Source organism: Paenibacillus glycanilyticus (genome assembly GCF_030161375.1).
GTDB lineage: Bacteria > Bacillota > Bacilli > Paenibacillales > Paenibacillaceae > Pristimantibacillus > Pristimantibacillus glycanilyticus_B.
Window position 1 is genome coordinate 115,344 of sequence record NZ_BSSQ01000003.1, and the last position, 57,671, is coordinate 173,014.

The 57,671-nt window shown below is 49.0% G+C and carries 53 protein-coding genes (2 of these 53 cut by a window edge); 7 read left to right on the top strand and 46 right to left on the bottom strand.

Features of this window, described 5'->3' with window-relative positions; translation table 11 throughout:
- The 3 genes from QQK89_RS04295 to QQK89_RS04305 form a co-directional block, all read right to left on the bottom strand.
- Nucleotides 1-613, bottom strand: partial view of a PPK2 family polyphosphate kinase gene (locus QQK89_RS04295; protein WP_284237208.1) — the 5' portion only. Its footprint begins 215 nt before the window's first position; only the first 613 of its 828 coding nucleotides appear in the window; the start codon lies at nucleotides 611-613; its stop codon lies beyond the left edge, outside the window.
- Nucleotides 614-783: 170 nt separating this feature from the next.
- On the bottom strand, nucleotides 784-1,332 hold the full coding sequence (locus QQK89_RS04300) for an HAD-IIIA family hydrolase (protein ID WP_284237209.1): 549 nt from the start codon (nucleotides 1,330-1,332) through the stop codon (nucleotides 784-786).
- A gap of 153 nt (nucleotides 1,333-1,485) precedes the next feature.
- Nucleotides 1,486-1,893 carry a MarR family winged helix-turn-helix transcriptional regulator gene (locus QQK89_RS04305; protein ID WP_284237210.1) on the bottom strand — a complete coding sequence of 136 codons (408 nt, stop codon included), beginning with the start codon at nucleotides 1,891-1,893 and terminating at the stop codon, nucleotides 1,486-1,488.
- Between the two features lie 141 nt (nucleotides 1,894-2,034).
- Between QQK89_RS04305 and QQK89_RS04310 the strand changes: the two genes are divergently transcribed.
- The 3 genes from QQK89_RS04310 to QQK89_RS04320 all read left to right on the top strand — a co-directional run bounded on the left by QQK89_RS04310 (nucleotide 2,035) and on the right by QQK89_RS04320 (nucleotide 3,361).
- Entirely contained in the window at nucleotides 2,035-2,250 is a 216-nt protein-coding gene (locus QQK89_RS04310) for a hypothetical protein (protein WP_284237211.1), read from the top strand.
- A gap of 88 nt (nucleotides 2,251-2,338) precedes the next feature.
- The gene (locus QQK89_RS04315; protein ID WP_284237212.1) at nucleotides 2,339-2,938 is read left to right on the top strand and encodes a hypothetical protein; all 600 of its coding nucleotides are present in this window, start codon (nucleotides 2,339-2,341) and stop codon (nucleotides 2,936-2,938) included.
- Between the two features lie 36 nt (nucleotides 2,939-2,974).
- Nucleotides 2,975-3,361 (top strand): hypothetical protein, encoded by a 387-nt coding sequence (locus QQK89_RS04320; protein WP_284237213.1) that lies wholly within the window; start codon nucleotides 2,975-2,977, stop codon nucleotides 3,359-3,361.
- 7 nt (nucleotides 3,362-3,368) lie between these two features.
- Here QQK89_RS04320 and QQK89_RS04325 read toward each other — a convergent pair whose 3' ends face one another.
- The 10 genes from QQK89_RS04325 to QQK89_RS04370 all read right to left on the bottom strand — a co-directional run bounded on the left by QQK89_RS04325 (nucleotide 3,369) and on the right by QQK89_RS04370 (nucleotide 14,867).
- Nucleotides 3,369-3,704 (bottom strand): winged helix-turn-helix transcriptional regulator, encoded by a 336-nt coding sequence (locus QQK89_RS04325; RefSeq protein WP_284237214.1) that lies wholly within the window; start codon nucleotides 3,702-3,704, stop codon nucleotides 3,369-3,371.
- A gap of 23 nt (nucleotides 3,705-3,727) precedes the next feature.
- Nucleotides 3,728-4,144 carry a hypothetical protein gene (locus QQK89_RS04330; RefSeq protein WP_284237215.1) on the bottom strand — a complete coding sequence of 139 codons (417 nt, stop codon included), beginning with the start codon at nucleotides 4,142-4,144 and terminating at the stop codon, nucleotides 3,728-3,730.
- A 128-nt stretch (nucleotides 4,145-4,272) separates the two neighbouring features.
- Nucleotides 4,273-5,439 (bottom strand): FAD-dependent oxidoreductase, encoded by a 1,167-nt coding sequence (locus tag QQK89_RS04335; protein WP_284237216.1) that lies wholly within the window; start codon nucleotides 5,437-5,439, stop codon nucleotides 4,273-4,275.
- Nucleotides 5,440-5,596: 157 nt separating this feature from the next.
- Entirely contained in the window at nucleotides 5,597-6,400 is an 804-nt protein-coding gene (locus QQK89_RS04340) for an ABC transporter permease (protein ID WP_284237217.1), read from the bottom strand.
- Nucleotides 6,397-7,425, bottom strand: coding sequence for an ATP-binding cassette domain-containing protein (locus tag QQK89_RS04345; protein ID WP_284237218.1), 1,029 nt, complete (start codon nucleotides 7,423-7,425; stop codon nucleotides 6,397-6,399). The genes QQK89_RS04340 and QQK89_RS04345 overlap by 4 nt, the downstream gene beginning before the upstream one ends.
- A 205-nt stretch (nucleotides 7,426-7,630) precedes the next feature.
- Nucleotides 7,631-8,275, bottom strand: coding sequence for a HupE/UreJ family protein (locus QQK89_RS04350; protein WP_284237219.1), 645 nt, complete (start codon nucleotides 8,273-8,275; stop codon nucleotides 7,631-7,633).
- An 89-nt stretch (nucleotides 8,276-8,364) separates the two neighbouring features.
- Entirely contained in the window at nucleotides 8,365-9,834 is a 1,470-nt protein-coding gene (locus QQK89_RS04355) for a gluconokinase (RefSeq protein ID WP_284237220.1), read from the bottom strand.
- A 139-nt stretch (nucleotides 9,835-9,973) separates the two neighbouring features.
- Nucleotides 9,974-11,698, bottom strand: coding sequence for an assimilatory sulfite reductase (NADPH) hemoprotein subunit (gene cysI, locus QQK89_RS04360; protein WP_284237221.1), 1,725 nt, complete (start codon nucleotides 11,696-11,698; stop codon nucleotides 9,974-9,976).
- A gap of 71 nt (nucleotides 11,699-11,769) precedes the next feature.
- Nucleotides 11,770-13,620, bottom strand: coding sequence for an assimilatory sulfite reductase (NADPH) flavoprotein subunit (locus tag QQK89_RS04365; RefSeq protein ID WP_284237222.1), 1,851 nt, complete (start codon nucleotides 13,618-13,620; stop codon nucleotides 11,770-11,772).
- Between the two features lie 257 nt (nucleotides 13,621-13,877).
- Nucleotides 13,878-14,867 carry a cell wall hydrolase gene (locus QQK89_RS04370; RefSeq protein WP_284237223.1) on the bottom strand — a complete coding sequence of 330 codons (990 nt, stop codon included), beginning with the start codon at nucleotides 14,865-14,867 and terminating at the stop codon, nucleotides 13,878-13,880.
- 301 nt (nucleotides 14,868-15,168) lie between these two features.
- Between QQK89_RS04370 and QQK89_RS04375 the strand changes: the two genes are divergently transcribed.
- Complete coding sequence (locus QQK89_RS04375) at nucleotides 15,169-15,825, top strand: transcriptional regulator (RefSeq protein ID WP_434481623.1); 657 nt, start codon at nucleotides 15,169-15,171, stop codon at nucleotides 15,823-15,825.
- A 270-nt stretch (nucleotides 15,826-16,095) separates the two neighbouring features.
- Here QQK89_RS04375 and QQK89_RS04380 read toward each other — a convergent pair whose 3' ends face one another.
- The 9 genes from QQK89_RS04380 to QQK89_RS04420 form a co-directional block, all read right to left on the bottom strand.
- Complete coding sequence (locus QQK89_RS04380) at nucleotides 16,096-18,141, bottom strand: GxGYxYP domain-containing protein (protein WP_284237224.1); 2,046 nt, start codon at nucleotides 18,139-18,141, stop codon at nucleotides 16,096-16,098.
- Nucleotides 18,142-18,424: 283 nt separating this feature from the next.
- Nucleotides 18,425-20,179 carry a glycoside hydrolase family 2 protein gene (locus QQK89_RS04385; RefSeq protein WP_284237225.1) on the bottom strand — a complete coding sequence of 585 codons (1,755 nt, stop codon included), beginning with the start codon at nucleotides 20,177-20,179 and terminating at the stop codon, nucleotides 18,425-18,427.
- Between the two features lie 35 nt (nucleotides 20,180-20,214).
- The gene (locus tag QQK89_RS04390) at nucleotides 20,215-21,114 is read right to left on the bottom strand and encodes a carbohydrate ABC transporter permease (protein WP_284237226.1); all 900 of its coding nucleotides are present in this window, start codon (nucleotides 21,112-21,114) and stop codon (nucleotides 20,215-20,217) included.
- 19 nt (nucleotides 21,115-21,133) lie between these two features.
- Entirely contained in the window at nucleotides 21,134-22,048 is a 915-nt protein-coding gene (locus QQK89_RS04395) for an ABC transporter permease (RefSeq protein ID WP_284237227.1), read from the bottom strand.
- A 106-nt stretch (nucleotides 22,049-22,154) separates the two neighbouring features.
- Entirely contained in the window at nucleotides 22,155-23,900 is a 1,746-nt protein-coding gene (locus QQK89_RS04400) for an extracellular solute-binding protein (RefSeq protein ID WP_284237228.1), read from the bottom strand.
- Between the two features lie 166 nt (nucleotides 23,901-24,066).
- A complete protein-coding gene (locus QQK89_RS04405; RefSeq protein ID WP_284237230.1) occupies nucleotides 24,067-25,020 on the bottom strand; it encodes a glycoside hydrolase family 43 protein in 954 nt (317 codons plus the stop codon).
- Between the two features lie 209 nt (nucleotides 25,021-25,229).
- Nucleotides 25,230-26,090, bottom strand: a complete 861-nt coding sequence (locus tag QQK89_RS04410) for an AraC family transcriptional regulator (RefSeq protein WP_284237232.1) — start codon at nucleotides 26,088-26,090, stop codon at nucleotides 25,230-25,232.
- A gap of 178 nt (nucleotides 26,091-26,268) precedes the next feature.
- Nucleotides 26,269-27,165, bottom strand: a complete 897-nt coding sequence (locus tag QQK89_RS04415) for a haloalkane dehalogenase (protein ID WP_284237233.1) — start codon at nucleotides 27,163-27,165, stop codon at nucleotides 26,269-26,271.
- 22 nt (nucleotides 27,166-27,187) lie between these two features.
- A complete protein-coding gene (locus QQK89_RS04420) occupies nucleotides 27,188-27,823 on the bottom strand; it encodes a MarR family transcriptional regulator (RefSeq protein WP_284237234.1) in 636 nt (211 codons plus the stop codon).
- Between the two features lie 174 nt (nucleotides 27,824-27,997).
- On the opposite strand from QQK89_RS04420, the gene QQK89_RS04425 reads away from it, so the two are divergent.
- On the top strand, nucleotides 27,998-28,615 hold the full coding sequence (locus QQK89_RS04425) for an NAD(P)H-dependent oxidoreductase (RefSeq protein ID WP_284237235.1): 618 nt from the start codon (nucleotides 27,998-28,000) through the stop codon (nucleotides 28,613-28,615).
- A gap of 36 nt (nucleotides 28,616-28,651) precedes the next feature.
- Here QQK89_RS04425 and QQK89_RS04430 read toward each other — a convergent pair whose 3' ends face one another.
- The 15 genes from QQK89_RS04430 to isdG all read right to left on the bottom strand — a co-directional run bounded on the left by QQK89_RS04430 (nucleotide 28,652) and on the right by isdG (nucleotide 43,776).
- Nucleotides 28,652-29,098: a GNAT family N-acetyltransferase gene (locus tag QQK89_RS04430; protein WP_284237236.1), complete on the bottom strand. Its 447-nt coding sequence runs from the start codon at nucleotides 29,096-29,098 to the stop codon at nucleotides 28,652-28,654.
- A 52-nt stretch (nucleotides 29,099-29,150) separates the two neighbouring features.
- Entirely contained in the window at nucleotides 29,151-29,954 is an 804-nt protein-coding gene (locus QQK89_RS04435) for a protein phosphatase 2C domain-containing protein (RefSeq protein WP_284237237.1), read from the bottom strand.
- Nucleotides 29,955-30,007: 53 nt separating this feature from the next.
- Nucleotides 30,008-30,505, bottom strand: a complete 498-nt coding sequence (locus QQK89_RS04440) for a 2,4'-dihydroxyacetophenone dioxygenase family protein (RefSeq protein WP_284237239.1) — start codon at nucleotides 30,503-30,505, stop codon at nucleotides 30,008-30,010.
- 86 nt (nucleotides 30,506-30,591) lie between these two features.
- Nucleotides 30,592-31,167, bottom strand: coding sequence for a hypothetical protein (locus QQK89_RS04445; protein WP_284237240.1), 576 nt, complete (start codon nucleotides 31,165-31,167; stop codon nucleotides 30,592-30,594).
- A 315-nt stretch (nucleotides 31,168-31,482) separates the two neighbouring features.
- Nucleotides 31,483-32,007 carry an AAA family ATPase gene (locus QQK89_RS04450; protein WP_284237241.1) on the bottom strand — a complete coding sequence of 175 codons (525 nt, stop codon included), beginning with the start codon at nucleotides 32,005-32,007 and terminating at the stop codon, nucleotides 31,483-31,485.
- A 216-nt stretch (nucleotides 32,008-32,223) separates the two neighbouring features.
- On the bottom strand, nucleotides 32,224-32,658 hold the full coding sequence (locus tag QQK89_RS04455) for a hypothetical protein (protein ID WP_284237242.1): 435 nt from the start codon (nucleotides 32,656-32,658) through the stop codon (nucleotides 32,224-32,226).
- Nucleotides 32,659-32,779: 121 nt separating this feature from the next.
- The gene (locus tag QQK89_RS04460) at nucleotides 32,780-33,814 is read right to left on the bottom strand and encodes a glycoside hydrolase family 88/105 protein (protein WP_284237243.1); all 1,035 of its coding nucleotides are present in this window, start codon (nucleotides 33,812-33,814) and stop codon (nucleotides 32,780-32,782) included.
- Between the two features lie 76 nt (nucleotides 33,815-33,890).
- The gene (locus QQK89_RS04465; RefSeq protein ID WP_284237244.1) at nucleotides 33,891-35,558 is read right to left on the bottom strand and encodes an ABC transporter substrate-binding protein; all 1,668 of its coding nucleotides are present in this window, start codon (nucleotides 35,556-35,558) and stop codon (nucleotides 33,891-33,893) included.
- A 36-nt stretch (nucleotides 35,559-35,594) separates the two neighbouring features.
- A complete protein-coding gene (locus QQK89_RS04470; RefSeq protein WP_284237245.1) occupies nucleotides 35,595-36,494 on the bottom strand; it encodes a carbohydrate ABC transporter permease in 900 nt (299 codons plus the stop codon).
- 20 nt (nucleotides 36,495-36,514) lie between these two features.
- On the bottom strand, nucleotides 36,515-37,480 hold the full coding sequence (locus QQK89_RS04475) for an ABC transporter permease (RefSeq protein WP_284237246.1): 966 nt from the start codon (nucleotides 37,478-37,480) through the stop codon (nucleotides 36,515-36,517).
- A 255-nt stretch (nucleotides 37,481-37,735) separates the two neighbouring features.
- The gene (locus QQK89_RS04480) at nucleotides 37,736-39,997 is read right to left on the bottom strand and encodes a helix-turn-helix domain-containing protein (protein ID WP_284237247.1); all 2,262 of its coding nucleotides are present in this window, start codon (nucleotides 39,995-39,997) and stop codon (nucleotides 37,736-37,738) included.
- Between the two features lie 212 nt (nucleotides 39,998-40,209).
- Nucleotides 40,210-41,589, bottom strand: a complete 1,380-nt coding sequence (locus QQK89_RS04485; RefSeq protein ID WP_284237248.1) for a sensor histidine kinase — start codon at nucleotides 41,587-41,589, stop codon at nucleotides 40,210-40,212.
- On the bottom strand, nucleotides 41,586-42,263 hold the full coding sequence (locus QQK89_RS04490) for a response regulator transcription factor (RefSeq protein WP_284237249.1): 678 nt from the start codon (nucleotides 42,261-42,263) through the stop codon (nucleotides 41,586-41,588). Before QQK89_RS04490 ends, QQK89_RS04485 begins: the two co-directional genes overlap by 4 nt.
- Before the next feature lie 54 nt (nucleotides 42,264-42,317).
- Complete coding sequence (isdC, locus tag QQK89_RS04495; RefSeq protein WP_284237250.1) at nucleotides 42,318-43,265, bottom strand: heme uptake protein IsdC; 948 nt, start codon at nucleotides 43,263-43,265, stop codon at nucleotides 42,318-42,320.
- A gap of 178 nt (nucleotides 43,266-43,443) precedes the next feature.
- Complete coding sequence (gene isdG, locus QQK89_RS04500) at nucleotides 43,444-43,776, bottom strand: heme oxygenase (RefSeq protein WP_284237252.1); 333 nt, start codon at nucleotides 43,774-43,776, stop codon at nucleotides 43,444-43,446.
- A gap of 368 nt (nucleotides 43,777-44,144) precedes the next feature.
- Between isdG and QQK89_RS04505 the strand changes: the two genes are divergently transcribed.
- Both QQK89_RS04505 and QQK89_RS04510 read left to right on the top strand, forming a co-directional pair.
- Nucleotides 44,145-44,519: a hypothetical protein gene (locus QQK89_RS04505; RefSeq protein ID WP_284237253.1), complete on the top strand. Its 375-nt coding sequence runs from the start codon at nucleotides 44,145-44,147 to the stop codon at nucleotides 44,517-44,519.
- A gap of 106 nt (nucleotides 44,520-44,625) precedes the next feature.
- Entirely contained in the window at nucleotides 44,626-47,505 is a 2,880-nt protein-coding gene (locus tag QQK89_RS04510; protein WP_284237254.1) for an S-layer homology domain-containing protein, read from the top strand.
- Between the two features lie 20 nt (nucleotides 47,506-47,525).
- On the opposite strand, the gene QQK89_RS04515 is transcribed toward QQK89_RS04510, so the two are convergent.
- The 9 genes from QQK89_RS04515 to QQK89_RS04555 all read right to left on the bottom strand — a co-directional run.
- Nucleotides 47,526-48,017, bottom strand: a complete 492-nt coding sequence (locus tag QQK89_RS04515) for a VanZ family protein (RefSeq protein ID WP_284237255.1) — start codon at nucleotides 48,015-48,017, stop codon at nucleotides 47,526-47,528.
- Between the two features lie 117 nt (nucleotides 48,018-48,134).
- Entirely contained in the window at nucleotides 48,135-49,142 is a 1,008-nt protein-coding gene (locus QQK89_RS04520) for a LacI family DNA-binding transcriptional regulator (protein ID WP_434481624.1), read from the bottom strand.
- Between the two features lie 65 nt (nucleotides 49,143-49,207).
- Entirely contained in the window at nucleotides 49,208-50,029 is an 822-nt protein-coding gene (gene iolB, locus QQK89_RS04525; protein ID WP_284237256.1) for a 5-deoxy-glucuronate isomerase, read from the bottom strand.
- Nucleotides 50,030-50,095: 66 nt separating this feature from the next.
- Complete coding sequence (iolG, locus tag QQK89_RS04530; RefSeq protein WP_284237257.1) at nucleotides 50,096-51,109, bottom strand: inositol 2-dehydrogenase; 1,014 nt, start codon at nucleotides 51,107-51,109, stop codon at nucleotides 50,096-50,098.
- 34 nt (nucleotides 51,110-51,143) lie between these two features.
- A complete protein-coding gene (locus QQK89_RS04535; RefSeq protein ID WP_284237258.1) occupies nucleotides 51,144-52,613 on the bottom strand; it encodes a CoA-acylating methylmalonate-semialdehyde dehydrogenase in 1,470 nt (489 codons plus the stop codon).
- Between the two features lie 34 nt (nucleotides 52,614-52,647).
- Nucleotides 52,648-53,667, bottom strand: a complete 1,020-nt coding sequence (gene iolC / locus QQK89_RS04540; RefSeq protein WP_284237259.1) for a 5-dehydro-2-deoxygluconokinase — start codon at nucleotides 53,665-53,667, stop codon at nucleotides 52,648-52,650.
- Entirely contained in the window at nucleotides 53,660-54,592 is a 933-nt protein-coding gene (iolE, locus tag QQK89_RS04545) for a myo-inosose-2 dehydratase (protein ID WP_284237260.1), read from the bottom strand. Before iolE ends, iolC begins: the two co-directional genes overlap by 8 nt.
- 111 nt (nucleotides 54,593-54,703) lie before the next feature.
- Nucleotides 54,704-56,569, bottom strand: a complete 1,866-nt coding sequence (iolD, locus tag QQK89_RS04550) for a 3D-(3,5/4)-trihydroxycyclohexane-1,2-dione acylhydrolase (decyclizing) (RefSeq protein ID WP_284237301.1) — start codon at nucleotides 56,567-56,569, stop codon at nucleotides 54,704-54,706.
- A gap of 235 nt (nucleotides 56,570-56,804) precedes the next feature.
- Nucleotides 56,805-57,671: the 3' portion of a glycoside hydrolase family 43 protein gene (locus QQK89_RS04555; RefSeq protein WP_284237261.1), read on the bottom strand. The gene runs 621 nt beyond the window's last position; 867 of the gene's 1,488 nt are visible here — the last part of the coding sequence; the start codon falls outside the window, past its right edge; its stop codon occupies nucleotides 56,805-56,807.

A 57,671-nucleotide genomic window follows, 5' to 3' on the forward strand; every position in this document is an offset into this window, starting at 1 on the left:
AATCCCAATATTCCCGCTCGGCCAGATCACTTGGATCGAATTTCCATAGCTTGTCCGGGTTACTTAGCCGTTCGCGAATTTTCTCGAGTTGAAATTCAGGTGAAATATGGAGAAAAATTTTGATCAGCAACACGCCATTGTTCGTTAGAAGCTTTTCGAAATGCCGTATATGCTTCATCCGGGTTGCTGCTTCCTCATCTTGTATCGACCCGTGAACCCGCGTAATAAGTACGTCCTCATAATAAGAACGATTAAATGCGGTTATATAACCTTTGGCAGGGACAACTTTATGTGTTCTCCATAAGAAATCATGAGCCGACTCATCTGGAGTCGGTTTCTTGAAACTCTCCGCTCGAAAACCCTGCGGATTCAAATTAGACAGCACCTTTTTGACAACGCCGTCCTTCCCGCTGCAATCCATCCCTTGGAACAAGACAAGAACGCCATTTGACTTTGAGGCAAACAACTTGTCCTGCAGATGGCGAAGTTTCTCTTCCATCTGTTCAAACTCTTCTTGAATCTCTTCTTTGCTTGCAAAGCCGCCCGTATCATCCGGATCGTACTGGCTCAGACCGCGCTTAATTGCTTTGGTCAGCCGATAGTTTTTCAACATGCGACACCTCCTGAGACTGACTTACATCCTAAGTATATTGAATTTCTATATTAATTTCATATTTTGAGCGATATGTACTGCCAATCCGATTCTCAAATCTTCCAGCAGAAATTATTTCTCCTCCTACTTCAACATTCCCACCAGGAAGTTCTATAGTGAATCGATTAAGTTTAATTTTTTAATAGCCAATTAACGGCATCCAATAAATCCTCGGCTATATAGTCGGGAACAGCCTCAAGCCATTCGCCAAAAAATTGATTAGCTTGATATTTGGCCAAATCCTTTTCACCGGAACCTGTTTTCACCAACACTTTAGTACATCCCGCCCTTATGGCAGCTATCATATCGCTCCACCGATCGCCAATAACCGCGCAATTATTCAATACGAGGTCATTGTCTTCTGCTGCCTGAATAAGTAAAGTTGCCGAGGGCTTCCGACAAAAACAACGCTCTTCATGTTGGTGTGGGCATATATAAGCTTTATCGAATCCGAATGATGCAAGTTCGTCTTGGAAGTCTTTAATCGATGATTCCCCTCGAGATATTCCAGGTTGGTTAGTAAACGCGTAGATCTGAACTCCGGCATTCCTAAGGATATGGATTGACTGTTCCGAGAAAGAGAATAATTCAAACACACCTGGATAAATTACTTCATCGGAACCACCAATAGTCCCATCTCGATCAATAAAAACAGCCTGTAATTTTTTCGATGTTGACATATAAGCACCGCCATTTCGTTAAGAGTGAAAGGCTGGGAGATGCCATAAGTACAATCGACATAACGGAACTATTGTCCCACCCTCGACAGCATATTGGAAGAAGCACCCGAACTTTATCTCGGCTGCTTTCTTTATTGAGCTATACTCTCCAACTCAAAGAATATCCTTAAACGAATTTAAATCAAAGTGTAGATTTTTTAGTTGCATGAGATGCACGGCTGATAATAGCCCCAACAGCTCGATGCCTTTGTCCGTGAGAGCAATATGAACACTTCGTGCATCGTCTGGGTTTGGACGTCGTTTCACAAGATCGGACTTCTCGCTGCGGGTTACCAACCCCACGCAAGCATGATGCGTGATTCGCAGCTTTTCGGCGACTTCTGAGATGGTTGCGTAATCACGTCCGGGATATCCTTGAATAGCAAGGATTAATTGATGTTGTTGCGGGGTAAGACCTACTTCCCTGGCAGCGTTTTCACTAAAGTGATTAAAAATGCGCAGCTTATACCTAAACTCTGCTAACTGCTCATATAAGGATTTTGATAAATTTTGATTTAGCATTTATACATGCTCCTTTTACATAGTATATCTCAATACGATATATATACTTGGACAGCATGACTTCATTAAATCACGAAAGATTATGCGGATGGCGCTGGCATTATGTCTTCACAATCCTATTTAGATCTGGAGATGAGGGTAATGAAAGCTAGTACAATTGTTAAAGCCGTTTTATTCGGATTACTGTTCGCCATTTTTGCGATTGGTCTCTTGCCATTTTTAGTTGCAAACAGCTTGGCTGAAATAAGCGGTTCTTCAGAATTTTTTGATTTGGGCGGGATAGCCCCTCTCTTCAAAGTTCCTCCTTCGAAAAAACAAGACACAGAAAACGAAGATCAATCAAATGAAGACATTTGATTGATCTTCTTTAACTATTTAGTGCAACAATCAGAAGCCTATTTCGTCTAATAGTTTACTAAATGCGAAATATGGATGAGGTGGTTGCATGTGGAAAACAGTTACGAAGATATTGCTGATCTATATGTTTGTATTTGGCTTATGGTTTGTGAGCGAGCCTAAAGCCGCATATGCCTGTTCTTGTGCTACTGAGCCAAGTATAGAGAATCAATTAGAACATAAAACGGCCATCTTCACAGGGAAAGTATTGAGCGTGACCGAACCGGAGAAGAAAGAAATAATGTCTTCCGCTGATCTTGTAACCGTGCAATTCGAAGTAGAAACCGTATGGAAAGGCGAAGTTGAGTCGCAGACAAAGGTATACACCGCTCAGAGTTCGGTGAGTTGCGGGTACGAGGGTTTTAAAGTAGACCAGCAATTTATCGTCTTTGCATACGGGGAGCCCGATCATCTTGAAACAGGGGTTTGTGAAGGCAATAAGACGGTTGCTAGCGCAGAGAAAGAGCTAAATATCTTGGGTGCAGGTTATGAGCCGATGAAAAAAGCTGCTCCGCCAGACGATCCGTTAGTTTCAGCTTCTGTTAGTAAGGACTCCGCCAGCACATTCGAGAAGATTTCGATTGTTACTGCCGTTTCTCTTCTCTTATTCTTCGTATTAGCTGTTATTTATAAAAGAAGTCGCCGTTAATGACAGGGCAACAAAAATGGACAGGAGTGAGCAGGCTTGCCGCTGAAACCGAATAAAACCATTTATTTCTTAATCATAATCTGTCTACTGCAGCTATCGACGTCAGTGGCGCGGCTATTCACGACGGAATTTCAATTGATGCCGGATTTTATCGGCTTTACTTATTTCCTCACGAGCCTAGTTTTTCTAGGACTTCTGGTTGTCCTGATAACCGACCTGATTACGAAGGCAAGACGAACGATTAAAGGCCGTATCATCAACAAGGAAGGCAACATCATTCATGTGCTGCGGGATGACGGCAAGGTTAAGCGTTACAAAATTAACGTGCCTGAGGTGCTCGAGGTGTTACAAGCTGATTATAGAGTCGAGATCGAAAGCACGAATTTGTCTAATATTCTAAGCCGGATCACGGTGATCGAGTGACAAAGGGCTATGCGTTGCCCCATTTGTGCACCCATTTCTCCATCTCTCTAAGGGCAGCCTGAAAATCTCGGCCTTTCTCCGTCAGCGAATATTCCACGGTTACGGGTACCGTTGGAAAAACCTTGCGAGTAACGAGTCCGTTGTTCTCCAAATGACGGACCGTATTCGTTAAGGATTGGGTCTTCACGACCGCTACATTCCGCTGAAGCTGGTTAAATCGAAGCGGTCCATTCATCAGTTCCTCCAGGACAAGGAACGCCCATTTTGCTCCAAGAATCTGCAGTACCTCGCATATGCTCGATCCCTTATCTTCCTGATTTACAGCCTCGCTGTTGCCTCCCAAATGGTTCTCCTCCTTGCTTATGCTCAATTGCCACTCGTCTCAAATGAAGTCTCTTCCCCGTTCACAACCACTTTGATGGTATCGGCCTTCATATTGTTATTAAGCTTATACACGGACACTGGCTTAATCCGTTCATCTTGAAGATCGGACGTTTCTGTAACGTCGAAATGAATGGTTAATACGCCATCCTGCAACTCTGCTAGGGCGTCAGTAACAAGCTTCGCCGGCTCGCCTTGCTGAACGGTCGAGTCGTTCACAATCACATACTCCCCTTTGCCAGGGGCTGTATACAGATATATTCCGTTCTTGCTGCCATTTCGGTCTACAAATGATTTAACGTCTTTATTTGGGCGGTCTACTTCCTTCATCAGGGATGTTGACTCACTGCAGCCGGCCAGAACAAGGATCAGCAATAAAACAAAACCCGCAAACTTATACACATAATCCTCTCCATTTGCAAAAGGTATCGCTTCTATAAGCTGACTTTACCACAATCATCCAAATCTGCACATATAAAAAAAGAGCTTCCCTAACGGGAAGCCCTTCAAGTTACTATTATTATTGAGCATTATTGAGCAAACTGAGCGTGAAGCTCATCAAACAAAGCTTTAAGCTTCGGAGCGGCGTTAACTCCAAACATGAGATCCAAGTTGTCGCTTGAGTCCTTGGCAGAAGCGGAAGAATACTCATACATTTTTTCCTCGTAGGCTTGAATCGCCTGATCCGCATCATCGTGACGGACTATCGCAAGCGCCAGCTCCGCGGCATCCCGCATGGCAAGATTAACGCCTTCGCCCGCAAACGGAGACATCAGATGCGCGGCATCGCCGATCAAGGTAATACCCGGCTTATGCTCCCACTGCAGCCCGACAGGCAGCATATAGATCCGTCTTGGCAACACGAGATCTTCCGACTTGCGAATATAATCCCGAAGCGGTTCTGCCCAATCCTCGAAATACGAGAGCAGCTGCTGCTTCGCTTCCTTCGGTTGATCAAACGGAATACCGCAAGTATCCAGCCAATTCTGCTCGGCGGTAAAGGTCAAATAAACTTTGATTTTACCGTCCCCATTCAGCTGGGCAAGTATACCTTTGTTATCGTCTAGCGCAAATACTTTGCCTCTCGCGTTAAAAGCAGCCTGCTCCGGATTGGCCTTCGCATCCACATGGAGCTCTACCATCGTTAACCCCGAATAACCGGCTGTTGCATCCGTCAGCAGCGGCCGCAGCTTGGAGAACGCGCCATCCGCGCCTATCACAAGATCAGCCAACACCATCTCGCCATTGTCAAAATAAAGCTCATGTTTGCCGCCATCAAGCGCTACCGCTTCCGTCAGCTTATAACCGTAACGGATCGTACCAGGCGCCAGATCTTTCATCAGCAGGTCGCATAACACGCCGCGGTCAATCTCCGGACGGCCGCCTTCTTGCGCGCCTTCTTCCGCTATTTCGTCCATGTAGATCTTGCCGGTCTTATCAAATAAACGGAAATCTTCGCCTTCATAACGGGCAATCGCTTGGAATTGCTGGAGCAATCCCGCTTCGTTTAATGCCATTTGGCCGGAATCTTCGTGAATATCTAGCGATCCGCCACGCTGCGCGTTGGCATCTTGAGCTTCGCGTTCATAAATCGTTGCTGTAATGCCATGTCTTTGCAAGATCAATGCGAGCGTTAGTCCGCCCGGGCCTCCCCCGATAATTGCGATATGTTGTTGCGATTTATTTGTAGTTGTCATAATAACCATCTCCTATATCCATGTCGTTTGTTTGTTCCTTACACAGATATCTTAACGCTGCTACTTAAACTGAATTTAAACCGGGAGACGAATAAGCGAACTTCCTTAGAATAACAAAAAGAGATGGCTTATATGCCATCTCTCCAATTGAAACGATTTACGTACGGCGCATGTAAGCACGAACCGTAATTGGCGCGAATACCGCCACAATGGCCGCTGCGCCTACCAAGGACCATACCATATCCGTTCCAACCGATCCGGAATTCGTCAATTCGCGAACCGCGGAAACCACATGGGAAATCGGGTTGATGTCAACGAACCATTGCAGCCATTTCGGCATGGTGTCCGACGGTACGAATGCATTGGACATAAACGTTAAAGGGAATAATACGAGCATCGAAATCCCTTGCACGCTGGACGCTGTACGGGAGATTACGCCAAAGAAAGCAAATATCCAGCTCATCGACCAAGACACGAGAATAACAAGCAACGCCGCAAGAACAACAAAACCCAAGCCGCCTTCCGGACGGTAACCCATAATATAACCCATTGTGAACGTAAGAACGGTTGCGATGGTATACCGGATCGTATCGGCGAGCAATGCTCCCGCTAGCGGCGCGATCCTTGCAATTGGCAGCGACTTGAACCGGTCGAAGACGCCTTTATCCATATCTTCTCGGAGCTGAACGCCGGTTACGATCGAGGTTGTGATTACGGTCTGTACCAGAATGCCCGGAATAATTACCGGCAAATAGCTTTGTACGTCGCCGGAAATGGCGCCGCCGAAAATATACGTAAACATCAAGGTGAAGATAATTGGCTGCAAGGTTACGTCAAACAGTTGCTCCGGGGTACGGCGGATTTTTAGAATCCCCCGGTATGCCATCGTAAGCGAGTGGCGCAAGGTTTGGATGAAACTCGTGTGATTTTTAAGATGACCTGTTTTTACTGATGTATTCATGCGTTTACAGCCTCCGCTCTTTTTGTTTCCTTGACGGTATCGTTTGTTTTCTCGTCTTCGACGCCATGGCCCGTTATCGTCAGGAATACTTCATCAAGCGTTGGCTTCTGAACGCTCACCTCTGACAAGGTAATTCCTTTTTCCCGCAGGGAGATAAGCAGATCCGTAATCAGATCGGCATTGGCCATAGGCGCGGTAATTTTGGCCGCTTCGCTTGTCAGCGTCGATTGCACTTGAAGCACATGTTCGACAGTCTGACGGGCAATTTCGATATCCGATTGATTCTCTACTCTAAGATGCAAGGAAGAAGTGCCTACCGACTGCTTCAATTCATCTACCGTACCTTCAGCCACAACATGGCCGCGGTCAATAACGGCAATCCGGTCAGCCAATTGGTCTGCTTCATCGAGGTATTGCGTCGTCAATAGCACCGTGGATCCCGTTTTCACCAGACGGCGGATTGTATCCCACATTTGCGCACGGGTACGCGGATCAAGGCCGGTTGTAGGTTCATCCAAGAAAATAAGCGGTGGCTGCGCGATCAAACTTGCCGCAAGGTCGAGACGCCGTCTCATCCCGCCGGAGAAATTTTTAAGCGGACGTTTGGCCGCTTCCGTGAGTCCAAACTCCTCAAGAAGATCCGCTGCTTTTTTCTTCGCTTCCGCACGTCCGAGTCCCAAGAGACGCGAGAAAATAATCAAGTTCTCGGTTGCGCTAAGCGATTCGTCAACCGAAGCATATTGACCCGTAACACCGATTAATTGACGTACAATCTGCGACTCCTTCGAAACGTCATGGCCGAAGATCCGCGCCGATCCGGCATCCGGACGCAGCAGCGTCGCCAACATGCGAATCGTTGTTGTTTTACCCGCTCCGTTTGGACCTAACACACCATAGATCGAGCCGGCCTTTACATTAAGATCAACGCCGTCTACGGCGCGATTATCGCCAAACACCTTAACTAGACCGTTTGCTTCCACTGCCCAGTCGCCGTTGTTTGGCCGCTTTACGCTTTTATATTCCATTTCCTGTTTCCTCCCAAGAATTGTTGATGTCATGATCCTAACGTACTTATTTAAACTGAATTTAAACAAACAAGATGTTTCCATCTTACGTCAACTGTTTTACCGCTAAATCAGTCTCCAGATGTATTCCCTTATAGTCCGCAGCACGAAAATGAAAAAACCGCCCGATCTCTCGGGCGGTTGAGCTGTTAGTTCGACAAATCTATTATTTCACCCAAAGTTCAAACAGACCTTCGGTGATTCCCAGGTTGTACATATAATACAGACCGAATAAAAAGCTTACCGTGCCCGCAGTCTGCATTAATCCGCGGTTCAGCTTGATGCTGCCCTGGCTGTATACAAATGGAATGCCCAAGATCGTGGTGAAGATGAGCATGCCCGTAATGGTTCCTACGCCAAATACCAGAATGTAGATTGCGCATTCCCATACGGACTCTACCGTAGACAAGGTTAATATAACCATGGCGGCACTGCCGGCCAAGCCGTGAATAAATCCGATCACCGTTACTTTTAACAAGGAGGATTTGGCATGCTGATGAGAATGACGGTAAGCGGATTTGACCGAGACGAAGTTTTTGAAGCCTAGGTATACCAGCATAATGCCAACCAGGAATTCCAGAGACATCGCCCAGACTTCGGGCAACTCTCCCTTGAGCAGAACGAGAACCATGCCCACAATAAACAAAGTGCTTGTATGGCCAATCCCCCAGAAAATGCCCGTCAATGTGGAACGCCACAGCTTCTTCTGGTTGCTGACCATCGTTGAAACCGCGATAATATGATCCGGTTCAATGGAATGCTTAATGCCAAGAACAAGGCCAAGAAGCAATACCGTTATCAAACTTCCCATCCGATCTCCTCCTGCCCAAACGCAATCTATCTATTTATACAACAGCTGTTGCTGCAGCCTTTATTCGATACCGGCCAATAATGAATAGCTTAGAACAAATCAGCGATTTTGCTAGCCAGCCGTTCATACCGTTCAAATATTTTTTTGTAGGCGCGACTGGTATCTGGATTAGGCACAACGGCTTCTCCCATTGGAATATTCTGCTTAATCGACACAAAATCCTCTTTTTCCCCAATCGCGACAAGCGCCGTCCAAGCCGCTCCCCACGCCGCGCTATGATGATTCTCGGAAACGTATATCTCCGCATCAAAAATATCCGCCATCATCTGAAGCCAGATCGGGGAACGCGACAAACCGCCGTTAACATAAATAATCCGGGGAGCACCCGCCAGCTGCTCGAGCGTCCGCCCAATTTGATACAGATTAAACGTAATACCTTCCAACACGGCGCGCACATAATGCGCTTTCGTATGGGCGACCGTCATCCCGTAGAAATTGCCTCTCGCCCTTTGATTCCACAGCGGCGCTCTCTCCCCGTTAATGTATGGTAGGAACAATAAACCTTCAGCCCCCGGCTCGGCTTGCTCCGCTTCGGCCAAAAAGTCCTCATAACTGCCTTGATCATTAAGCAGCTGCTTCAGCCATTGCAGAGCTATTCCGCCATTATTCGTAGGTCCGCCAATGATATAGGAATCTTCGGTAAACGAATAACAAAACGTCTCGCCGCGGCTGCTCACTTTCGCTTCATTTGTCACCTGACGGATCGCACCGCTTGTCCCAACCGATACCGCTACCTCGCCGGGCAGCAGCGCGCCAATACCGAGATTGGCCAATTGGCCGTCAGCGGCCCCAATAGCCACGGGCAAAGTAGACGGAATACCCATCTCTTCCGCAATGTTTGCTTTGATCGGACCAAGCAGGGTTGTTGGCGCTACGATTTCCGACAGCTGGTTGATGTTTACGCCTGCAAGCTCCAGCATGTCTTGATCCCACTGGCGGGTATAAGGATTCAATAAACCGGTCGCGGAGGCCATGGAATAATCGATCACCCGTCTGCCGAACCAGCAATATATAATGTATTCCTTAATGGACATCCAATAAGAAGCTTGAAGATACGGTTCAAAGCCGTTTTCTTTCATCCAGAGCAGCTTCAAGAATGGCGACATCGGATGTACAGGCGTACCGGTCTTCGCGTACAACTTCAGTCGCACCTCTTCGGATAAACGTTCAGCCTGCTCCGTTCCTCTTCCGTCTGACCAGATAAATGCGGGCGCAAGAGGTTCTCCCTCTCTGCTGACGGGCACAAGTGAATGCATAGCGGCCGAGAACCCAAATGCCAATAATTCGTCCATGGCAATGCCGGCTTTCTGGATGGCCTTCTTGATCGCCCAAACGGCCGCGCGTTCAACCGCAGCGGCATCCTGCTGTACCCAGCCTACCTGCGGGTATTCGGAATGAACCGGTTCCTCCGCATCCGCAATAAGATGGCCCATAGGGTTGAAAATGCAAGCCTTCGCGCTGGTGGTACCGAGATCTAATCCAATTATGTACTTTGACATCCAATAAACCTTCCTTTTCTGCGGACAATGATAGGTAGCGAAAACAATAATAGTTCCATTCTAGCAATCTCGTCCTTTGAACGCTATACGCAAGGCAACAAAAAAAAGCGGTACATGGCTGTACCGCTTCGTTGCTTCTCTATTCGTGGAAATTCGTACCGTCGGTTACCGGCTTCACGTAACCTGCGCGGATCACAAAGTCGCCGAAATGCTCGCCTTTATTGCGTTCTGCCGCGTACCGGTTAATGATTGGAGTAAGGGTATCCATAATTTCATCTTCGCCGATGTTTTCTTTGTACATCTTGCTGAGACGGTCGCCGGCGAAACCTGCGCCCATGTACATGTTGTATTTGCCCGGCGATTTGCCGATGAACGAAATTTCGCCCAGTGCGGGACGTGCACAGCCGTTCGGGCAGCCCGTCATCCGGATGTTGATTTCTTGATCCTGAAGACCCGCATTCGCAAGAACCGGCTCCAGTCTATCGATCAGCGAAGGCAAGTAACGTTCTGCTTCTGCCATGGCAAGACCACAAGTCGGAAGCGCAACGCAAGACAATGCGCTGCGGCGGAGCGCCGAATAATTCGAACCTTCCTCGATACCGAACTCCTTCAGAATCGCTACGATTTTTGTTTTCTTCTGAGCGGTAACGTTTGCGATCATCAGATTCTGATTCGCCGTCAGACGGAAGTCGCCGGTATGAATCTTCGCTACTTCGCGAAGCGCCGTTCTCAGCTTATTGCCTTCTGTATCCACGACGCGTCCAGCTTGAACGTAAAGGGTCAGATTCCATTTGCCGTCTTTGCCTTTCGTCCAGCCGTAACGGTCGCCGGTATTCTCGAAATGGAATTCGCGAGCTGGCGCAAGTTCCCATCCGAGACGGTCTTGCAGTTCATCAATGAACCAAGGCATGCCGTGACGGTCGATCGTATATTTGAACCGGGCATATTTCCGTACGGAACGGTTGCCGTAATCGCGCTGAATCATGACAACCTTCTCAGCTACGTCCAGCACTTGATCCGGCGTAATAAAGCCGATTACTTTAGCTAATTGCGGGTAAGTCGCCGTGTCGCCATGGGTCATCCCCATGCCGCCGCCTACGCTAACGTTAAAGCCGGCCAGCTTGCCGTCTTCGCCAACGATGGCAATAAATCCAAGATCCTGCGAGTACACGTCCACGTCATTGGAAGGCGGAACGGCGATCCCGATCTTGAACTTACGCGGCAGATAGACAGGACCGTAGATAGGTTCTACTTCGCCTTGGTCCGCACCGTCCACTACTTTCTCGCCATCCAGCCAGATTTCGTGGTAAGCAGGTGTTTTAGGTGCCAAATGGGAAGTCAGTTGCTGCGACCAGTGGAACACTTCGCTATGAAGCTCCGATTGATACGGATTCGGATTACACATGACGTTACGGCTAACGTCGCCGCAAGCTGCAAGCGTCGTCAGCATGGCCGCGTTAATCTCTTGAATGGTATTCTTCAGGTTCCATTTCAATACGCCATGAAGCTGGAACGCTTGACGCGTCGTGAGCTTCAGACTGCCTGTGCCGTATTTGTCGGCGAGGCTGTCCATCAGAAGCCATTGCTCCGGAGTCGCTACGCCGCCCGGCGTAACGACACGAAGCATAAATTGATAATACGGCTCTAGCTTTTGCTTCTGGCGCTCGTTGCGATAATCGCGGTCATCCTGCATGTAGCTGCCGTGGAATTTCAGAAGCCGGTTATCCAATTCGGGAAGGCCGCCTGTAATCCGGTTATTCAACGAGTCCGTCATCGAACCGCGCAAATAGTTGCTTTCCAGTTTCAGATGCTCCACGTCGCTCGGCGGTCCGCCGATGGGCTCGACTTTATGGTTCTTTGCCATTGCTGTTAGCTCCTTTGCCCATGATTATGGGTTCATACTTATCTATTTGCTAAACGCTGCCAAACAAGCGCTTAGTATACGTCGCGTTGGTAACGTCCTTGCTCTTGCAGCGCGGACAGGTAAGCCGCGGCTTCTTCCTGGGATTTGCCGCCGTATTGGCCGATAATCGTCAGAAGCGCCGATTGCACGTCATGCGCCATATGTTTCTCATCGCCGCACACGTACACGTGAGCGCCGTTATCGAGCCATTTATACAGCTCTTCGCCTTGTTCCAGCATGCGGTGCTGTACGTAGACCTTCTCATCCGAATCGCGGGAGAACGCAACATCAAGCTTCGACAACACGCCGTCCTTCAGCATGCGCTGCCAGTCGGTTTGGTACAGGAAGTCGGTAACAAAATGTCTGTCGCCATAGAACAGCCATGACTTTCCTTCAGCACCTGTTTCTTCGCGCTCTTCCAGGAAAGCGCGGAACGGAGCAACGCCCGTGCCAGGACCAACCATAATAACCGGTGTTTCCGGATTTACAGGAGCCTTGAAGTTCGGGTTCTCCTGGATAAAGATCGGCAGCTTGTCGCCAGGTTGCAAACGCTCGGATACATAAACCGAACATACTCCTTTGCGGTCGCGGCCATGTGCTTCGTATTCCACTTTGCGAATCGTCAAATGCACTTCTTCCGGATGCGCGTTCACGCTGCTTGCGATTGAATAGAGACGTGGAGGAAGCTTGCGGAGCAAGCTAGCCACATCGGCTGCTTTCAGCGTCCAAGGCGCATAATCGCGGAGCAGATCGAGCAGATCACGTCCGTTCAGATAGGCTTTCAGGTCTTCTTTATTGTCCGGCTTAACAAGTTCGGCCAGCTTGCTATTGCCCGAGAAGGCAACGGCTTTCTCCAGCAGCGGCTTTGTTAATACCGTAATTTCGTAATGGTGGGCAAGCGCTTCGCGAACCGTAGAAGTCTCTCCGGCTTTGCCTGTTACAACCTTCTCATCGGCATTCCAGTTCAAGGCAGCGATGATCTCTTCTACCAAGGCAGGATCATTGTAGGCATAGACGCCAACCGCATCGCCAGGCGCATAGGTTAGACCGGAGCCTTCAAGCGACAACTCCAAATGGCGAGTTTCGCGGTCCGAACCTCTACCGTTCAGGTTCAAGCTGTCCAACACTTCCGCCATAAACGGATTCGAGCGCGAATATTCCGACTCTCCGGCTGCTACCGGGAAAGCCGATACCACTGCTGCTTGCGGTGCCGCAGCTGCCGAAGTTGCGCTTACCGCGCCTGCAACAGCCGTAAGCCAGCCGGATGCTAACTCTTCGAAGTCCACGTCGCAGTCTACGCGGTCAACGATCCGTTCTGCTCCAAGCTCAGCCAGTCTAGCGTCAAAGTCTGCGCCTGTCTTGCAGAAGAATTCATACGAAGTATCTCCAAGCGCCAGAACGGAGAACTTCGCGCCGTCGAGCTTAGGCGCGCGTTTGCTGTTCAGGAACTCGTAGAACGTTAATGCGTTATCCGGCGGATCGCCTTCGCCATGCGTGCTTGCCAGAATAAACAAATAGCCGACTTCCTTCAGCTTGTTTGTTTTGTACTGGTTCATTGCCGATAGCGTAACTTCAAAACCTTGTGCTTTCAGCTTGTCGGCAAGCCGTCCTGCCAGTCTTTGCGCGTTGCCGGTTTGCGATCCGAACAAAATCGTTGCTTCTTTTGGTGCGTCCGGCACCGCGGATATCGTAGCTACCGGGGCTTCTGCCACTGCCGCAGCTCCTGCTGCTACCGAAGCCAGAGCGACATTATTACCTGCGCCATAAAAAGCCAAGTAACCGCTGAGCCATTGCATTTGGGATCCTGTCAAAGTTGGGAGCAGCTTATTAAGCAGTTCTGCCTGCTCGCCTGTAAACGGACTATTCGTCACTTGAAGTTGCAAACAACATCCACCTCACACATCGATCTATAAAATCCGACTTCTATACTCTGTTTTCTTATACCTAATACTAACGCAGCCATAGGTTAGGTTCAATGCGTTAGTCGAAAATTGTCTATAAGATATTCTGTAACATTAATCACTTTTCTTTATAAAGCTGAAGAAATGATCTTATTGCCATTAGTTTTACCGGTTTATGGATAAAAAAATAGAAGCGCACTCCTGCGTTAGGAGCGCGCTTCTATTGTATAAAAACGATATTATCTTGCGAAGTTATGTCCGCCAATCTTGGCAACCACCTCAAGGTTATTCCAGAAAGAACCTTGGGTCACATTCGGATTAAAGAAATATACCGCATCATAAACGTTATTTTTCCCGTTCAAGGCATCCTTGGCTGCGCGCATGGCGCTTGCGTTTGGTTTGCTCTTGTCTAGCAGTCCGTTATGGGCTGGCGGGAACTGTCTGCCGGAGTAGATCACGTCGTGGATGGAATCCGGGAAACGCGAATCCTTCACCCGGTTCAAAATCACGTTCGCAATGGCAAGCTGTCCTTCATAAGACTCTCTGCCTGCTTCAACTTGCGAGATCTTAGCTAGCAGCGTTAGATCGTTTTGCGTGAAAGAGGCAGCCGGATTATCCAGGAATGAAGGGATAACGACTTTTAATTTGGCTCCGGGCTTTACCTGATCCTTGCTGCTTAATCCGTTGCGCTTCAGCAAGGTTGCAGCGCTGATTCCGTATTCCTTGCTAATGTCCGCGAGGTCAAACTCATCCGTTACAACCGCGCGATCAACTTCAGTGAGCTTAGCCGTATTGGAATCATTGTCCCAAGACAGATCTGCGTGAAGCACGTCGGCGAGCTGGCGGAGCGGTACGTACATTCTTCCGTCTTCCATAAACGGTGCCGATTCCATCCGGTAACGCGTATCGTTGAAATAAACGACCGGCACGTCATTGCCGAATACAACTTCATCATTATAGGCTGTATCTATTGTAAGTTCTTCGTTATTGCTATCCCAGCTGATCTCAGCGCCAAGCATCGTTGCAATACGCGCCGCCGGTACATACATTCTGTTTTTTTGCGTAATGATGGAGTCGGAGACTTTCGCGTTCTCGCCATTCACCCGAACCGTTGCGCCTGCTTCTGCCGCAGAAACGCTTGTAAGCGGTCCAGCACTAAGCCAGAGAAGCGCTAAAGCCATTACGCAAGACATGATCTTCACAGATTTTTGCATGTTATGTACGATCATATATACCTCCCCAAGATTATGTAGGTATAAAGCCCTTAACCATTCATGCTCTGGGTAATTGTACCACATGCAAATATGAAGTTTGGATTAACATTTTCACAGAAACGATGAAATAAGCTGTAAATTCACTCATTTTTCTCATAAAAGTGTCGATTGTTTCTCATTTATTATTAATTTATACTATTAATAAATATTGCCGGTCGTGAAGAACACGCCGTTTTGGATACCGTCTACCCCCTGGTTATGACGGATTCAAAGCGGCGTTTTTTGTTTTTCATGGCCAATTCAATAGTAGGATGTGATGATAATTTTGAAATTTGATCAAGCTTATCAACAATGGATGCAGAGCATGATTGAGCATGAAAGCAATCACCGAAGACGCGAACTACTCGAAAAAGGACTCGGTCACGGCACAGTAGAATTTCTTCGCTCAGTTTGGTTCCCGACCATTGGAAACTTCGACCATCTGCACCCAGAATGGGAAGTTCAAGATTTTCATAACGGCTTTCGCTATATCGACTTAGCCTATATGCCCGGCGGGGACTCAAAAGGAGGGATAGAAATTCAAGGTTATGGGCCACACGCCAGAGATTTGGATGTGCGAAGATTTAAGGATTTGTGTTGGCGGCATAGCTTGTTGGCATTAGATAACTGGGTGTTCCTGCCGATTGCCTATCTATCGATTGTAGATGAGCCTAAGCGGTGCCAACAGCTTGTGCTTTCTTTTGTAGGAAAATTCATTGCTACAGATGTCCCGGAGTCGCTCAGCTGGCTTGAAGCGGAGACCATCCGTTATGCACGCAGAGTGTTGCGCCCCTTCATACCTGCTGAATTGGTAGCACATCTGCGAATATCGGATCAATACGCGCGCCGCCTGCTTATAAAGTTGGTTGATAGTCAGCTCCTTGTTGTAGCCAGCGGCAAGCAGCGTTACCGTACTTACATGTTGAGACTTTGACGCAGATCTCAATGGAAGCTAACGAAACGACGTAACGCTATTTGCTCGATATCAACGCATTTTCAAATCTAACGAAACCTCATATTGCTATTTGAAGCATTTACTCGTCATATGACTTCTTATCGGCTAATTAACGTTACCACGTTTCGTTAGATGCTATAGACGACTGATTTTCGGCAAATAAGATTACTGCGTTTCGTTAGCGGACCAGCATTGGCAAAACAAACAAAAACCTCCGAAAAATCCGGAGGTTTTTGTTATCAACTACTATTATTTCTTCACGGCGTTAGCTTCGCGAACGAGCGAGAAGTATTGATCCGCCAGAACGACTTGGTACTCAGGACCAAGCTCGGCTGTTACGTTTGCCAGATCTGTAGGCGTCATGCCCCAAGCCAAGATGCCAAGGGATACGAAGAGCGGCGATTTGCCGTCCCATTTCGCTTTAGCGTCGGCAAGCGCTTTTTTCGTGTCGTTTACGCTGCCAACACCTTGGATGTTGGAGGTAGGAACACCGTCTACCATTTCCGCTTTCGTGAAGTTATCCCAGCCGATGAAGAGGCCCGGAACTTTGTACAGATCACGGTATGCCGCATTGTTTGCTTTGCTAAGCGGCAGATTCTCACCATTCAGGCGGTTAAGAACATAAGGAATGTTCATGCCTGTTTTGGTCAGATAATCTTTGGTCTTCTTCAAGTAATCGGCAAATTCTTTTTCCGGCCAAGCCGCTGGGTAGAGGTAACCCGCGCCGGATGGACCCGCAATGACTTGGTCATTAGCCGTTGCTGTTCCATAGAAGTAGTTCAGCATAGCTGGCGCTGCGTCATAGAGCAACGGGCTGGAAGTCCAGTTGATTGGCACCTGGCCGCGTTTTGGATCATCCCACAAAATGCGGAGTCTGTGCTGATTGTATTGCAGGTTATCGCCTTCGCTAAACGTGTAAGTCACGTAGATCTTGTTATCCAGCTTCACTGGTTTTGGAGCTTTTGGTTTGGAGAATTCCGGCTTAGTTCCGGAGAATACGCTCATGTTGCTGAACCAGTCGGCTGCAAGAACGTACACGCCATGGTTAGAAGCGACCTCAACGCCGCTGAACTCCCCTTGGAAGTCGTTGCTGAACCATCCCAAATACGGAGTGCCCGCTTTTACGTCGGACAAAATTTTCTCGAACAGCTCTTTCTCAGCCGGATCATTGGAATCCAGCCAGAATACCATCGCCTTGTTGGCTACGGCATAATCGCGCAGGTAACCATATGGCTCCTTGGTCTGGGAAGAGAACGGTTGGTCATTTGTTGCGCTTACTTTGTACTCGTTCCACATCTCAACGGACATCGTCAGCTCTTTGGTGCCAGCTGGCGGAGTGAACTTGTACGTGAAATAGTTGCCGCCGTCAGCGAAACGGTGTCCGCCGCTGCCTTGGGATACCTGCGATCCTTGCGGATCATACAGATAAGGCTTCTCGGCGTCGGTGCCCGGCAGGAAGTGTGCAACTTCTTTGCCGTCAGCCTTCAGCGTAATTTCGTGAACGGCCGCTCCCCAGCCGTCTTGGGTGAAAGCGTCACCAAATTTAACGTACACATCAGGTTTCGCTACGAAGCTGGACAAGTCCAGATCATACACCTTGCGGTTTTTGGCATCGCGCTCTTCCGTTGGCTCCTGTGCGACAACCTTGTATGTATCAACCTGGTTCGCCGGAGGACGTGCCGATACTTCTGGGCTCAGGCCAACGAGCATACGGTGAGTCGTTTCTTTCCACAGGTTCTCATACTGCCAAGTATAAGCATCCACGCGGTCCTTGAACTTGCCTTGGAAATCCTCGATTACTTTGAAGTTGTAAGGTGCGGCTTCCAGCTTCTTAGCCAGCTCAGGGCTTACCGCCACGCCATCGCGAAGTCCGGCGAGCGTTGTAGCCACGTTTACGGAATCCGGCACGTTAGGATCATAGATAATAATGCCTTTGATTTCTTTTTGGTATTTCTTCAAAATGTCATAATAATCGTCGCGCACTTTATAATCGACGTCCAGATCATTCAGCCATTTGAACTTGCCTTCTTCCTTGTTCTCGAGCAAGTAAATGCGTGGTTCCTTGCGGTTCACAATCCCTTGCAGCGTGGAAAATAACAGCTTTACATCGCCCGGAGCATCGTAAATGTCCGCTACATCCAGCTGTTTAGCCTGCTTGAAGGTCGGAAGTTGCTGGCTCTCCGGCCATGAGATCGTGGATCCTTGCGCCGCCGGTTGCGGCCCGGCATATGTTCCAGCCGAGAAAGACAGCGTACTGACAATTGCCAAACTGATTGCCGTTAACTTTCGAATCATGTTCCCAACACCTCTTATAGTTTGATTAGTGATGCTTCAAGTTCGAAAACGAAACGCTGACTCCCCACCTCCCAGAGGTTCATCTTAGCTGTGGTCCACACACAAGACATATTATATATATTGTATATGTCATTTCAATACATTCGACAAAAATTTCCAAATAAATAGTTCCTTTTATTCCCTTTGGAGGTCTTTAGTTTCAATTTTCCAGCTGCCCGGCAACGTAAAAAGGACTGTTCCCATAGCTTTCGGCTTTGGGAACAGTCCTTTGATATACTCCGCTTTAGTCCTCGATTGCCGCCTTGCGGCTGTTAATGCGCCGGATAAGCTCCGGATCAAACTTCGCCCGTCTGTCATACGTGTACAGGCCGTTAACTTCCTGCTCTACGTCATACAGCTGCGTGTAGCAGAAACCAAACATCATCGGATGATCAAGCAACGCATCCGTCAGCCCCGCATAACGGGCAAGAAACGCCTCTTCCGAGGTCGGTCTGTCGCCATAGCCCCAGGATTTCTCATCCTTCTGCTCCGGGTTCCACCAGATTCCGCCGTATTCGCTGACGAAATAAGGCTGGCCTTCATAGCTCTGCCTCTTCGGGAATGTGTTAAATACCTCGCCGCCATTCTTCATTGGCTCGTATCTGGCCTTGAACGTCTCCGGATTCTGGTCATAATCATGGACGTCGAATATATCCGTCACGACATGGAAATTGCCGCTCGTATCGATGACAGGACGCGTGGGGTCCACCCGCTTCGTCACGTCATAGACAATGCGGAGCACTTCGTTATTTTGCTTGGCGCCGTCCTTATCCCAAGTCTCGTTGAACGGGCACCAGCCAATAAGCGCAGGATGGTTGAAGTCGCGTTCGATCCCTTCCAGCCATTCCGGCAAAAAGCCGGCCAGTCCCTCCGTTGTCGTAATATCGAGGCCCCAGTTGGCATGCTCCCCCCATACGAGGTAGCCAAGCTTATCCGCCCAATACAGGAAGCGAGGCTCGAACATTTTCTCGTGCAGCCTAGCTCCGTTGAAGCCAAGTCCCATCGATATTTCGATATCGTTCCGCAGATCCTCGTCGCTTGGAGCCGTATATACGCCATCCGGGTAAAAACCTTGATCCAGCACAAGCCGCTGAAACACGGATTTGCCGTTGATCCGGAACGCCATCCCGTCCAGCTTCACGCTGCGAAGCCCAAAATACGACTGCACGGCATCGAAGATCTGGCCATCCCGCGCCAGACTTAGCTCCAGATCATACAATTCCGGCTTGCCCGGTTCCCAAAGATGAACTTCGGATAACGGCAGCATTAGCTTAGCCGACGAACCGGTAACCTTCATCACCGCAGAACCAGCGTCTATACCTTCGTATAAGGCTTTTACAGTGAGCGTTGTACCACTCTCTATCCCGCTTCCGCCAAGCTGCAGCTCTATATGCGCGCAAGCATTGTCCGGATCGGGAACAAGCTTCATGCTTGCCATATAAACATCCGGCACATGTTCCAGCCACACCGTCTGCCAGATGCCCGTTGTACGGGTATAATCGCAGCCCGAGGAATAATATCCCCCGCATTGCTTGCCCCGCGGCTGACGGCCGGAACGCAAATCATCCTTCGCGTAGACGGTAACCGCGTTGCTCTCCGCCGTAACCGCTGTCGTAATATCAAAGCTGAAGGAAGAATAACCGCCGCGGTGTTTGCCAACGGACACGCCGTTTACCCATACTTCGGCTTCATAATCCACGGCGCCGAAGTGAAGCAGAATACGCCCGCCGCCATTAAGCCAATGGCCCGGTACGACTAATTCTCTTTTGTACCAGACCGCGGCCATAAAATCCTTATGCTCTACGCCCGAAAGCTTGCTTTCCGGACAGAACGGTACCGTAATCGTTCCGGCCAACTCGTGACTGGCCTCTTGGAACCCTCGTTCTTTGCCGCTGTTGCCATGGTCGATTTCGAACTGCCAATCGCCGTTCAGATTAATCCAATCCGGTCGTACCCACTGGGGACGCGGATATTCGGGACGTGGAATCGTAGTTATCATAAATCAGTGATCTCCTTTGCTATTAACTTTTGCGATTAGCCTTTGATTGAACCGACGTAAACGCCCTTCACAAAATACTTCTGAAGGAACGGATATACCATCAGAATCGGCAGGGTCGAGAATACAATCGTGCAATATTTCACCAATTCCCGGAACGCCGTCGCGCTGGACGCGCTGTCGATAATAACGCCGCCGGCGCTTCCCTGCGTCGTTGCCGTTGAATCATTCGCAACCAGAATTTCCTTCAGCAAGAGCTGCAGCGGGAAATGGTCGCGGTCCTTAAGCAGTACCATCGCGTTAAACCAGGAGTTCCAATTGCCCACGAGATAATAGAGGAAAATAACGGCGAGCGTAGCTTTGGAGAGCGGTATAATCACGTTGACAAGCAGCTTCAGCTGGCTTGCGCCATCCATAGTGGCCGCTTCCTCGAGCTCCGACGGAATCGACTGGAAGCCGGTCCGCAGCACGATCATATTCCATGTATTTAGAGCCGTCGGCAAAATCATCGCCCACAGATTGTTATACAAGCCAATATCCTTCATTAATAAGAACCACGGGATTAATCCGCCGCCGAAAAACATCGTAATCGTAATAATGATCATGATGTATTTTTTGAAATATAAATCCCGTCTGGATAATACAAATGCACCCATAATGGTCATGAGCATATTAACCAATGTTCCAAGCCCTACATACATAATGGTATTCTTGTAACCTACTAATAGACTATCGTCTTTAAATATGAGCTTGTAACCGTCAATCGTAAATCCAAGCGGGTTCAATAATATGCCTTTATGCGCTACCAGTCTAGCCGGATCACTGACGGAAGCAAACACGATATGGACGATCGGATACAGACAACACAAAGTCAAAGCTGCTAGCAGAATATAGATTGTAATATCAAATGCTCTGTTGCTGATCGAATGGTATTTCATTGTATAGCCCTCTCCTTTCCTACCATAAGCTCACGTCGGATTTACGGCTTGCTATTCTATTCGTTACCCACAGCAGGGCAAAGTTCACTAACGAACTGACAAGTCCAACGGCCGTCGAGTAGCTCAAGCTGGCTTCGCGCAAGCCCCGGCGGTAAACATAGGAAGCAATAACATCAGCTCTATCGTAAGTAAGCGGGTTATAGAGAAGGATGATTTTCTCATAGCTGGACGCCATGATGCCGCCTACGGCGAAGATAAACAAAATGATGATAACCGGGCTGATTTGCGGCAGCGTAATATGCCACATTTTCTTCAGTCTGCCAATCCCGTCTATATCCGCAGCTTCGTATAGCGTCGAATCAATGGAGCTCATGGCCGCGAGATAGATAATGCTGGACCATCCGATCGTCTGCCAGATGTCAGAGAACGTATAGATCGGCCGGAAGAACGAAGAGTAACCTAGCAAAGAAGTATACTCTTTGCCCGTGATCAGCTGCACCAGCTGGGTAATAACCCCTTCATCCGCCGTAAAAATATGAATCATCCCGCACACGACGACAAGTGAAATAAAATGCGGCATGTACGTTACCGTCTGTACGACTTTCTTGAATTTGCCGTCACGGATTTCATTCAGCATAAGAGCGAGAATGATTGGAGCCGTGAAGCCAAATGCCAGCCCCCACACGTTCAGGAGCAGCGTGTTTTTGACCACCCGCCAGAAGTACGGCCCTTGAAAGAAATCAACAAAATGCTTCAATCCCACCCAATCGCTGTTCGCAAAACCCAGCAGTGGCTTGAAATCCTTAAAAGCGATCAATAGCCCCCACATCGGTCCATAACAGAAAACAACAAACCATACGATGACCGGTACGGCCAATACATACGCAAACCAGTTTTTCCTGAAATCCTTTTTAATGATTTGACCCGTTCTCATCCATACACCGCCTTATATCCCAGGTAGGGGAATAGCCGCCCGCGCGATGTTCGCACGAACAGCTATGCCCTTTCTTCTCCTGTATGAAGCTTCCTAATCGTAAGCGTTATCGAGCGTTATACCGGTCAAGCGCAGCCTGATGGATGCTCAGGAACTCGTCGAGGCCCATCTTTTTCGCTTCGCTCAGGAATTTGTCGTACGCATCTACCGGCAACTGCCCTTTCACAATCTTGGCAAAATATTCGTTGCGGAGAGTCGACAGCTGGTTGCCAAGCTCCGCTTCACGGGAAGCTTCTTCCGTTGTGAACGTAATAGGAGGCATCGCTACGCTCGTATCCATATTCTCGGTCCAAGTTTTCCGAATGTCGCCCGAGTAGCTGCCTTCCGCCACGATAAGCGGGTTGGAGTTATGCTCGTCGCGGATGTCCGGCCAAGAGTGCATGCGGTATTTCACTAGGGTAGTAGCAACCGGCTGGCCGTCCGGATCTTTGTAAATGTAGCTGTCCGGTTGGAAGTAAGGTTTGCCTGTCTCGTCAACCAGATGCACCTTGCCGTATTCGCCGTAGTTCAGAATCTCCCAGCCCTTCTTGCTGTAAGCAAAGTCGAGCCATCTCATTGCCGCTTCCACGTCGTCGGCCTGAGTCGTAATGGCAGCGGATCTGCCTGTACGCTTGAAGTTCTTGTACGTTGTAGCCGACTTATCTCCCGCATTCAGAACCGGGTTCAGAGCGCCAACGAAGTCAATATTGTTCTGCTGCTTCCAGTAGCTCCACATGGTATCCGGGGAGTCCATCATAACCGCGGTTTTATCTGAGATCGCGCTCGCCATCCGCTGGTTGAAGTCTGCTGTCGCCCAGTCTTTGTTCAGCAGACCTTCCTTGTTCCATTGCTGCATGGTAGCGAGGTAATCCTTCGCTTTCGGCTGGGCTGGTCCCCATTGCACTTTGCCGTCCGCATCCATAAACGTCCAATCCCATACGCCGTAAGCGCCGTTAATGATGCCGGTAAAGATCTGGCCGTATGTCGAACCGTAGTTAAGCGGCTCGCTGTAGCCAACTTCCTTCGCTTTGGTTAGGAAGGTATGCCACTCATCGATCGTATTAGGGACTTCCAGTCCCGTTTTCTCAAGCGCTTCCTTCTTGATCAGCATGCCGAACCACATCCATTCGGAATAAGGAGCAATGCCGTAGAAGCCAAGCAGCTTGCCGCTATCCGTTACGGTTGTTTTTCTTCTTGTCTCATCGGAGTTGCGCCATTCGGAATAGTTCGGAGCGTATTTATCCATATAATCGGTCAAATCCAGATAAGCGCCGTCCTTAACGCCCGCTTCAAGGCCGCCCGGGTAACGTTCCGGCTCAATGACAATGTCAGGCAGCTCGCCCGAGGACATCATCAGAGTAAAAGCATCCGCTTCCTGGCCAACCGGAGGCGTAATGAAGTTTACTTTGATACCGGTCAACTTCTCCACTTGCTTTTGTACAACTTGATTATTCATCTCCGGGATCTGCGAGTCCGCCGGCAGCCAAATATCGAGCGTTGTGTCTTTCTTGTAAGGATAAGCATCATAGTGGCTTGGAATCTTCTCGTCGTACAAATCGCCAAGATACGTATCGTTTAAGGTGTTATTCACTTCATCCATCTGTTCTTGCGTTGGTGCTTTATTGCCGCGGATCGTCGTGCTAATGTCGGAAAAAGCCGCGGTTTCCGCCGGTGCATCCGAGCTTTCGGTTGTTGCGGCCGGATCGGCGGATTCCTTCGGTTCATTATTGTTGTTGCTGCAAGCCGCCAGAGTAGAGCCGGCCACCACGGATACGAGCAACAGGTTAAGCAGACGTTTTGTCGTTGTTCCCATGTTTATCCCCCTTAATTGTCAACGTTTTCAAATGCAAATATTGAAATTAATTGAACAGATTTGCGATAAAACTAGCGATATAACGATTTTCATCCTTTCAAATTCGCAAAAAAACTATTTAATTACAGAAATCATGTATCAATAAGTAAAAAAAAATGACTGATTCCTATTCTCCTGAAGGCAACTTCAAGGCCATCTCATCTCCGTAAGGCACTCCGAAGTCGGGTGTCCCGTCCGGATTCCAACCAAATCTCTGAATGCGTGTCGCGCGATGTTTGGTATCGACACCTGGTGCGGGCAGCGCATGGAAAACGATCCAGTCCTCTGAACTATCCGGAGATTTCGTAAAGCTGTTATGCCCGGTCGCGTACACGCCGTTGTCTACGCTTTTCTTAAATACTGGCTGCATCGTCTTTGTCCAGGACTGCGCCGCCATCGGATCTGCCGATTCATCCATCGCAAGCATCCCTAGCGAATAATCCTCAGACCAAGTGGTGCTGGCTGAATAAACAAGAAATACTTTTCCGTTGCGCTTCAGCATGACCGGTCCTTCATTAATGGCCATGCCGCCTTGCTTTTCCCAATCCAGCGTAGGCGCCGTGAGCAAGGTTTGTTCACCGGTTAATGTCCACGGATTTGTCATTCCCATGATGTAAATGGCGGATCCGTAATCCGGAAAATGTCCATAGCCCGCATACAAGAAATACAGCTGGTCCTTTAGTTGGAACACGGTACCGTCTAGTCCCGCTACGGGAGTTGGCAATGCGCCTTTCCATACCCACTGCCCTTCTAGCGGATCGGCGCTAGCATTCTCCAATACGCAAATTCGGCGCGACTCATCTCCTCCTCCATCGTTGGCCGTGTAATAGACGTACCAACTGTTGTTCAGGAAGTGAATTTCCGGCGCCCACAAGTGACTGCTGTACAATCCCCCGGGTTCCGGTGTCCAAATGGTTTGTTTGCGCCCTTCCGCAATTCCCGATAAACGATCCGACCGCGTAAGCTCCAGGCGATTCCCCCTCGTGCACATGAAGTAATAATATCCGTCGGTATGCTGATAAACCCAAGGATCGGCAGCGCTTTCAACTACGGGATTGCAAAACGTCTCAGCTTGTGCCATCTACTCTCTCCTTTTCTTGCTCCTCATAACTTCTTGCATCTCCTATTATCTAGGAGACCTCCTGCGCCAAACAATTGCGAAAGCGCTTCACTTTCCGCTCAAAAAAGTTTGAGCCAAATCAATTTCGTCGGTCGAAAAAAAGCCGTCCTCTAGCGAGCAATGCCATTAAGATAGACTTTACTTAATGACATTGCTCCAGGACGGCTTTATCAATTCGGTTGTTTTATCAATTGTTTGCGCCATTCATACGGAGTAACCCCAACCGCTCTGACAAAAAAATCATAAAATCGGCTGGAGGAGGTGAATCCCACTTCGGAAGAGATCGATTCGATCGCTTTATCGGTCTGCCTCAGCAACCGTTTCGCTTCTTCCATGCGAAGATTAATCATGTATTGCTTGGGCGAGACACCTACGGTTTCCGTAAACTTTTTGCGTAAATTGCTTTCCGATACATAATGCCTCGAAGCAAGCTCATGAACCGTAAGCTGACTGTAAAATTTGGCGTGAATCTCTTTCAATACTTCCTGAATAATTGTCTGGTCGTTGCCGCCCCCGGCCGTTTGCACGGCTTCAGATGCTGCTGATTTATACCGTTGGAATAAAGCAACGGCCGTCTCAAAAGCAATTCTCATCATATTGCGGGAATCCATGCTATGCTCTTCTTTCGTCCATTCCTTCTCGAGCTGGCTCAAGCTGATTTCAGCCCAATTCCGGTCATCCTTGTCGAGCTGAATACACTCAATTCGGTTACACTCAAACCCGGAATAGAACAAGTATTGGGATTGCAGCGGAATTCGTTCATGATTGAAGTGAACGGATACCCCTCTCCAGGGTACCGTGCAGACAAAGCCGTGATGCAAGCCGGGCGGGATCAGAATCAAACTACCCGCGCTCACCTTAATATTTTGTTCCGGGGAGCTATAGTAGCCTTCGCCTTCCAGCACCAAGGTCAATTCATCGTATGGATGCGAATGCGAAATAAAGAGGCCGTCTCCCTCAGCCAACTGAAAGGTATGCGGTTTAAAGCGGTCGATGCTAATAACAAAGCTTTCATTTCCTTGCTCCATCATTCATCCCCCTTTGCATAGCTGATTGCTGCAACGCTATTAGGAAATTATAGCAATTCCGCAAGCAGCCGCTCAAGCAACGGGAGTGGTCATATTTTTAGGTTATGTAGCTGTATTTTTGGAACATGAAAAAGGGAAGTACGCCTGGTCGCGTACTTCCCTTTTTCTTAACAGCCGCTAGCTATTCCTCTAACCCACTAATCCACCGCTCTAGTTCTTGCCCAATCGCATCCGGGTTCTCCTCCAGCAAATGGTGGAATCCCTTTCCGATCGGAACGAGCGTCAATTGCTTCAAATGATCCTTGCACCAAGTAATTTGCGGCTCGCGGATTGTGCAGCCAGGCTCCGCATAGAACAAGACTTTAGGAATCTGCGACTCCGTAAACCATTGATTGCGCAACTCAACGGCCCGCACAACGTCATCCGGTTTGCCTTCGATCGGAATCTGATTGGGAAATACCCATGAAGGCTTGCGGCTGTCCGGCTCCCGGAAAGGTTCCCTGTAATATTCATGCTCCTCCGGAGTAAACTCCCTATTCAAGATGATGTGCGGCATGCCTTCAACAAACACGTTATGATCGCGCATAAACGGCCAGCCCAATTCCGGATCACGAAGCTTCTGGAACAGCTCGGCCGATTCAGCTGGCGTAAAAGCCTGCCAATCCGGGCAAGGATACAACGCTTGAGGCTCCAGCATCGCAATCGCTTTTACATGGTCAGGATGATTCATGGCGTAGTGAAGTCCAATCGCCATTCCCCAGTCATGTCCGACTAGAATGATATCTTTCAGACCCATGGCTTCTATAAATTTACTTATATGATCGGCATGCTCCAGGAAAGTATATCCGATATCCGGCTTGTCCGAACGGCCCATGCCGATAAGATCAACGGCGATGCAACGTCCCAGCTTGTCCAGATAAGGAATGAGATTGCGGTACATATACGACCATGTCGGATTGCCATGAAGCATAAGGATCGGTTGGCCGCTGCCTTGCTCAATATAATGTAGATTATGTCCATTGACGTTCAGATAACGGGATTCAAAAGGATACTCGGTGCCGATTGGTCTAACAGTCATTGTATATTCACTCTCTTTCTCTTTAATCCACAAATGCGATCCGAATCAATTCCTTCGCTTTCTTGAGCTGACTGTCGTCTAACTGTTGGAGTAGTTCCAGCATATCGCCCATTGCAGTTGCCTCCTGTGGGGACTCTTCCTGTTGCACCGGCTCTTCCGCAACCCAAGAAGTTTGTACCGTATCCTTCATGCATTGCACGAGAAACTGCATCTGTTCCACATTATATTTACCAAGAAATCTTCTTATATGTTGTTCCATATGGGCGTGCAACTGCTTGTGAACTTCAAATATAGTTTGGCCCAGCGGGGTAAGAGAAAACCATACTTCCTTCTTGTTATCCGGCAAACTCTGGCTATGGATCACTTCTTGTTCAAGCAGTCTTCTTGTGAGTTTGGAAATGCTGCCTCTTGGAATACCAAAATGCTTCGAGATCGCAATCCCGTTCACCGGCTGCATCTCCCCAATCGCATCAACGACATGAAGAATTACCGTTGTCGCTTCCTTAAGAAACTCAACCGCCTTTGGATCGCTTGTTTGCGCCATCATCCAGCGTTTTTCTTCATCCTCGCCTTCGGATTGGAATCTCTTCTGTATAAGACCTACCTGAACCAGCATTTCATTCAGCAGGATTTCTTTTTGCGCAGCGGAATGTTCCATCCCTCGTTCGCTCCTTTTCATTCACTTTGTCCAGTATAACAAGAATGGATGATCAAATAAATATCCAAAGAAACATTATTGACACCTCGGAAACATAATACTAATATTGTTTCATAAGATTATATATTGATTCCAAAAATTCAAATATCAAATAATTATTTCGAGGTGACCTATATGAACGTTGTTATTATTTTTGATCATCCGTACGGGGCAGGAGCATCCGAGAACATTGTCCATAAGAGAAGCTATTCCGCTGCTTTATTATCGGCTGTTACACGCGGCCTGACAGAGAATGGCCATAAGATTGATCTAATTGACCTGCATGCTGACAGGTTTAATCCGGTTACGACTGCGGACGACCTAGCGATGTGGCGGCAACGCACAACAAACGACCCTCAGGTGCTCCAGTATCAAGAGCGGTTAAAACGCGCCGATCACATCATTTTTATTTTTCCGATCTGGTGGGAAGCCATGCCGGCTCTAACGAAGGGGTTTATCGACAAAGTGTTCGTGAAAGGTGTTTTATTTGATGAAGGGAAAGGCGGCAAGCCGTTTTACAGCATGATGCCAAAGCTGAAGGCCGTTTCCTTGCTAACCGTTATGAGTACGCCCAACGCCGTATACAGATGGATTTTCGGCAATCCGATTACGAAGATTTTGTTCCGGGGAACGTTTCGCAAGATGGGCATTCACAAGTTAAAGTGGTATAACTACGCCGGTATGGAGCACCGCACCTTGGAGAAACGCCAGCAGCACTTGTTGAAGACGGAGCGTATTTTCGCCAAGCTGTAATGGCATGCCATAAAGAAAAAGCGATGGTCTAAGAAACTAGTCCGTCGCTTTTATCGCTTTATCAAAGCAGTAGGAGTCTTTGTCATAACCGTTATGCTCGTAAAAAGCATGAGCCCCGGTACGCTTGACACCGCTACATAAAATAATGCTTGTTATTCCATTTTCTCTCGCGTAATTTTCGATATGTCTTAACAGTTTCGTCCCTACCCCGCGATGTTGAACCGCTGTTTGCACAGCAAGAGCTTGAATATGTAAATATCCATTTAGAGACCCTACGGCTAAGGCATGGACTATCGTCACAAAACCAACCACATGATGATTAAATCCGGCCACGAAAGTCTTGTAATTGCCAGCCTTATTCATTTGGTTCATCGTAACCCGGAAGTTCTCTTCATTAATATTGCGGATTCCAAGTACGTCAGTCCATAGGACTACAACCTCGTTATAATCTTTTTCTGCTATTTCTCGAATCTCGATCTCCATGGTTAAAGCTCCTTTGGGATTACATGCTGTTTTTGGAAAAGGAATGTCCCGTTTAATCCGAGGGATAACAAGCTGGCAAGTTATTTTCAATCGTCCAAGAAATAACGGTGGCGCTATCTCGCCCTTGCCCCTCATGAACGTCGGTTATTAATTTTTTTATACTAGCATCTAATGAGCTTTGGAATTGATTTTTTACACAGTTATATATATTTTCGGATTTATCATAGTGACGATCGCCATATTCTAAGAGACCGTCAGTTGTAACTAGTATCGTATTAGTTCCTGGACGAAGTTCTCTTAATCCGGTCGAGTAACAGGGAATGCCGTAATTAAATGCGCTTTGATTGCCGATCCATTCGTAGAAGTTCCTTTGGTTTAGTGCGTATTGACCTCTTTGTTGCAGTTCTTCATGAAAAAGATAAAGTACGCAATCCCCAATATTAAGCCACCATAAATACTGATCTCTTCGAATGCAAATCAGACAAGCCGTTTCGCCTATAACGTCTTTGCATTGATTAACGAAATGATCCGAACTAAATAAATGGATAATCATTTTATTTATGTTTTCAAATACATTGAGATTGCATGGTGATAGTGCTTCAATAATATTCGGCATTATTGTTTCTAAGCTGCGGATTACTAATTCAGCACTTTGCGCGGTGTTATGAGCATCTACTATCGCGACAATCTCGCCACTATGATCTTCATTTCGCCAGACGAGTGTCCCGTCTTCATTTTTATTGGCACCAGCAAAGGTATTTCCTCCATATAAGCCAATTGAGATGTCCATATAGTTTGTTACAAACGGGTCATCCAAATGTTTATCTTCATCACCTAACCAAACAAATGGTTTCAATATTCCCACCTACTATTAGAAGTATCTATTGCCACCGTTACAGGAGCGCACGACTAATAAATCAAGTCATCTCTAGCATCGATCCCCTGTATTTCACAATAAACTCTATATTTATTCAATACGGTATATATATCGTCTTGCCCAATTACTTGATTCTTCTCATCAAAGTACTGAAGTGATCCACTTAATATAAATAGGGTGATTACTTCTTCGTCTTCAGTAATAAGCGTATGTATATCTCCTGGAGGCTCAAATACGAAAGTACCCGGTACAGCAACCCATTCGCGACCTTCATATCTCCATTTCCCCTGAATATTATAGCCAATCACTGATCCGCCAGTGTGTCTATGTTTTCCCAATACCTGATTGCTCTTTATCTTAAATAAGTAAATCCACGTTCCCGTGTTTAGGTCAAAACGTAAAGGTTTGAAATAGCAAGATTGATTATCCGTGAATGGTATCCAGGGCAGGTCATCAATATTCACAATACGCTCTGCTAACTGGAACTTCTCTGCGAGTTTAATAACGGATTCTTCAATTAAAGAACTCATAGGAGCACCTTCATTCCATTTAAGTTAGTTGCAGTTCACGATAATTGTTCTTCATATACTTGTAGCCAGAATATGCAGTCACTTTCCTACTCCATAAAAATCGCCATCTTCTGATCAACTAGTCCAATAAGAGATGCCGCGCCATCCTTATTGCCATCAAACATCGCATCCACAAGGAAAATCTGCTCCCGCTTCAGCTGAACATCACCAGAAAACACTTGCGTTTTATCGACAAACTCGCCCTTCTTCATGTCGTAGGCATAATCGAGATTATTTGGGGTTGCCTCATGCGCATATTTGAACCCATAAAGCTCCATGACCTCGGCTTTGCTCATGCCAACTCGTGCTCCGCGAGCCGTTTCGTATTTCCCTTCAGATCCTTCAATTAATTGAAAACCTACAGCGATATCGTCCCGGTACGCTACGCGAACACCCGATGAATACAAGACTAAAGGACGCCCGTTATCTCCACCATCCTGCAAGATAGCCTCAACATCCGCTCTCGAATCCCCATAACATAGGGTTTTGTTATTTTGCAGGTTAACGATGCACTTGTCCTTATCAGAGAATGTATCTGGTTGAAACGCAGCCTCTTGCTTCTGGCACCCGATAAGGGCAAACAACGCGATAACGCTGATTATCCATAGGCTTTTCCTCATCACGTCGACATTCCTCCATATATTCCTTGCTAAATTTGAACGGTATAAACGGCTGATACTATGGTAATTGCAAAACCAGCCACTATAACAAATACTCCAAACGGTATTGAGATTTTTATTCTCGCTGCCCTGCTTTTTTGTACTGAGAATATAGCTAGTCCTATAAGCAAGCCAAATACAATGGACTTCATATCGGAGCTGGGAATCCATTTAACAAGGAGCTTGTCCGAGAAAACAGATATCAAACAAGCACAAAATACAAATAACGGAATCTTCAGTTCCACAAATGTTCCCCACTTTTATCGGGATAGCTCTATTCTAAATCCGTATCCGAAACCTATCATCACTCCTCATTATCTCAGCAACTTCGGTTGGCGACTTGCCATCGGTGCCTAGCAGGTATGGCTCGTTAGCAGGTGACTTCATCAATTTGTCCCGAAGGAACAGCGAGCGGTTCAAATATTGCGAATCTCCTCGCTGATGCAGCCGGGCGGCAAGGTTGTCCGATTCCGCGTGCAGCACAACATAGTGTAACGTTACATCAAGATCCGATAGCTGTTCAAGGAACCATGGGAGTTCATCTTCGACAACAAAATCGATAACCGTATCTAACCCGTTCTGGATAAAATTCCGCGTCACGGCAGCGATATTAAGCCACGCCAAGCGAAGTCGTTCTTCCCATGGAGGTTCAGTTTCCCCTTTGTAAACATGTAGAAGGAGATCACCCTCAATTAAGACACTTTGTTTCATCTGGCTGGCTATAGTCTTGGAGACGGTTGATTTCCCGACGCCAAGCGGACCGGATATTAGATAGACGGTTACTGTCTTACTGCTGGCATGCATATTATCTCCTCCTCGAATTTCGCTTCAATGAATGGCTAGCTATCAGCTTGAGTGATCCATCAATATAAATAGACTATTTCCTACAGTGAAAGAAACGGTCCGCTTAGGCAATTGCAAGGTTTCATTCTTCTGAAACGGTTCAATCGATTGATCATCCACCTTAAACAACTTTGTGCCATATTTACTACTGTACGTAATGCCCCCATTCACGACGTCCTACATCATGAATCCTTTATCTACATCACTGTATGTTTTGAACGAGCTAATGTTGTTCGCATCAAAAATATCAACGATATCTTTGAGCAATACGACATCGTTACTGTTGAAATTCTCAATCTTGCCTTTGTTTACGATATCGGTGTACTTATCGGATGCACCTTGATAAGTAACCGTGTAATTGGTATGACTCGATTTATCGATTAGACTCATCGTAAGATTCACAAGCGTAGAATGATCCCAGCTGATTAGGAATTCAAACAAGCCCAGATTATCCGCATTAGTCCCAGCTTTCTGAGCGATCTTGTCCATCACGTCATTCCAGGCTATCTGATCGACATCATTAACAAAAATCTTCTCGCCATGATCCGCGCTGCATGAGCTTTGAACCAACAGTACAAGGCTAATAAGTAAGCAAATGATGCACTTTCTCATGACGTCCCCCTCACAGCTCTTACAAATTCCCCCATATTGAGACGCAGCTTCGTACAAAATGTTGCGTCTTACAAATAAAACCGCAAAGGCTAATCAGCCTTTGCGGTCTCCATAAGTTACGCTATTCCCGATTATGCTCGTTCTCAATCACGGCTGTTAAGAAAGCAAGCGCCAGTCCTTGCCCCCAGCCTTGCGCCCACTTCTTGTTAATGCCAAGATAACCTTCGATATCGTTCATGACGGCCGTTCCGCCGGATACGTTCAACACTCGTCCATTCTCCGTGATATTGGCAAGTACGCCGTCCAGCGCCTTCTGCACGTATTTGCCATGGAGCGGATTATTTTGCGTCACCATCGCTGCGGCGATGCCTGCCGTGGCGGATACTTCACCATAAGCTTCCGGATAATCTAGCACCGTCCCCCAAAGGCCATCCTCCTTCTGCAGCTTCTTGATGGCGGCAAGCTGATCTCGCAAGGAGCCCCAAATATGCATCATTGGCGGATACAAGTACGCTTCGGGCGTACCCTTGGCCGCACGCGACATCGTATAGGCTGCCCAAGCATTGGCGCGGGCCCAATACATGCCGGACATATGATCTTTATTAATATGGTTATAGCCGTGATACCACAGCCCGGTATTCTCATCCTGCAAATAATTAATATGCCAGTAGAATTGATGCAAAGCGTCGTCAATCAGATCTTTCCGGTCAAACCGGACGCCAACCCGCAGCAGGAAATACGCCGCCATAAATAACGTATCTGCCCAGCATTGTTCGGGAAAATCGTTTTTCGACGATACCGTATGCTGGAGTACCCGGTCACCGAAGCGAAGCGCTTTATTTCCCAGGTAATCCACTTTGCTCAAAATTAGCTTAAGATATTTCTCGTCTTGCGTCTGTTCATATAACGTGAGTAGCATATGTCCCATCGCGCATGTATTTACAGTCCATCCAGGCAATCCCGCTTCCAGATACTCATCAACCCAAGCTGCCATTTTGTCCAAATAAACTTGCTCACCAGTTACTTCATAAGCCCGGCTGACGCCATAGAAGGCTACACCGCCCGGCCAGTCCCATGTTAAATCCATCCCAAACGTATAATCCGCCACTTGCCGGACGACTTGCTTCAAATCAATGGCTGTTGCATCAAGCTTCATGATCTCCTTACCTCCCTTAGATCCAAAGCCCCTGCTTCGCGCAGGGGCTCGAACAAATCCTAGTCCATTCCTTCGATTACTTGAATTGACCAGCGTCAATCGCTTTTTGCTTCTCGTCAAGAATCTCTTGGTAACCGGCATCCAGATACGTTTCTTTCGCATCATCATACGTTGCTTGGAATTGATCTTCCGGTGCGAGAACCACCTTCACGTACAGCTCTTGGAAGAGCGAGTTCAGATCGGCCTTGTATTCGTTCACTTTATCCAGTACAACGGTAAACAAAGCATCCGGCGTACGGAACTCAGCCAAACTGTCAAAGTTATTCAGTACCTTATCAGCCAGGCTTTCGTAGCCAGGAGGCGACCAGTTTTGCAGATACGCTTTGCGTGTTACCGCTGGATCCGTATATTGAACAACTTCGCTAACTAGGGCGAAATAGTCTTTGTTATTGTTTTGAGACAACACCGATTCGCCTTTGAAATCCGGGTTCTTAACGGCAAGGCCGTCCGCGTCCAGCGTATAGTTCTGACCTTCAACCCCATTTTGCAAGTAGAACAGGTTAGCCGGCTGGCTCATCCAATCGAGGTACATCCATACGGCAGCACGTTCCTCAGGCGTCGATTCATAGTTAACCCCCATAATCAGACCAAATGGCCAATACGCGCGAGCTTGCGGCTTATTGCCTTCCGGTACGCCAGCTGTTCCAGGAAGAACATCGAATTGTGCATCCGCATTGTTTTTGAGCGTAGCAGTCAGAACATCCGTGTTGCTAGCGAGATAGAAGCTATACGTGCCTGTTTTGCCGGCAACAAATTCAGCTTTTGTCTTGGCATCGTCATTGCGCAGATAGAACTCTTTATCGATGAGACCATGATTATACTCATAGTTCAGGTTTTTCAAGTATTTCTCGGAATCCTTCGTCGTCAGATCCGCTACGCCAAGATCGGAATAAAGCGCGCGGTATTTCGGATCAACCGGCCAGTCGCGGAACGCATAGTTATACGTATAGTTGTTCTGCAGAAGAGATGCGCCAGCCGTACCCAGTCCTGCAGCCTTCCACTTCTCGAGCAATTCATTATACTTCTCGAGGGAGGTCAAATCCTCCACTTTCATGCCAACCTTCTCCACCCAGTCTTTGCGGATTAGCGTCGTGAAGTTGTCTACGCTTGGACGCGCAGCGAAGAAAAATACGTTCTTGCCGTCTACGGCGCCATATTGTTTAATCGTTTCGCTCATGTTCTTCCAATAGGTAGGCGCATAATTGGCAATCTCATCGTAGTCCAGTTCCTGCATGACATCTTCGCCATAATAAGCAAGCGCTTGAGGCATATCGTAGTGGAAAATAATATCCGGCGCTTTATGGGAAGCGAGCAGCTGCTCGTAATCCGTCACTTCGCTGTTTCTTGTGATCGGAATAAACTTGACATCAATGTTGTACTTGTCGCCGAATTCCTTCTGAATCCAACGCGTATAGTAGTTGTCCGTTACGTTCCAGCCTTCGAAAGCACGTTCATAAACCGGAATTTGCAGCGTAACTTTCTCCGGAAAACCCTTCGAATAATCGGGATATTTGCCCTCGGCTGCGTCGCTTGGCGCATTGCTTGCCGTATTGTTTGCGCTTGCGGAAGGAGAAGGGTCATTCGAGCTGTTTGTATTCCCATTATTGTTATTCGAGCAGCCCGACAAAATGCCGAGTACTACAAACAAAGCCATAAACATGGATACGAAATTCTTTTTGCTCATTGCTTGTTCCCCCATTACATGATTTTAGTTGCGAGATTATTCCTTCACGGCCCCAAGCATAACGCCTTGGACAAAATACTTCTGGATAAACGGATACACGCAAATAATCGGCAGCGTTGCAAACACGACACACGAAGCTTTAAGCACCTCGGGGTTGCTAAGAGATACTTGCGTTGCTTCCAGCTGGAAGCTTTCGCTTGCCTGAATAACGAGGTAATACAACTTCAATTGCAAAGGTCTCAGGTCTACATTTTGCTTAATGTAGAACAAGGCATCTTGATACGTGTTCCAACGCCCAACCGCATAGAACAAGGACAATGTCGCGATAATCGGTTTGGACAACGGGATCACGATACTGACGAGAATCCGGAAATGTCCCGCGCCGTCAATTCTTGCCGACTCCTCCAGGCTATCGGGGATGCTGCTCGACAAAGCCGTCTTCATGATCAATAAGTTGAAGGCGCTGAAGGCCGGAGGCAAAATAATCGACCATAACGTATCGAGCATCCCCAAATTGTTTATCAGCATATATTCGGGGATAATGCCACCGCTGAAATACAAGGTGAACATAAAGATAAAGGTTAACACCGTACGTCCCTTCAGCTGCTTGCGGGATAACGGATAAGCCGCGCAAATCGTGATGATCATGCCAAGAACGGTAAATAACACCGTTACTAGAACCGAAACATACAAGGACCGCAAAATGCTGTCATCCGCAAAAATCTTGCCGTACGCTTCAAGCGTGAATCCTTCCGGCCATATAAACACTTTGTTCGCGATAACAAATGCGTCTTCGCTTAATGACTTGGATACGACATGCAAGAACGGCAGCAAACAAGCCAGCGAGGCGAGAATCAAAGAGAGGTGAATCAGCACATCCCATAGATCAAAGCGCCTTTTGCGATGAACAGCTAGAGTACTGTTTGATGCTTTCATGGTTGGTTGACCTCTCCCTTCTATAAAAGTCCGTCTTCGCCAAGCTTTTTCGCAATCCGGTCGGCAGCCAGCACCAGGACAAGACCAATTACTGCCTGGAATAACCCAAGCGCCGTTGCCCGGCTGAAGTTGCCGCTCTCAATCCCCCACCGGTACACCAATACGGGAATCGTAACCGTATATTCGGTCGTCGCTTTGTTCTGCAGGGCAAATACCCGCTCGAACGAGCCCTCCATCACTTTGCCGAGGTTCATAATAAGCAAGGTAACGATGGTCACGCGAATCGAAGGCAGCGTCACATTCCATACCTTTCTCCAGCGACCCGCTCCGTCGACGATTGCCGCCTCGTACATTTCCGGGTTAATGCTGCTGATCGAAGCAAGATAAATGATGGTCCCCCAGCCCATGCTCTGCCAGACGCCTATCGCCAAATAGCTTATCAACCAATTGGTATCGTCCTGCAGGAACGGAATCCGGTCGCCTCCCATCATGGCAATGAGATTATTGATCGCGCCGTTGCTTTCGCTAAGAAGCTGGTAAGCAATAGCGCCGATGATAATCCAGGATAAGAAATGCGGCAGGTACAGCAACGTTTGATTAATGCGTTTGAACCTTACGCTTCTGATCTCGTTAAGCAGCAGCGCAAGTACAATCGGCATCGTGAAGCTGAACAAGAGATCCAAGCTGTTAAGCAAAATCGTGTTCCGGACCGCGCGGCCAAAGTCATGCTTGGCGAAGATCTCCTGGAAGATCTGAAAGCCTACCCAATCGCTCCCCCAGAATCCTTTTGCTATCTTGTAATTTTTGAAGGCAAGGATTAGCCCGGACATCGGAGCGTATTTGAATACAAGCACAAACGCCAGCGGTATTAATAGAAGCGCATATAGCTGCCAATCCCGCCGGAGAAAATACGCCATGCCGCGTTTGTTTAACCGGATGTTTTTTAAAGCGGTTTCATTTTGATGTGAAGCGCTTTCAATTTTCACATTCTCACCTCCTCGCGAATCAGTTTCCCCTCGTTTGTGGATCGCATGAGACATGGCTCGTTGCTGTCCTCATCATAGCCCCGCTCCTTTTAGCCCGTAAATGCTGAGTATTGATTTCATCCGTCATTTTTGATTGTTGAAGCCTGATTATTGCGGTTTTGGCGCGATTTATGATCAATTCTGATAGGCATGAGCAAAAATAAAAGCTGCCCTGCAGCATGCAGGACAGCCCAATGCCAGGCTATTCAAGTCTCTTTAAGATGTCTTGGCTCTCGATGTCTTGTAGCTGCTTGGAGGCATCCCTTCATACTTGCGGAAGAACCGGTTAAAGCTCTGAACATTATAATAGCCAACCTCGGAGGCGATCTGTGTAATCGTCATATTGGATTCCGCAAGCAGCTGTTTCGCCTTCTCGATCCGAAGATGGTTCGTGTAATCTATCAGGCTTTTGCCGGTTAACTCATATACGATCTTCCTCATGTAGGAATAGCTGATGCCAATCTCCTTGGCCATCTCTTCAAACACAATCTCCTTGCAGAAATTCTCTTCCAAGTATCGAATGATCCGATCCCCGTGATTCGCTTCGCCGGTGTTGCGTTCCAGATGCGATATAATGTCTTTGAAGAAATCCCGGAGATAATTCTCGAGCTCGTCGAGCGTATCAAGGGCTGCAATAGCGGAATAAATATTGCCTCGGCCGGCAAATATTCGGGACGTGCTAATGTTGTTTTCCCGAAGATGCTTGATGGTTACGCCAATCATCTGATTGTATATGAACAAGATGTTGTCATGCGAGATCGATTCGTCCGAAATAATATCAAGGCGGATCGAGTTCAGCTCCCCCAGAATGCTGTCCAGATCTGCCCGTTCCAAGAAATTAACGATCCGCCGCTCGCTGTTGGTTGGATACATGTATTTCTTGCTGCGCTCCGATTCCTCTTGCCAGTAAAAAATACACCCGCTGCCTTTGATCATCCGTTGTTTGATCGCCTCCGCCGCTTCAGCCACCCGCTCGGGAATCAGTTCGCTGAACTCCGTCTGGCTGCTAACGCCGGTCGTCACCGAATGGCCCAGCAAATCAAGCGCCGCATCCCGGATGCGGACAAGCGTATCTTTCAAACCGGACATAACGCCCTCATCCTGCACATAATTCATAACAAATACGAAATTTCCTTCTCCCTGGTAAATCCCTCTTGCATGGATGTTCGCGGGGAATAAGCTCTCGCATTTCGATAGCAGAAGATAACGGTTGTAGCTGCGCGTCTCCGGATTGTTCTTGCTTACGTATCTCCTGTAACGGTCAATGGAGACAACGGCAATCGTGTAATAACGCTCCGGGAACATCTCGGCAATTTGTTTCTTCACTTCGCCGCGAAGCAATTGGTGGATGGACAAGCTCCGGGTATCCTGCTCGCGCTCCTGCAGCAAGCTGTGCAAGCCTTCCTCCTCCTCCTGCATCCGCCTGAACGCGGACTCCAGGAAGGCCAGCTCATTGTTACCCGGGGTCCCGAGGCCGGTGCGTTCGCGCATCGTCCGGACAAGCTTCCGAAGCGGCTGAGATAACCAGGTCGCGAGCAGCACGGCAAGGATTGTACCCGCAAAGATGATAATCGCCGTTATAAAAATAATGCTTCGCTGCAGATTGTACGTCTTGGTCATTAATTGATCCATCGAATAGATATTGATATTCCACCAGCCAAGCTGCTCCGAACGCGACCAGGTATATAGCAGACGCTCCCCATTCAGCGTATGGTAGGCATAACCTTCTTTCACGGGCTTGCTCAAGATTTGCCGGATAAAAGGCTGTTTATTGCCGTCGGACAGCAGCAATGACTTATCGTGGTGGGAGATTATCGTACCATCCGAACTGAGGAGCATATAGCCTTCCGAACCTGGCTCGGATGAATTTAAATAATTGGCGATCTGCTTCTCCCGCAAATTGACGACGATCGTTCCGCGCGTTGTCGTGGACAAGCGATTTAAGGGCAGGACATAAGACACCACTTGAAGGCCGGATTCCAACCTTCGGGGAAACCATACGCCAGCGATCCCTCTCCTCCCATCCAGCGCTTGCTCCATCCAAGCTACCTGTTCGTACCGATCGAGCGTGGTAATGCCTTGATCCGTAGAGACGACATAATCGGCACCGTCAAGCAGGAAGTAAGTCGAGTAGACGCCATCTACGCGGTGATTCAGACTGGCCAGTTCATTCAGAACTTTAAGCGCGCTGCTTATATCGCTATAATCCGAATTCAATTCTGAATACGTTTGGAAGCCGCGGAGCCGGTCAAAAATATTCGTTGCGGCCAGCTGCACCGCATCCTGCGCCAGGTTGCTCAGCGCATTTTCATTCAGCTCGCGATTGGCATTCAGCCCCGCAAGCGACGTTTCCGCAATTGCGCTTTCCGAATACCCTACAATTTGTGTGCCGCTATACCAGGTCAGAATGGCAGTCGGAATAGCCATGACACAGATCAATATGAGCATCAGTTGAAGCATCATGGGAAATCTTTTCATCCGTCCGTCCTCCTATCCAATTGGGAATGGGTCATAGAGTTACACAAAGATGATATTGAAAGCGCTTTATATTTGTTGAGCAACTGAACCGTCACCTTGATACATATTGGACAATTATACACTATCAAGTTCGTTTGGGTCTATTTCCCACTCTAAAATTCTACTATAAAAATAAGACAACAAAAACACGCCCTTATTAGGCGTGTTCCTTATTACCTTCCCGGTATTCCTACTTTGAATTTCGTTCCTTTGCCAATCTTGCTGTCCACTTCAATTGTACCTCCGTGCAGCTGAACAATTCTCTGAACGATCGACAAGCCTAACCCGGTACTGCCGGAGGCCCGGTCTCTTGCGCTATCTCCGCGGTAGAAGCGATCATAGATGGATGGGAGCTGCTGTTCGAGAATACCGTCCCCCGTATCGCCGACCGTTACGAAGCATATGCCGTCCGCCTGCTCCGCCGCAACATGAATGGAGCGTCCCCCAGGTATATGCTTGACCGCATTGGAGAGCAGATTCATCCATACCTGCATGAGCAGCACCTCATTTCCGCATATGCAGAGCTGCCTGGGGACGGCGACCCTGATGGCGATTTCTTTCTCCGCGAGCTGCCATTCAAAATGTTGTATGGCTTGCCGAAGCTGCGGCCGCAGCAGGAACAGCTGTTTTTCGGTCGAATAGCCGGAATGGTCCAGCGTCGAGAGAAGCAACAGTTGCCTGCTTAACGCAGCAAGCCGCCGTGTTTCCTGCCCGATGATAGAGGCATATTGGCGTGCCTGCTCGGCCTTAATCCCATCACGGGCGAGGGAGTCGGCATACCCTTGTATAGCCGCAAGCGGAGATTGAATTTCGTGGGATACATTGGCTACAAACTCTTTTTTTGACCGGTCAGACCGCTCAAGCTCGGTGCTCATCGCTTGGAATTGACGGGCTAGCTGCCCAATCTCGTCTTTCCTTGCTACCGGGATTTGAATATCATATTGGCCTTGCGCTACCTTGGTTGTCGCTTCCGTCAGCCGGATAACCGGCTGCACCAGGTAACGCGCGCTGATGAGGAAATACGGGAAGCTGAACAACACCGTCAAGATAAACATAACGATAAAAAACATCCGCAATTCATCAAAATGCACGCGGCTGTCCTGCCTTACGAATAAGGCGTACCGATCGGCATCGGCCATGACCGTTAGACCTACGGTATTGCTTAACGCATTGTCAAAGTAACCGGTTTGAAACGCTTTGTTCGGATATTCCGCGATGCCATGATAGACTTCGCCTTCTAACACCCGCTTCTTCACTTCTCCCTCCAAATTGGCCTTTGAGAAAGGTCTTCCATAAAAAATGCCGTTGCCGTCTTCATCATACACGTAGATTTGATAACCAAGCTTGGCGGAGCTGTGCAAATAGTCGCCCATTCCATCCGGATGCAGCTTGATATAATCCCGCAGCTGTTCAGCCGTATTCATGAGTTTGGCATCGGCATGCGGCTTCTGGACCCCGTGATAATAGACCGTTGCCGCATAATAACCTAAGAAGGAGCTGATCGCTATCGAATAAATGATAACGACCAGCACGCGGACATACAGCGATCTCATGCAGACGGCACCTCAAGCTTGTAGCCGATGCCTCTGACCGTATGAATGACAAAGCCGCGGTCGGCTTCCGGAAACCGTTTGCGAAGCCTTTTAATATGTACGTCGATGGTTCTCTCGTCCCCGTTGTAATCCGTTCCCCATATAATGCGGATCAGTTCGTCCCTGGAAAATACGCGCCCCGGGTATTCCGCAAGCTGTGCCAGCAGCTCGAATTCCTTGAGAGGAAGCATTTGAACCTCTTCCCCGTCCACAATCTCGTAATTTTTCCGGTCGATTATGAGCTGATTCAGCCGAATCCTATCGCTAGAGGCCAGCGAGTAACGGCGGAACAACGCCTTGACCCGGAATAAAATTTCGGGAAGCTCAAACGGCTTCGTAACATAATCATCCGTACCGCTTAAGTATCCTTGCTCTTTATCGCTTAATTGATCCCTCGCGGTTAGGAGAATAATCGGAATATCATAGTTCTTTCTCGTAAACTCGCATAAGGTTAATCCGTCTACAATAGGCAGCATAACGTCCAATATGGCAAGATCTACGGGTTGCTTCTCTAGTACGGCAATCGCTTCCAGACCGTTCTGCGCTTCCAGAACGCGATAGCCTTCCCGGGTCAAATAATGGCCAAGCAGCGTCCGGGTATTGGAATCATCGTCTGTTATGAGCAATTGTTTCATCGTCTCTTCTCTCGCCTCCCATACCGGCGTTTATTCCGTACTCCGATTAACCAATTAACGGGCTTTTCTTCTCCAGATGACTAGACCGCCAGCGCCTGCAATAACAACGGCGGTAACCAGCCACCAGATCCAATTGCCGCTTTTTTCGGATTGGCTCTTTGCTTCACCGGCTGCTAGAGCAGGAGCATCTGCCCCTTCCGTTACTGCGGCGAGTTCTGTGCCGATGGTTTCGCTATCCGGCCCGGATTGCGGGGTACTTGCCTCTGCGCTCTCCGTCACCTCCGGCTGCTGACTAGCGGCTGTTCCTGCCGATGCGGAAGCGGAAGGCGATGGCTCAGATGACGGCACGGATGACGGAGACGATGATGGGGATGGCGTAGAAGATGCTGCTCCCGGTTTACTTGTCTGTTGCGGCTTTTCCGCTGCGGCCGGCGTTGGCGTTGGCGTTAGCGTTGGCTTTGGTGTAGCCGCCGGCGCTTCCGTTGGTTTGGCAGAAGGTTTCGCTGAAGGCTCCTCGGCTTCGGCAACTTCTGCTTTTTTCACAAGTTTAATGGTGTTCATGTCAAACGCGAACCGGATCGTATAGTCATGGTCATAGTCAATGTCTGCTACCGTCACATGGATTTTGGACACAATCGGCTTGGTGATATCCGCCGTAAATTCCACAAGGCGGGTATCCGCTTTTTTGTTGGAGCTGATTACCTTCGTATCCACATATCCGCCTCCGCCGGGCACTTTAAACTGCGTGACCCAGAAGCTATGGTTAATCGTGACCCGGATGGTTGCTTTTCCACCCTTCACGACAACCGTTGCCGGCTTCTCCCAATAATCATTAGCCATGGACACCGAATCATTGTCAGCTTGCAAAATAAGATAATCACCGGTATAAGTGCCGTCCTCCATCGTTGCCGCCGCCTGCGAATGGCCTTGCCCAAACAGCATCGCTATACACACAGCGGCAACGATGCCGCTGATCCATTTCATCCCTTTCAATCGTCTCATCCTTTCCAACTCTATTCTTTATGATGATAATGATAATTATTATCACTAATAATCCTACCAATATTTTCTTTTCGCTGTCAACCCTGCAAATTCCAAATCCTTGTATTTATAATTCTCATCGCATATAAAAGGGCTTTGGAGAGTCGGAACCGACTCTTCAAAGCCCCAGAATGGATCGCTATGCGTTTTGAACTTCTGCTTCCGGCAGCGGATGACGAACGATCTTCACTTCGTAGAAATTGATTTTGTTCGAAATAATATACTCTGGCGTCTCCCGGTGCGAATGCGATTCGCGGAAAGCCTCACTTCGCGTCCACGCTTGGAAGTTCTCTTTACTCTCCCATTTGGTGCTCACGGTTACCTCATCGTACTCTTTCGTATTTTCGGTGAGCATGACCTCAAGACCAAGAAAACCGGCCATTCCTTCCACCTTGCCGACCCGGTCGAAGCGTTCTATCAGCTTTATTCCGTTCCCTTTTGTAATCTGCGATACGTTTGTAACGATCACCATATCGGTTCCCTCCCCTTCTTGTTCACGTGGATTTTACTTCCATTTTGTGAACAGAGCGTGAATTCCAGATTACATTTTTGTTCCCAAGCTTAACCCGCAAACTTGTAATCTAAAATTCATGCTCCGTTCATAATCGGCGTTTAGAATTCGGGGCGTAGTCAAATCTTGGCAATGGAGTTAGTGAAACGCTATATTTTTTTTGACTTCTCATTGAGAATGATAATCATTGTCCGAATATAGCAGTCGACAGTTTCATGAACCATGCCTGTTAGAAAAGGAGCGGAGGCCTGCGAGCGTAAGAATGACGAGCAGCATAGATCTACGAAACGAACCATCATCCATTAAAAAATAGAGGAGTGTTTATACAAATGGCACAAATGATGAAAAGATCGCTGGTAATGACGTTAATGGCAGTAGTCCTGTTAATGGGAATGGCGGCTTCCGCCTTCGCATCTTCGCAAAACTATCAGTTCAACTACAACGGCAGCTATCATGCTCATTCGAGTTCTTATATTGCAGGTCCGGCTGAAGTGGACGGCGGCAACGTGACCATCACGCTGACAGGCAACTACTTCCCGCAAGTTAATGTAGGCGGCGTTAGCTACTACGGTACTTACAGCTCCACAACAAATCTGACGACCATTACCTTCCCTGGCGACACCTCCGCAAACGTTGACCTAACGCTGTATGTCGTAGCAGGGCCGCATAGCACCTCGTATAATTTGGAGCTTGAATGGCTGTAATCGCAGCCTAAGATTCAGGCGGTAAGCAAGGCAAAGAAGGAAGCGTTGATTCTCCTAATCAACGCTTCCCGTTTGTCAAATATAAGTACAAAGGGAGTTAATCAAAGTGAAATTATTGTTTAGAAGGTCATTAGCCATCGTAATGGCATTCGCTTTATTCCTTGGCATTCTACATATTCCCCCCGCCTCCGCAGCTTCGTCATCCGTTCGCGATGGTGAGTTTGATGTTCCTTTTCGTTATTTGAAAGACGGTTCGACCGAAACTTCGGCTGCTGACACTTTTATGGTTAAGAACAGCGGCAAACTGATCATTAAAGACGGTAAAGCTGTATTCGAGCATCAAGTTACAAAAGCAAACTACTCTACATTTGAATATTTCGGCTCGCGTAACCCAGGTAAGGCCAAAGCCGTTATCACTTCATCCGGCGGCGTGGAAAGCGTCAATGGACTGGATGGTTATACACCGGCTGTTTCAGGAGACGCTGCTTCACCCAACAATGACAATGTCGTTATTCGATTAGAAATCGAGGACGTTTATTCCCTACAGGATATTGTGATGCATATTAACGACAAAGAAAATATTTTCGGCGCAAATTATTACAACCATTGGTATAACGCGCAATTGCAGCTTCAACTAGACGGAATCGACCTATCCCCTCTTCCAGGCGGTGGCGATGGCGACGGCGGGAATGGCGTTATTACCCGAGATACGTTTAATTCTCTAGTATCAGCCGCAAATCTGCTGCTTGGAAGCGCGGTAGAAGGCGAAGCAGATGGCCAATACAAAACGGGATCCATAGCAGAACTGCAAGCTAAGCTTACTCTGGCAAACGCTTTGGCCGCAGACGATGATTATCTTGAAGTTGCTTACAAAACGCTGGATACGGCGGTTAAAAATTTCAAGAACAACGTTGTTGTCGTGAACAAAGCCGCGCTATCCCGATGGATTCTGGAAGCCAAAACATGGCTGGCCAAAGATCCTAAGGATTCCGGCTTTGCGGAAAGCGGCATCGCATCTTCCTTGCGGTTCGGAGCGGCTTACTCCGAAGGAGAATACCCTTCCGAATTCCCTGCCTATGAAGAGATCTCATATGGCGTACCGCTTGGTCTTACCGCGAAGGTGCGCAGAGAACTGGCAGCTGCCGAGACGTTGTTCCAGGATGCCGCAGCCACGCAAACTCAGGTCAATACGATGGTCTATGAGAAGCTCGCGAAGTATAACTGGGAAGACATCGAGAAGCAGAGGTATTCGAAGAAATCCGAAGCTGAAATCTATGTATTGGATTCCATCGCGGAAGGAACCAATATTCTGTCTCAATATGCTGGCGATTTTGCAGACACGGCCGAGCTTCTGCAGCAGGAAGGGTACTTGGGAACCTTTGCGAACATTACGATTCACGACGATCCTAATGACTCCATCGACTACACCGGCAAATCGATTGCTCAATCTTCCCCTAGATCAACGGATGGCCTATTCGGTCCAGCCAATTCCGCTAATCCAGGAAAACCGGTAACATTAAGCAGTACGGCAACGGAAAAAGTGTTCCAGTCTTATGTAAGAAGCGCCGCTCAGCCCGACTCGTTGTGGCAAGGTTTTGTACGAATCAGATATCCGATGACTTATGCGGATAACAAAGTGACCGAAATAGCCGGCGTAACAAAAACGGTCTTCATCAGTTTTAATGCTGCTCAGCATAAAGAACTGCTTTCTTTTATCGACCAAGCGCAGCAGCTTCATGATAAAGCTGTTGAAGGTACCGGGGTTGGACAATATCCAACCGGATCCAAAGCGACCTTGCAGACCGCAATCGATTCAGCTACAACTAGCGGCGGATATTTGGCTGCTCCAAGACCTAAAATTTTGACCGCTACAACAGATCTGCAGACCGCGCTTGATACCTTCAAAGCAGCAGCCATTACTAGCCCTACGGATCCGGGAACGCCGCCTGTCGGCCAGACCCCTAAATACCCGGAAGACGGCAATTATTATATGAACTTCCGGATTCTCAAGGATGGAACCGATGAAGATTCCATCATGAGCAGGTATGTCAATACAAGAGCGCTTGTGAACGTAAGCGGCGGCGCGAAATCCGTATCCTTCACGCTTAAACAAAGCAAGGAAATTACGGGTTTGACGCTGAACGGCAGCAGCGGCTCCGTCTCCTCGGCAAACACGGCAAACAACACCCGCGTTGCGACCTTCCAGCTGCCGAGTTTATCCTCCAAAATTAACGGCTGGGTAGACGTCAATTGGCCGGAAATCAATTACGTGCATAACTATGATGTTCAGTTCCTATTTAGTGAAAGCTCCGCCGTGTATGCAGGCGAGAATCCGTCTGTTCCGGGCGGCAGCGGCAACGTTGGTCCCCCTCCTGGCTTAGAGGTACCGGGCAAAGAGGAAGAAGCCGAAGGAGAAGGCGAGGGATCCGAAGAACCAGCAACAACGGTTCAATTCTCGGACATTAACAAACATTGGGCTAAAGCCAATATTGAAGCTGCCGTGAAGCTTGGCATCGTTAACGGCTTCACCGACGGAAGTTTCCGTCCGGAGAATACAGTATCCCGCGGTGAGTTTGCCGTGATGATCAGCCGCGCGCTTATGCTGGAGGGCGAAGATTCGGGTATGGTCTTCCAAGACGCAGGCTCGATCCCAGGCTGGGCGAAGGATCATATTGCGCGCGCGATTGCCGCCGGTCTCATGCAAGGCTTCGCCGACGACACCTTCCGTGTGTCCGACCAGCTTTCCCGTGCCCAGCTTGCCGTTATTATCGCAAGAGCGGCCAGCTTAAAGCTGGATGGCGCAAGTAGCGCAAACTTCACCGACTCGGCAGCTATTCCTGCCTGGGCTAGCAAAGAAGTCGCGGCTGCCGTAGATGCCGGGCTGATTCAAGGCAAGGATAACCGTTTTGCCCCTAACGAGACGGCAACACGCGCCGAGGCCATTACGATGATCATGCGGCTTCTGGCATTTTTCGAGAAGAAATAAATAAAGAGCCTTCGCGCAAGTTAAACTTGTGCGAAGGCTTTTCCCTTGCGCGGAGCCAGTAATACCCAGCCCAGCAAGCCGCCTAAACCATTCAGAATCAAATCGTCGACGTCAAAACTTCCCATCGAGAAAACAAGCTGCGAGCATTCCAGCGCAAAGCTTAAGCCAAAAGATAGGGACGCTGCCCCAAGGAAAGATCCCCATGTGCGGTTAGCCCATAATCGGATAAAAACCCCGCACGGGATAAAGATCGCAATATTCCCTATAAAATTAACCTGTTCATGGGTATCGGACAACCCTGCTATATTCCCTTCAATCGTCTTGAAAGGAGTAAAATTAGCCCTCTGCAACCCGTAATCCATATATTCGGGATTATTCAGCGACCAGTGGAGCTGATGCCATAAGAACTCGAGGTTAACCGAGCCGAACTTAAACAAAATCACTTTGAGCAAAACGTACAGATAGAACAGAAAGAAAACGGAGCTTATCGTTCCTCGTGTGTATTTCATCATGTGTTATCCCTGCTTTCCTAACGATCCAACGGGAAGGATCCAATGTTCTTATTAAGAATAAGAGACATTGCTTAAGAATTAAGCAGGGTAAATCTAAAGTTTTTCTTAAAAAGAAAACTAAATGCTCGCGCGCATGGCCGTAGACTTCCGAATCGTAAGCGACGGTGGCAGCACGACGCGTTCAGGCGATTCGCCGGGCTTGCCGATCTGGCGGACTAGCAGCTGCAAGGCGGTTTGACCGAGCTGCTCGATCGGCTGGGCAATCGTCGTAAGCGGCGGATCCGTGACGGAAGCAAGAACCGTATCGTCAAATCCAACGATAGAGCATTCCTCCGGTATCCGTACCCCCAGCTCCTTAGCCGCTTGGAGAGCTCCGATGGCAAGAAGGTCATTGCAGCAAAAAATAGCTGTCGGCCGATTCCCGCTTTGAAACAGCTCGCTCGCTTTCGCTTTGGCTTCTTTGATGCTTGTGCTGAGCACAAACGCCGGATCAAGAGGAAGACCGGCCTGCTCGGCCGTTGCCCGGAACCCCCGGACCCGCTCCCTGCTGCTGCTGATCGAATCCTGCTCCGCCAATACGGCAAGATTCCGATGCCCAAGCATGATCAGATGCTCGGCGGCTGCGGAACCTCCCTTGTAATCATCAACCACAACGGACGGAACTTCGACGGACGGAAGCTCCCTGGCTAGCAGCGTAACCGGAATATTAGCCTTCAGCAACGGATCCAGCACGGACAAATCCTTCAGACCGGTTCCAATAATAACGCCGTCCACGTTTTTTTGCTGCAGCAGCTCGGCATACCGTTCGACCTTCTCGTCTTTGTTATCCGTGCTGCATATAAAGACGCTGTATCCATGGCGTTGGCCTTCGTCTTCTACAGCCCTTGCGATCTCCGCAAAAAAAGGATTGGAGATGTCCGGAACCAACAGTCCCAGCGCGTACGTTTTTTTACCGGTTAATGCCGAAGCGATCATGCTTGGTTTATAGCCCATCTGCATCATGATCTGTTTGATTTCGTTCCGGCGTTCCTCGCTGATTTTCCCCTTGCCGTTTATGACAAGAGACACGGTTGCTATGGATACGCCTGCTGCCTTTGCTACATCATATATGGTTGCTTTCATCATTAACGGTCTCCATTCGCACGTAACTTATTTACATTCATTATGCGCGTAAAGGGGAACGCTTTCAATCATGATCTGTCCGGAGCCGGAACGGGCATCAGCCAAGCATGCGCCGGATCATTATAAAACTTCCACGTTCGGACCGGGCCGGCCATGACGTTTAAATAGTAGACTTCATAACCTGGAGGTGCCGATACGGGATGGTAACCTCTTGGTACAAGCACCGCTTCCCCGTCTCCGACGGCCAATGTCTCGTCCAGCGAGCGGTCATCCGTATAGACCCGTTGAACCGCAAAACCTTGGGCAGGATTCGTATGATAATAATACGTCTCCTCGAGCAGCGATTCCTCCGGGAGGAAGTTGCGGTCATGCTTATGCGGCGGGTAACTCGACCAATGTCCGCCAGGCGTAAATACTTCAACGACGAGCAGGCTGTCCGCCGGCTCGCTCTCCGGCAAGATGTTCTGAACGAGCCGCGCCATATTGCCGCTGCCCCGATGTTCGATTCCGACTTTCTCCGGCGGAATCAAACGTGCTTCACGCCCGCTTTTGCCCGGCGCAAGACATACGGCAAGCTCGAGCTCCGTAAGCGCCGTTACGCTCCAATTGTCGCTGCTTGGCACATAAACGGAATACGGCGGTATTTTTTCAAATACGCTCATTCTTTGGCCAATCCCGTTCCAACTGTTTGTGTTTGTGGATACGTCTGCCTTGCCGCTAAGCAGCACGAGACAAGCTTCCTGATCACCAGTGTCCCGCTTAAGCGACTGTCCCGGCGTCAGCTTGAATACTTCAAACCCAACGTATTCCCAGCCAGCGGATTGCGGGGTTACCGACAGGACGGAACCGTCAGCGCCTGATTCGCGCTCTACGATCAGTTTGTTTCTCATGTCATTCCTCCTAAATCTGAAGTGAAGTTCTTCCAATGAAAAACTTACTTCGTAAGCATTATTGTGTTATGTCAGCTCGCTCAGCCTGATCGGTCTGCCTAATTTAGCGGACTGCTTCGCAGCCAGCGCAATAAGTTCGGCTTGCAGCCCATCGTAACCTTCTACGGGGAGCGGACGGTTATGGAGCACGCTGTCAATGAACATCTTCGTTTCTTCCATATAAGCCTCGTTATAACGCTCCAGGAAAAAATGCAGCGGCTTGTCGCGGACGACACCTGTCTCATCGCTTAAAGTCACTGTATTCGGATAATCGTTCTCCGCTGAAACCGCGCCGCGGGAGCCAAACACTTCGACTCGTTGATCATAGCCGTATACGGCACGGCGGCTGTTGTCGATGACCGCGAGGGCACCGTTGTCAAAAGTCAGCGTAATAACAGCCGTATCATAATCGCCAAGTTCGCCGATAACCGGATCAACCAGTACGGCTCCTTGGGCAAATACCGTGTCTACCTCGCTGCCCGACAGGTAGCGGGCCATGTCAAAGTCGTGGATCGCCATGTCCATAAAGATCCCGCCGGACACTTGAATGTACGCCGGGCTGGGCGGATTCGGATCCCGCGACGTAATTTTGACCAGATGCGGCATCCCGATCCGATCTTCGGCAACAAGCTGCCGCAACCGTTTGAAGTTATGGTCAAACCGCCGGTTGAAGCCAATCTGCAACTTGACGCCCGCTTTCTTCACGGCTTCAAGCGCTTCTCTCGTCCGGTTCACGTCCATGCTGACTGGCTTCTCGCAGAACACATGCTTGCCGGCTTCCGCCGACTGAATAATGAGCGGAACATGCGTATCCGTCGATGAGCAAATATAAATCGCGTCAACATCCGGATGTGCGATCACTTCCGAACTGTCCGAAGTAACCATGCCGATTCCTCGGGCACTTGCCCATGCCATCAGCTCATCGCTCACGCACAAATCGCTGATCGCGACAACTTCCGCTTCTCCCATGCGGAGCAGGTTATCCGCATGAATCTTGCCAATCCGCCCCGCGCCAATAATCCCCACTCTAACCTTGTTCATCTGCGCTCCTCCAGCTCCCTTGAGGTAAGCCCGCTTACCAACGGGCCGTCACCATTTTTTTACGCGTATAGAACTCGACGCCGTCCGTTCCGTTGGCATGAAGATCGCCGTAGAACGATTCCTTCCAGCCCGAGAACGGGAAGAAAGCCATCGGCGCCGGTACTCCAAGGTTAATGCCAAGCATGCCGGCATCAATCGTCTCGCGGAATTGACGGACATGGCTGCCGTCTTGCGTGAAGAGGCAAGCGCCGTTTGCAAACGAGGAACGATTGGCAATCTCGATCGCTTCATCAAGCGTGGCCGCGCGCATAACCGACAGTACCGGCGCAAAGATCTCATCTTTCCAAATCTTCATCTCGCAGTTGACATGATCGAAGATGGTTGGTCCAACGAAATAGCCATCACCGCTCGAAGCGGTATCCTTGCGGCCGTCGCGCAGCAAGGTTGCGCCTTCCTGCTCGCCCGATTCAATGTAACCAAGCGTCCGCTGCTTATGCGAATCGCGAATCACGGGTCCGAGGAATACGCCGTCATCTAATCCGTTTCCAATCGTTATCGCATCGGCTGCCAGCTGAAGTTTTTGCAGGAGCGGTTCGGCTACATCGCCAACGGCAATGACTACCGCGCATGCCATGCAGCGCTCGCCCGCGGAACCAAACGCCGCGCTGACGATTTGTTGCACGGATGCGTCAAGATCGCAATCCGGCATCACGATGGAATGGTTTTTCGCGCCGGCCAGCGCTTGTACCCGTTTGCCGTTTGCCGTGCCTGTCTTGTACACGTATTCGGCAACCGGCTGCGAACCAACAAAGGAAATACCGGCTACGTCCTTATTCGAGAGCAAGCCGTTAACGACATCATGCGCCCCATGGACAATGCTTAACACGCCGGCAGGCAGACCCGCTTCCGCAAAGAGTTCGGCAAGTCGGGCTGCAAGTAGCGGCGTCCGCTCTGAAGGTTTCAATACGAAAGCATTGCCGCAAGCGATCGCAAGCGGGAACATCCAGCAAGGCACCATCATCGGGAAGTTAAACGGCGTAATGCCGCCAACGACTCCAATCGGGTAACGGTACATGCCCGATTCCAGATTCGACGCAATATCCGGCAGCTGCTTGCCCATCATCAAGGTAGGCGCTCCTGCCGCGAACTCGACGCACTCTATCCCGCGTTGAACTTCGCCATAAGCTTCGGTGTAGCTTTTTCCGTTCTCGGCGGTAATGAGGCGTGCCAGCTCTTCCCAATGTTCCACAAGCAGCTGCTGGTATTTGAATAATACGCGTGCGCGGCGCGGCACAGGCGTACGGCTCCACGCGCGAAATGCCTCTTTGGCAGCGGCAACGGCTTCATCCAGCTCTTCGCCCGACGAAATCGGCACGTAAGCAAGAATCTCCTCCGTAGCCGGATTGTAGACCGGTTCCGTTCTGCCCGATCTGGAAGGCACCCACTGGCCGCCGATCAGGTTATTTAATATTTGGACGCTTGTGCCTGTATTGGCATGAGACATTGCTTGTTCCCCGCTTTCCCATTCCTGTATGGAATTAATTGCTTGCCGCCGTAATCTCGCCCGCGAGACAACGCTCAATATATTCATGAACCTGCGGTGCTTTGGGCATCGCATCCGAACAGCTGTGACTGGAGATGACGATGCAGGCAGCCGCGCTGCCAAACTCCATGCTGGCGCTAATCTCCCACCCCTGCATAAGGCCGTATAGAAAGCCTGCTGCGTAAGAATCTCCCGCCCCAAACGTTTTCACCACTTTGGCGGGGAAGCTTCTTGCCCGGTGAGAGGCACCATCCTTCGTATAAGCGATGGAACCGTCCTTGCCGTGTTTAATGATCACAATGTCAGCCGAATGATCGAACCATTTTGCCGCCGTTATATGATCGTCCCGCCCCGGGTTATTCCCAAGACGTTCCATCATATCGAACTCTTCCCTTGTGCCGATGATGATGTCGCATTTCTCCGCGGCAAGATTATAATAGACAGCCGTTTCTTCGTCCGAAGTCCAGGTATAAGGACGATAATCGAGGTCAAACGCGATAACTGCCCCATGTTTCTTGGCGTAATCAAGCGCTTGGAACACCGCTTCGCGGGAAGGGCTTTGGGCCAGCGCCGTACCGGAGATGAGGAGGAGCTTGGTTGCCGCAATAAGTTCTTCCCGTACTTCCCCCGCTTCAAGAAGCAGATCGGCTACGTTATCCCTGTACATGAGAATGCTGCAATCCGTTGGGCTCTTAATCTCGGTAAAAGCAAGTCCCGTAACCGCCCCGGACTGATCGACCGTCACGCCCGAGGCATCGATGCCCTCCTTGTTCAGATAACCGGTAATGAACCGTCCCATCTGGTCATTCGCAACCTTGCCGATAAAGGCTGTTTTGAGGCCAAGCCTGGACATTCCGATACAAATATTGGCAGGCGAACCGCCGACATATTTGGTGAACGTAACGGTCTCCTCCATCGGCCGGTTAATTTCATTAGCGTTCAAATCGATGCACAGTCGCCCTACAGCAACAAAATCCAACGTTTTCGCGGCATCAAATCTTGCGGCATTACTCATGTACGTTTGCTCCTTTCCGTTCTGCTCGCTCGATAAGAGCATCAATATGTTGAAGGGCATGTAGAGCATATTCGTATGGCGGGTGCTCCGCCGGATCCTGCTCCCCTTCGAGCATCGCCCATCCGTCATATCCTCTTTCCACTAGCTCCGAAACAATAGGCTGAAAATCTATGCAACCGTCGCCGGGAACCGTAAAGACGCCTTTGCGGATGCAAGTAACAAAATCGGCTGCTTCCGCACGCGCTTCGTCCAGAACGGCCGGCCTTATATCCTTCAGATGAATATAAGCGATCCGGTCGTAATGCTTACGGAGCACTTCAAGCGGATCCGCGCCGCCATAATACGCATGCCCCGTGTCATATAATAGCCAAACAAGCGAAGGATCGGTCAACTCCATCAGAAGGTCGATTTCCTCGGGAGATTCCACAACCGTCCCGCCGTGATGATGATAGGTCAGTCTCATGCCATATTCCCGGGCAATGCTTCCCGCAGCGTTTAAGCCTTCCGCCAAGCTGCGCCAACCCTCTTCATCCAGGCGAAGCACTTCCTTCTCGTTTGGCGTGCGCCGCGGATCAAAGTGAAGCGACCCTCCGACCTCAGCGGTGCTGATCACGGTGCTGCCCATCCCGCTCAAAAACTCGCAATGCGCCCGGTAGGCGGCAAGCTCTTGCTCTCGGTAGGCGGGATCGGACAGCAGCACGGATTTCCACTGGGACACAAGCTGAATGCCGCGGGACGATAGCTCCTGCTTCAGCACCTCAAGGTCCTGCGGGTATTTGCGGCCCATCTCCGTCCCGGTTAGTCCTAATCTATGAATATCGTCCAGTATCGTCTCATAGGCGGTATCCGCCCCATGCTCGCGGACATCCTCTCCTACCCAGTTAATAGGATGGATCCCAACTGAAAAAGGTCTGTTGACAGGCATTTTAAATTCCCTCCTAAAATGAATGATCACCAAATGACCTTTTAAGAAGTCATCGTGATGATTCATACTTCGAAAGCATAAGCCTCTTAAATGCTCATAATGGTTAAAAACCTACAGCTTTCTCGCCTTGTCCGTTTCCTTCGCCATCTCGCGATGAGCCGCTTCAACCTTCGGGCTTACCGATACGGCAGGCACATCCACGCGCCACCAGGATTCATACCCGGAGGTATTTGTTCCAGGCAGCACTTTCATCTCTATTAAGGTCGAAACGGTCTCCTCGCGCGCGAGAAGAATCGCTTCGCGAAGCTGTTCCGACGTATGCACCGTGTAGGTTCGAGCTCCTAAACTGCGAGCGTGCGCGGCAAAATCAATCGGCATATAACTGCCGCTTAGACTGCCGTCCTGCGGATTGCGGTATCGGAATTCGTTGCCGAATCCGTCGCTGCCATGTCCCCGTTGCAGGTTATGAATACATTGGAATCCGCTGTTGTCAAAGAGCAATACCGTCATTTTCACGCCCTCTTGAAGGCTGGTTACGAGCTCGGAGTGCAGCATCAAATAACTGCCGTCTCCTACTACCGCGTACACCTCTCTGCCTGGCTCCGCCAGCGCCGCGCCAAAAGCGCCGCTCACTTCATAACCCATGCAGGAGAATCCGTATTCCATATGGTACGTCCCCGGCTCAACCGGACGCCACAATCGGTGGAGGTCGCCGGGAAGGCTTCCCGCCGCCGCTACGATGACATCCGAAGGCCGCAGCGTTTCGTTAATAACGCCAAGCGCCCGCGTCTGGGACAATCCCGCTTCATGTTCCGCGGCATACAGCAGGTTCACTTCGCGATCCCACTCCGCCTTCCACTCAGCTAGCATGCCTCGATCGTAACCGCTTACATATCCTGCCTCATTCAGAGCTTTCCGAAGAGCTTGAAGGGCCTCAACCGCGTCAGCCGTCACCGCGATGCCGCCTTGCTTCACGGCATCAAACCTGCTGACGTTGATATTAATAAACTCAACATTCTCGTTAACAAATGCAGACTTGGAGGAGGTGGTAAAATCCGAATATCGCGTGCCGATCCCGATCACCACATCGGCTTCCTTCGCCAGCCGGTTAGCCGCAAGCGTCCCCGTTACGCCAACTCCGCCCATATTCAGAGGATGATTCCACGGCATGACGCTCTTGCCAGCTTGCGTCTCGGCTACCGGGATGCCAAAAGCCGTCGCAAAAGCCATAAGTTCCTCAGCGGCTCCGCTGTAATGAACGCCTCCGCCGGCGATAATGAGCGGCTTCCGTTTGCCGGCTAGAAGATTAACCGCAGACCGAATCGCATCCGTTGCGGCAGGACGGCGTTCGATCACATGTACTCTCTTCGCGAAAAAAGCTTCCGGATAGTCATAGGTTTCCGCCTGCACGTCTTGCGGCAGCGCAAGCGTAACAGTCCCGGTCTCGGCAGGGTCGGTCAGAACACGCATCGCCGACAGCGCAGCCGTCATCAGTTGCTCCGGACGGACAATCCGGTCCCAATACCGGCTTACAGGCTTAAAGGCATCTACCGCGGACATTGTGTAATCCCCCGGGTTCTCCAACTGCTGCAGAACCGGGTCGGGTTGCCGGCAAGCGAAGTTATCGCCGGGAAGCAACAGCAGAGGAATCCGGTTCACCGTTGCGGTACCGGCTGCCGTCACCATGTTAAGCGCGCCGGGGCCAATCGAGGAAGTGCAGGCGAAGATCTGCTTCCTTCCGCTCTGCTTGGCAAACGCCGTCGCCGCATGCGCCATGCCTTGTTCGTTTTTACCCTGAATAAAGGTCAAACTTCCGGGGCTGCGCTCCAGTGCCTCGCCTAATCCCGTTACATTACCGTGACCGAAAATGCCCATAACGCCCTTTACGAATTTGGTCTCCGTTCCGTCAACCGATACGTATTGGTTATCCAGAAACCGAAGCAGCGCCTGAGCCATCGACAATTTGATCGTATTCATCATCTACCGCCTTTCTAGGAGATAAAAATCAAGTTAAGCGCTTAACCTCTCAAAAAAAATGACTCTGCTACGAGTTTATGATTCTACAAGGATTATATTCTACGGCAGACGCAAACTTCCTTTTGCATCTGAAGTTATTTTTTTATCTGATAAGATTTCTTGCTATCGTCAAGCGAAACCGTTATTTAAAAACACGCCTGCATCAGGCGTGTTTTTAAATTTGCGTATGAAAGAATCATAGATAAACGCAAGTAAAATTCGTAAACTGGGCCAAAGCATTCTCACCGTAAGCATACAATCCGATGACAACTCCCGTGAATCCTCCCGCAACCTCGGAAGAGAGATACTTCGTCTGCGCCGTACCAAGCTCGATTTCCTCGCCGTCTATGCCAAGAAGGAAGCGGTAGCCGGTATTGCTAGCCTGAATCACTAAAGTTGCCTTATCGCTGCTCACTTTCACATTGCCTACGACGGACTTTAGATCCCCGACATTCAGACGCTGCACAACTTCATAGCCTTCCGTACAATTGCGAATGGCAAAATCATAATGATGGTTCTCGTCCATATAGATCGTGATCCCCGCCTCCCCTGCCGATAGAGATACATCGCAAGTGATAACGGCGTTAAAATCCTTCTGGCGCAAACCGATAAAAGTCGGCGAATCCGCCTGATCAAGCGAAATTGCCGTTCCTTTAAGCGTCAGCTTGTCCTCTTCTAGTGCATAATGATCCGGATTCGGATGCCGGAGATAACACCATTCCTTCTCCCAATCGGTATTGGCAAACGTATAGACTTTCTTCTCCTGCTGAACGATTTCTTCAGGAATAAGGTCCGTCTCAAAGGACGTTAAGGTTGTCCCCTCATGTCCTGCCGTAAACCAGCCATCCTCCCCGAAAGTCACCGGGGTCAGAAATACTTCGCGACCGAGATGATGGTAAGGGATCCATTGGCCGATTTGGCGGAAGCCCAGATGAAGCATCCACCAATTGCCGGCTTCGTCTTCGACAAGATCGCCATGCCCTACAGCTTGCACCTCATAGCCGCCTAAGTTGCGGTTAGTCAATACCGGGTTATGGGGATAAGGCTCGAATGGTCCGGTTGG

Coding starts and splice junctions, on each gene's coding strand:
- QQK89_RS04490 (WP_284237249.1), bottom strand. CDS start 42,263: ATGAAACAATTGCTCATAACAGACGATGATTCCAATACCCGGACGCTG.
- QQK89_RS04440 (WP_284237239.1), bottom strand. CDS start 30,505: ATGAGTTCTTTAATTGAAGAATCCGTTATTAAACTCGCAGAGAAGTTC.
- QQK89_RS04340 (WP_284237217.1), bottom strand. CDS start 6,400: ATGAATACATCAGTAAAAACAGGTCATCTTAAAAATCACACGAGTTTC.
- QQK89_RS04485 (WP_284237248.1), bottom strand. CDS start 41,589: ATGAGATCGCTGTATGTCCGCGTGCTGGTCGTTATCATTTATTCGATA.
- QQK89_RS04370 (WP_284237223.1), bottom strand. CDS start 14,867: ATGATCGTACATAACATGCAAAAATCTGTGAAGATCATGTCTTGCGTA.
- QQK89_RS04315 (WP_284237212.1), top strand. CDS start 2,339: ATGTGGAAAACAGTTACGAAGATATTGCTGATCTATATGTTTGTATTT.
- iolB (WP_284237256.1), bottom strand. CDS start 50,029: ATGAGAAACAAACTGATCGTAGAGCGCGAATCAGGCGCTGACGGTTCC.
- isdG (WP_284237252.1), bottom strand. CDS start 43,776: ATGGTGATCGTTACAAACGTATCGCAGATTACAAAAGGGAACGGAATA.
- QQK89_RS04460 (WP_284237243.1), bottom strand. CDS start 33,814: ATGAAGCTTGATGCAACAGCCATTGATTTGAAGCAAGTCGTCCGGCAA.
- QQK89_RS04520 (WP_434481624.1), bottom strand. CDS start 49,142: ATGATGAAAGCAACCATATATGATGTAGCAAAGGCAGCAGGCGTATCC.
- QQK89_RS04470 (WP_284237245.1), bottom strand. CDS start 36,494: ATGAAAGCATCAAACAGTACTCTAGCTGTTCATCGCAAAAGGCGCTTT.
- QQK89_RS04375 (WP_434481623.1), top strand. CDS start 15,169: ATGATAATTTTGAAATTTGATCAAGCTTATCAACAATGGATGCAGAGC.
- QQK89_RS04535 (WP_284237258.1), bottom strand. CDS start 52,613: ATGTCTCATGCCAATACAGGCACAAGCGTCCAAATATTAAATAACCTG.
- QQK89_RS04405 (WP_284237230.1), bottom strand. CDS start 25,020: ATGGCACAAGCTGAGACGTTTTGCAATCCCGTAGTTGAAAGCGCTGCC.
- QQK89_RS04350 (WP_284237219.1), bottom strand. CDS start 8,275: ATGGGAAGTTTGATAACGGTATTGCTTCTTGGCCTTGTTCTTGGCATT.
- QQK89_RS04355 (WP_284237220.1), bottom strand. CDS start 9,834: ATGTCAAAGTACATAATTGGATTAGATCTCGGTACCACCAGCGCGAAG.
- QQK89_RS04310 (WP_284237211.1), top strand. CDS start 2,035: ATGAAAGCTAGTACAATTGTTAAAGCCGTTTTATTCGGATTACTGTTC.
- QQK89_RS04505 (WP_284237253.1), top strand. CDS start 44,145: ATGGCACAAATGATGAAAAGATCGCTGGTAATGACGTTAATGGCAGTA.
- QQK89_RS04425 (WP_284237235.1), top strand. CDS start 27,998: ATGAACGTTGTTATTATTTTTGATCATCCGTACGGGGCAGGAGCATCC.
- QQK89_RS04415 (WP_284237233.1), bottom strand. CDS start 27,165: ATGACTGTTAGACCAATCGGCACCGAGTATCCTTTTGAATCCCGTTAT.
- QQK89_RS04450 (WP_284237241.1), bottom strand. CDS start 32,007: ATGCATGCCAGCAGTAAGACAGTAACCGTCTATCTAATATCCGGTCCG.
- iolG (WP_284237257.1), bottom strand. CDS start 51,109: ATGAACAAGGTTAGAGTGGGGATTATTGGCGCGGGGCGGATTGGCAAG.
- QQK89_RS04455 (WP_284237242.1), bottom strand. CDS start 32,658: ATGAGAAAGTGCATCATTTGCTTACTTATTAGCCTTGTACTGTTGGTT.
- iolD (WP_284237301.1), bottom strand. CDS start 56,569: ATGAATACGATCAAATTGTCGATGGCTCAGGCGCTGCTTCGGTTTCTG.
- QQK89_RS04410 (WP_284237232.1), bottom strand. CDS start 26,090: ATGATGGAGCAAGGAAATGAAAGCTTTGTTATTAGCATCGACCGCTTT.
- QQK89_RS04515 (WP_284237255.1), bottom strand. CDS start 48,017: ATGATGAAATACACACGAGGAACGATAAGCTCCGTTTTCTTTCTGTTC.
- iolE (WP_284237260.1), bottom strand. CDS start 54,592: ATGCCTGTCAACAGACCTTTTTCAGTTGGGATCCATCCTATTAACTGG.
- QQK89_RS04335 (WP_284237216.1), bottom strand. CDS start 5,439: ATGACAACTACAAATAAATCGCAACAACATATCGCAATTATCGGGGGA.
- QQK89_RS04400 (WP_284237228.1), bottom strand. CDS start 23,900: ATGGGAACAACGACAAAACGTCTGCTTAACCTGTTGCTCGTATCCGTG.
- cysI (WP_284237221.1), bottom strand. CDS start 11,698: ATGGCAAAGAACCATAAAGTCGAGCCCATCGGCGGACCGCCGAGCGAC.
- isdC (WP_284237250.1), bottom strand. CDS start 43,265: ATGAGACGATTGAAAGGGATGAAATGGATCAGCGGCATCGTTGCCGCT.
- QQK89_RS04385 (WP_284237225.1), bottom strand. CDS start 20,179: ATGATAACTACGATTCCACGTCCCGAATATCCGCGTCCCCAGTGGGTA.
- QQK89_RS04395 (WP_284237227.1), bottom strand. CDS start 22,048: ATGAGAACGGGTCAAATCATTAAAAAGGATTTCAGGAAAAACTGGTTT.
- QQK89_RS04305 (WP_284237210.1), bottom strand. CDS start 1,893: ATGCTAAATCAAAATTTATCAAAATCCTTATATGAGCAGTTAGCAGAG.
- QQK89_RS04300 (WP_284237209.1), bottom strand. CDS start 1,332: ATGTCAACATCGAAAAAATTACAGGCTGTTTTTATTGATCGAGATGGG.
- QQK89_RS04465 (WP_284237244.1), bottom strand. CDS start 35,558: ATGAGCAAAAAGAATTTCGTATCCATGTTTATGGCTTTGTTTGTAGTA.
- iolC (WP_284237259.1), bottom strand. CDS start 53,667: ATGAGTAATGCCGCAAGATTTGATGCCGCGAAAACGTTGGATTTTGTT.
- QQK89_RS04420 (WP_284237234.1), bottom strand. CDS start 27,823: ATGGAACATTCCGCTGCGCAAAAAGAAATCCTGCTGAATGAAATGCTG.
- QQK89_RS04430 (WP_284237236.1), bottom strand. CDS start 29,098: ATGGAGATCGAGATTCGAGAAATAGCAGAAAAAGATTATAACGAGGTT.
- QQK89_RS04390 (WP_284237226.1), bottom strand. CDS start 21,114: ATGAAATACCATTCGATCAGCAACAGAGCATTTGATATTACAATCTAT.
- QQK89_RS04380 (WP_284237224.1), bottom strand. CDS start 18,141: ATGATTCGAAAGTTAACGGCAATCAGTTTGGCAATTGTCAGTACGCTG.
- QQK89_RS04345 (WP_284237218.1), bottom strand. CDS start 7,425: ATGGAATATAAAAGCGTAAAGCGGCCAAACAACGGCGACTGGGCAGTG.
- QQK89_RS04480 (WP_284237247.1), bottom strand. CDS start 39,997: ATGAAAAGATTTCCCATGATGCTTCAACTGATGCTCATATTGATCTGT.